This is a genomic window from Kosakonia sp. H02 (assembly GCA_030704225.1).
Taxonomy (GTDB): Bacteria; Pseudomonadota; Gammaproteobacteria; order Enterobacterales; family Enterobacteriaceae; genus Kosakonia.
Map to the genome: position 1 here is coordinate 3,397,333 of CP131915.1, position 57,671 is coordinate 3,455,003.

At 54.9% G+C, this 57,671-nt stretch carries 57 protein-coding genes and 3 tRNA genes (2 of these 60 only partly in view); 14 read left to right on the forward strand and 46 right to left on the reverse strand.

Going from position 1 to position 57,671, the window contains the following annotated elements:
- Nucleotides 1-531, forward strand: partial view of a zinc ABC transporter ATP-binding protein ZnuC gene (znuC, locus tag Q5705_15905; GenBank protein ID WLI76062.1) — the 3' portion only. It extends 225 nt beyond the left edge of the window; 531 of the gene's 756 nt are visible here — the last part of the coding sequence; its start codon lies off the left edge, out of view; its stop codon occupies nt 529-531.
- Nucleotides 528-1,313: a zinc ABC transporter permease subunit ZnuB gene (gene znuB / locus Q5705_15910; protein WLI76063.1), complete on the forward strand. Its 786-nt coding sequence runs from the start codon at nt 528-530 to the stop codon at nt 1,311-1,313. Before znuC ends, znuB begins: the two co-directional genes overlap by 4 nt.
- Before the next feature lie 39 nt (nt 1,314-1,352).
- On the opposite strand, the gene ruvB is transcribed toward znuB, so the two are convergent.
- From ruvB to Q5705_15925, 3 genes are all read right to left on the reverse strand, one after another.
- Nucleotides 1,353-2,363, reverse strand: coding sequence for a Holliday junction branch migration DNA helicase RuvB (ruvB, locus tag Q5705_15915; protein WLI76064.1), 1,011 nt, complete (start codon nt 2,361-2,363; stop codon nt 1,353-1,355).
- An 8-nt stretch (nt 2,364-2,371) separates the two neighbouring features.
- The gene (gene ruvA / locus Q5705_15920; GenBank protein ID WLI76065.1) at nt 2,372-2,983 is read right to left on the reverse strand and encodes a Holliday junction branch migration protein RuvA; all 612 of its coding nucleotides are present in this window, start codon (nt 2,981-2,983) and stop codon (nt 2,372-2,374) included.
- 97 nt (nt 2,984-3,080) lie between these two features.
- Nucleotides 3,081-3,962, reverse strand: a complete 882-nt coding sequence (locus tag Q5705_15925; protein WLI76066.1) for an SDR family oxidoreductase — start codon at nt 3,960-3,962, stop codon at nt 3,081-3,083.
- Between the two features lie 95 nt (nt 3,963-4,057).
- On the opposite strand from Q5705_15925, the gene Q5705_15930 reads away from it, so the two are divergent.
- Nucleotides 4,058-4,879 carry a helix-turn-helix transcriptional regulator gene (locus Q5705_15930; GenBank protein WLI76067.1) on the forward strand — a complete coding sequence of 274 codons (822 nt, stop codon included), beginning with the start codon at nt 4,058-4,060 and terminating at the stop codon, nt 4,877-4,879.
- Nucleotides 4,880-4,903: 24 nt separating this feature from the next.
- Here Q5705_15930 and ruvC read toward each other — a convergent pair whose 3' ends face one another.
- The 4 genes from ruvC to aspS form a co-directional block, all read right to left on the reverse strand.
- Complete coding sequence (ruvC, locus tag Q5705_15935; GenBank protein WLI79044.1) at nt 4,904-5,425, reverse strand: crossover junction endodeoxyribonuclease RuvC; 522 nt, start codon at nt 5,423-5,425, stop codon at nt 4,904-4,906.
- A 165-nt stretch (nt 5,426-5,590) separates the two neighbouring features.
- A complete protein-coding gene (locus Q5705_15940; GenBank protein ID WLI76068.1) occupies nt 5,591-6,331 on the reverse strand; it encodes a YebC/PmpR family DNA-binding transcriptional regulator in 741 nt (246 codons plus the stop codon).
- A gap of 147 nt (nt 6,332-6,478) precedes the next feature.
- A complete protein-coding gene (gene nudB, locus Q5705_15945) occupies nt 6,479-6,922 on the reverse strand; it encodes a dihydroneopterin triphosphate diphosphatase (GenBank protein WLI76069.1) in 444 nt (147 codons plus the stop codon).
- Nucleotide 6,923: 1 nt separating this feature from the next.
- The gene (gene aspS, locus Q5705_15950; GenBank protein ID WLI76070.1) at nt 6,924-8,702 is read right to left on the reverse strand and encodes an aspartate--tRNA ligase; all 1,779 of its coding nucleotides are present in this window, start codon (nt 8,700-8,702) and stop codon (nt 6,924-6,926) included.
- A 266-nt stretch (nt 8,703-8,968) separates the two neighbouring features.
- Here aspS and Q5705_15955 point away from each other — a divergent pair, with 266 nt between their 5' ends.
- From Q5705_15955 to cmoB, 5 genes are read left to right on the forward strand one after another with little or no spacing between them, the layout of a single operon-like run.
- Complete coding sequence (locus Q5705_15955) at nt 8,969-9,535, forward strand: hydrolase (protein ID WLI76071.1); 567 nt, start codon at nt 8,969-8,971, stop codon at nt 9,533-9,535.
- Complete coding sequence (locus Q5705_15960) at nt 9,532-10,350, forward strand: DUF72 domain-containing protein (GenBank protein WLI76072.1); 819 nt, start codon at nt 9,532-9,534, stop codon at nt 10,348-10,350. Before Q5705_15955 ends, Q5705_15960 begins: the two co-directional genes overlap by 4 nt.
- Nucleotides 10,351-10,402: 52 nt before the next feature.
- Nucleotides 10,403-10,798 (forward strand): MAPEG family protein, encoded by a 396-nt coding sequence (locus Q5705_15965; GenBank protein WLI76073.1) that lies wholly within the window; start codon nt 10,403-10,405, stop codon nt 10,796-10,798.
- Between the two features lie 40 nt (nt 10,799-10,838).
- Nucleotides 10,839-11,579, forward strand: a complete 741-nt coding sequence (cmoA, locus tag Q5705_15970) for a carboxy-S-adenosyl-L-methionine synthase CmoA (GenBank protein WLI76074.1) — start codon at nt 10,839-10,841, stop codon at nt 11,577-11,579.
- On the forward strand, nt 11,576-12,547 hold the full coding sequence (cmoB, locus tag Q5705_15975; GenBank protein WLI76075.1) for a tRNA 5-methoxyuridine(34)/uridine 5-oxyacetic acid(34) synthase CmoB: 972 nt from the start codon (nt 11,576-11,578) through the stop codon (nt 12,545-12,547). Before cmoA ends, cmoB begins: the two co-directional genes overlap by 4 nt.
- Before the next feature lie 83 nt (nt 12,548-12,630).
- Here the strand turns inward: cmoB and cutC are convergent, their stop codons facing one another.
- Entirely contained in the window at nt 12,631-13,374 is a 744-nt protein-coding gene (gene cutC / locus Q5705_15980; GenBank protein ID WLI76076.1) for a copper homeostasis protein CutC, read from the reverse strand.
- A 69-nt stretch (nt 13,375-13,443) separates the two neighbouring features.
- Nucleotides 13,444-14,004 carry a VOC family protein gene (locus tag Q5705_15985; protein ID WLI76077.1) on the reverse strand — a complete coding sequence of 187 codons (561 nt, stop codon included), beginning with the start codon at nt 14,002-14,004 and terminating at the stop codon, nt 13,444-13,446.
- Nucleotides 14,005-14,150: 146 nt separating this feature from the next.
- Here Q5705_15985 and argS point away from each other — a divergent pair, with 146 nt between their 5' ends.
- A complete protein-coding gene (gene argS, locus Q5705_15990; GenBank protein WLI76078.1) occupies nt 14,151-15,884 on the forward strand; it encodes an arginine--tRNA ligase in 1,734 nt (577 codons plus the stop codon).
- 112 nt (nt 15,885-15,996) lie between these two features.
- On the opposite strand, the gene Q5705_15995 is transcribed toward argS, so the two are convergent.
- From Q5705_15995 to flhD, 22 genes are all read right to left on the reverse strand, one after another.
- Nucleotides 15,997-17,136: a glycoside hydrolase family 105 protein gene (locus Q5705_15995; protein WLI76079.1), complete on the reverse strand. Its 1,140-nt coding sequence runs from the start codon at nt 17,134-17,136 to the stop codon at nt 15,997-15,999.
- 10 nt (nt 17,137-17,146) lie between these two features.
- Nucleotides 17,147-18,721, reverse strand: coding sequence for an MFS transporter (locus Q5705_16000; protein WLI76080.1), 1,575 nt, complete (start codon nt 18,719-18,721; stop codon nt 17,147-17,149).
- 302 nt (nt 18,722-19,023) lie between these two features.
- On the reverse strand, nt 19,024-19,422 hold the full coding sequence (locus tag Q5705_16005; GenBank protein ID WLI76081.1) for a flagellar protein FlhE: 399 nt from the start codon (nt 19,420-19,422) through the stop codon (nt 19,024-19,026).
- Nucleotides 19,422-21,503 (reverse strand): flagellar biosynthesis protein FlhA, encoded by a 2,082-nt coding sequence (gene flhA, locus Q5705_16010; protein ID WLI76082.1) that lies wholly within the window; start codon nt 21,501-21,503, stop codon nt 19,422-19,424. Before flhA ends, Q5705_16005 begins: the two co-directional genes overlap by 1 nt.
- On the reverse strand, nt 21,496-22,647 hold the full coding sequence (gene flhB, locus Q5705_16015) for a flagellar biosynthesis protein FlhB (protein ID WLI76083.1): 1,152 nt from the start codon (nt 22,645-22,647) through the stop codon (nt 21,496-21,498). Before flhB ends, flhA begins: the two co-directional genes overlap by 8 nt.
- A 216-nt stretch (nt 22,648-22,863) precedes the next feature.
- A complete protein-coding gene (gene cheZ, locus Q5705_16020) occupies nt 22,864-23,508 on the reverse strand; it encodes a protein phosphatase CheZ (protein WLI76084.1) in 645 nt (214 codons plus the stop codon).
- Nucleotides 23,509-23,519: 11 nt separating this feature from the next.
- Nucleotides 23,520-23,909 (reverse strand): chemotaxis response regulator CheY, encoded by a 390-nt coding sequence (gene cheY, locus Q5705_16025; protein WLI76085.1) that lies wholly within the window; start codon nt 23,907-23,909, stop codon nt 23,520-23,522.
- A gap of 16 nt (nt 23,910-23,925) precedes the next feature.
- Nucleotides 23,926-24,975: a chemotaxis response regulator protein-glutamate methylesterase gene (locus Q5705_16030; GenBank protein WLI76086.1), complete on the reverse strand. Its 1,050-nt coding sequence runs from the start codon at nt 24,973-24,975 to the stop codon at nt 23,926-23,928.
- Nucleotides 24,972-25,841 (reverse strand): protein-glutamate O-methyltransferase CheR, encoded by an 870-nt coding sequence (gene cheR / locus Q5705_16035; GenBank protein WLI76087.1) that lies wholly within the window; start codon nt 25,839-25,841, stop codon nt 24,972-24,974. Before cheR ends, Q5705_16030 begins: the two co-directional genes overlap by 4 nt.
- A 19-nt stretch (nt 25,842-25,860) precedes the next feature.
- The gene (tap, locus tag Q5705_16040; GenBank protein ID WLI76088.1) at nt 25,861-27,459 is read right to left on the reverse strand and encodes a methyl-accepting chemotaxis protein IV; all 1,599 of its coding nucleotides are present in this window, start codon (nt 27,457-27,459) and stop codon (nt 25,861-25,863) included.
- A gap of 41 nt (nt 27,460-27,500) precedes the next feature.
- Complete coding sequence (gene tar / locus Q5705_16045) at nt 27,501-29,159, reverse strand: methyl-accepting chemotaxis protein II (protein WLI76089.1); 1,659 nt, start codon at nt 29,157-29,159, stop codon at nt 27,501-27,503.
- Between the two features lie 88 nt (nt 29,160-29,247).
- Nucleotides 29,248-30,210, reverse strand: coding sequence for a spore coat protein U domain-containing protein (locus Q5705_16050; protein WLI76090.1), 963 nt, complete (start codon nt 30,208-30,210; stop codon nt 29,248-29,250).
- Entirely contained in the window at nt 30,210-32,603 is a 2,394-nt protein-coding gene (locus Q5705_16055; protein WLI76091.1) for a fimbria/pilus outer membrane usher protein, read from the reverse strand. Before Q5705_16055 ends, Q5705_16050 begins: the two co-directional genes overlap by 1 nt.
- Entirely contained in the window at nt 32,579-33,343 is a 765-nt protein-coding gene (locus Q5705_16060; protein WLI76092.1) for a molecular chaperone, read from the reverse strand. The genes Q5705_16055 and Q5705_16060 overlap by 25 nt, the downstream gene beginning before the upstream one ends.
- A 14-nt stretch (nt 33,344-33,357) precedes the next feature.
- Nucleotides 33,358-33,834: a spore coat U domain-containing protein gene (locus Q5705_16065; protein WLI76093.1), complete on the reverse strand. Its 477-nt coding sequence runs from the start codon at nt 33,832-33,834 to the stop codon at nt 33,358-33,360.
- Nucleotides 33,835-33,916: 82 nt separating this feature from the next.
- The gene (locus Q5705_16070; protein WLI76094.1) at nt 33,917-34,486 is read right to left on the reverse strand and encodes a spore coat protein U domain-containing protein; all 570 of its coding nucleotides are present in this window, start codon (nt 34,484-34,486) and stop codon (nt 33,917-33,919) included.
- Between the two features lie 393 nt (nt 34,487-34,879).
- A complete protein-coding gene (cheW, locus tag Q5705_16075; GenBank protein ID WLI76095.1) occupies nt 34,880-35,383 on the reverse strand; it encodes a chemotaxis protein CheW in 504 nt (167 codons plus the stop codon).
- A 22-nt stretch (nt 35,384-35,405) separates the two neighbouring features.
- Complete coding sequence (gene cheA, locus Q5705_16080; protein WLI76096.1) at nt 35,406-37,448, reverse strand: chemotaxis protein CheA; 2,043 nt, start codon at nt 37,446-37,448, stop codon at nt 35,406-35,408.
- 4 nt (nt 37,449-37,452) lie between these two features.
- A complete protein-coding gene (motB, locus tag Q5705_16085) occupies nt 37,453-38,409 on the reverse strand; it encodes a flagellar motor protein MotB (GenBank protein ID WLI76097.1) in 957 nt (318 codons plus the stop codon).
- Nucleotides 38,406-39,293: a flagellar motor stator protein MotA gene (motA, locus tag Q5705_16090; protein WLI76098.1), complete on the reverse strand. Its 888-nt coding sequence runs from the start codon at nt 39,291-39,293 to the stop codon at nt 38,406-38,408. The genes motB and motA overlap by 4 nt, the downstream gene beginning before the upstream one ends.
- 127 nt (nt 39,294-39,420) lie before the next feature.
- The gene (gene flhC, locus Q5705_16095; protein WLI76099.1) at nt 39,421-39,999 is read right to left on the reverse strand and encodes a flagellar transcriptional regulator FlhC; all 579 of its coding nucleotides are present in this window, start codon (nt 39,997-39,999) and stop codon (nt 39,421-39,423) included.
- 2 nt (nt 40,000-40,001) lie between these two features.
- Nucleotides 40,002-40,352 (reverse strand): flagellar transcriptional regulator FlhD, encoded by a 351-nt coding sequence (gene flhD / locus Q5705_16100; protein WLI79045.1) that lies wholly within the window; start codon nt 40,350-40,352, stop codon nt 40,002-40,004.
- Between the two features lie 779 nt (nt 40,353-41,131).
- Here flhD and uspC point away from each other — a divergent pair.
- The gene (gene uspC / locus Q5705_16105; GenBank protein ID WLI76100.1) at nt 41,132-41,557 is read left to right on the forward strand and encodes a universal stress protein UspC; all 426 of its coding nucleotides are present in this window, start codon (nt 41,132-41,134) and stop codon (nt 41,555-41,557) included.
- Nucleotides 41,558-41,590: 33 nt separating this feature from the next.
- Here the strand turns inward: uspC and otsA are convergent, their stop codons facing one another.
- The 8 genes from otsA to azuC all read right to left on the reverse strand — a co-directional run bounded on the left by otsA (nt 41,591) and on the right by azuC (nt 48,959).
- Nucleotides 41,591-43,015: an alpha,alpha-trehalose-phosphate synthase gene (gene otsA / locus Q5705_16110; protein ID WLI76101.1), complete on the reverse strand. Its 1,425-nt coding sequence runs from the start codon at nt 43,013-43,015 to the stop codon at nt 41,591-41,593.
- Nucleotides 42,990-43,793, reverse strand: coding sequence for a trehalose-phosphatase (gene otsB / locus Q5705_16115; protein WLI76102.1), 804 nt, complete (start codon nt 43,791-43,793; stop codon nt 42,990-42,992). The genes otsA and otsB overlap by 26 nt, the downstream gene beginning before the upstream one ends.
- 185 nt (nt 43,794-43,978) lie before the next feature.
- Nucleotides 43,979-44,962, reverse strand: a complete 984-nt coding sequence (gene araH / locus Q5705_16120; protein WLI76103.1) for an L-arabinose ABC transporter permease AraH — start codon at nt 44,960-44,962, stop codon at nt 43,979-43,981.
- A gap of 14 nt (nt 44,963-44,976) precedes the next feature.
- Nucleotides 44,977-46,491, reverse strand: coding sequence for an L-arabinose ABC transporter ATP-binding protein AraG (gene araG / locus Q5705_16125; protein WLI76104.1), 1,515 nt, complete (start codon nt 46,489-46,491; stop codon nt 44,977-44,979).
- 70 nt (nt 46,492-46,561) lie between these two features.
- On the reverse strand, nt 46,562-47,542 hold the full coding sequence (locus tag Q5705_16130) for an arabinose ABC transporter substrate-binding protein (GenBank protein WLI76105.1): 981 nt from the start codon (nt 47,540-47,542) through the stop codon (nt 46,562-46,564).
- A gap of 317 nt (nt 47,543-47,859) precedes the next feature.
- On the reverse strand, nt 47,860-48,417 hold the full coding sequence (locus Q5705_16135) for a DJ-1/PfpI family protein (GenBank protein WLI76106.1): 558 nt from the start codon (nt 48,415-48,417) through the stop codon (nt 47,860-47,862).
- Between the two features lie 117 nt (nt 48,418-48,534).
- Nucleotides 48,535-48,786 carry a DUF2766 family protein gene (locus Q5705_16140; protein WLI76107.1) on the reverse strand — a complete coding sequence of 84 codons (252 nt, stop codon included), beginning with the start codon at nt 48,784-48,786 and terminating at the stop codon, nt 48,535-48,537.
- Nucleotides 48,787-48,875: 89 nt separating this feature from the next.
- Nucleotides 48,876-48,959 carry a stress response protein AzuC gene (gene azuC / locus Q5705_16145; GenBank protein ID WLI79046.1) on the reverse strand — a complete coding sequence of 28 codons (84 nt, stop codon included), beginning with the start codon at nt 48,957-48,959 and terminating at the stop codon, nt 48,876-48,878.
- 213 nt (nt 48,960-49,172) lie between these two features.
- Here azuC and Q5705_16150 point away from each other — a divergent pair, with 213 nt between their 5' ends.
- Nucleotides 49,173-50,594, forward strand: coding sequence for an MFS transporter (locus Q5705_16150; GenBank protein WLI76108.1), 1,422 nt, complete (start codon nt 49,173-49,175; stop codon nt 50,592-50,594).
- A gap of 42 nt (nt 50,595-50,636) precedes the next feature.
- Here Q5705_16150 and Q5705_16155 read toward each other — a convergent pair whose 3' ends face one another.
- Nucleotides 50,637-51,275 carry an RpiB/LacA/LacB family sugar-phosphate isomerase gene (locus tag Q5705_16155; protein WLI76109.1) on the reverse strand — a complete coding sequence of 213 codons (639 nt, stop codon included), beginning with the start codon at nt 51,273-51,275 and terminating at the stop codon, nt 50,637-50,639.
- Between the two features lie 235 nt (nt 51,276-51,510).
- Between Q5705_16155 and yecR the strand changes: the two genes are divergently transcribed.
- From yecR to tyrP, 3 genes are all read left to right on the forward strand, one after another.
- Nucleotides 51,511-51,843, forward strand: coding sequence for a YecR family lipoprotein (gene yecR, locus Q5705_16160; GenBank protein WLI76110.1), 333 nt, complete (start codon nt 51,511-51,513; stop codon nt 51,841-51,843).
- A gap of 204 nt (nt 51,844-52,047) precedes the next feature.
- Nucleotides 52,048-52,545, forward strand: coding sequence for a non-heme ferritin (gene ftnA / locus Q5705_16165; GenBank protein WLI76111.1), 498 nt, complete (start codon nt 52,048-52,050; stop codon nt 52,543-52,545).
- Nucleotides 52,546-52,799: 254 nt separating this feature from the next.
- Nucleotides 52,800-54,011, forward strand: a complete 1,212-nt coding sequence (gene tyrP / locus Q5705_16170; GenBank protein ID WLI76112.1) for a tyrosine transporter TyrP — start codon at nt 52,800-52,802, stop codon at nt 54,009-54,011.
- A 138-nt stretch (nt 54,012-54,149) separates the two neighbouring features.
- Here tyrP and Q5705_16175 read toward each other — a convergent pair.
- The 6 genes from Q5705_16175 to uvrY form a co-directional block, all read right to left on the reverse strand.
- Nucleotides 54,150-54,236 (reverse strand) — tRNA-Leu (locus Q5705_16175).
- Nucleotides 54,237-54,248: 12 nt separating this feature from the next.
- A tRNA-Cys gene (locus Q5705_16180) sits at nt 54,249-54,322 on the reverse strand.
- A 54-nt stretch (nt 54,323-54,376) separates the two neighbouring features.
- Nucleotides 54,377-54,452 (reverse strand) — tRNA-Gly (locus Q5705_16185).
- 149 nt (nt 54,453-54,601) lie between these two features.
- Nucleotides 54,602-55,150 carry a CDP-diacylglycerol--glycerol-3-phosphate 3-phosphatidyltransferase gene (pgsA, locus tag Q5705_16190; protein ID WLI76113.1) on the reverse strand — a complete coding sequence of 183 codons (549 nt, stop codon included), beginning with the start codon at nt 55,148-55,150 and terminating at the stop codon, nt 54,602-54,604.
- 56 nt (nt 55,151-55,206) lie between these two features.
- Nucleotides 55,207-57,039, reverse strand: a complete 1,833-nt coding sequence (gene uvrC / locus Q5705_16195; protein ID WLI76114.1) for an excinuclease ABC subunit UvrC — start codon at nt 57,037-57,039, stop codon at nt 55,207-55,209.
- On the reverse strand, nt 57,036-57,671 hold the 3' portion of the coding sequence (uvrY, locus tag Q5705_16200) for a UvrY/SirA/GacA family response regulator transcription factor (protein ID WLI76115.1). The gene runs 21 nt beyond the window's last position; only the last 636 of its 657 coding nucleotides appear in the window; its start codon lies beyond the right edge, outside the window; the stop codon is at nt 57,036-57,038. Before uvrY ends, uvrC begins: the two co-directional genes overlap by 4 nt.

Here is a 57,671-nt window from a genome sequence, read left to right on the forward strand (position 1 = left end):
TTGCAGCTTGATGCAACGCTGCCGCTGACCGTTGGACGGTTTATGCGCCTGCGCCCCGGCACAAGCAAAGAGGATATTCTCCCGGCGCTAAAACGCGTTCAGGCGGCACATCTGATTGATGCCCCGCTGCAAAAACTCTCCGGCGGCGAAATGCAACGCGTTTTACTCGCCCGCGCGCTGCTTAATCGCCCGCAGTTGCTGGTGCTTGATGAGCCGACCCAGGGCGTGGACGTTAATGGTCAGGTCGCGTTGTACAACTTGATCGATCAGTTGCGCAAAGAGCTGGAGTGCGCCGTCCTGATGGTCTCTCACGATCTGCATCTGGTGATGGCGAAAACCGATGAGGTGCTATGCCTGAATCAGCATATTTGCTGTTCAGGGACACCGGAAGTGGTTTCCATGCACCCGGAATTTATCTCCATGTTCGGCCAGCGCGGCGCAGAACAACTTGGTATTTACCGCCATAATCACAATCACCGCCACGATCTTCAGGGCCGCATTGTACTGCGTCAGGGTAACGGACACTCATGATTGAATTACTTCTGCCCGGCTGGCTGGCCGGGATTATGCTTGCCTGCGCCGCCGGGCCGCTGGGCTCTTTTGTCGTCTGGCGACGGATGTCCTATTTCGGCGACACGCTGGCACATGCTTCTTTGCTCGGCGTCGCCTTTGGTCTGCTGCTGGATATTAATCCGTTTTACGCAGTGATTGCCGTCACCTTGCTGCTCGCCGCCGGGCTGGTGTGGCTGGAAAAACGTCCTCATCTGGCGGTTGATACATTGTTGGGGATTATGGCCCACAGTGCGCTGTCGCTCGGCCTGGTCGTGGTCAGTTTAATGTCAAATATCCGCGTGGATTTGATGGCGTATCTGTTCGGCGATTTGCTGGCCGTCACGCCGGAAGATCTTGTTGCTATCGCCTCCGGGGTGGTGCTGGTGCTGGGGATCCTGCTCTGGCAATGGCGCAATTTGCTGTCGATGACCATCAGCCCGGAGCTGGCATTTGTCGATGGCGTCAAATTGCAACGCGTAAAACTGCTGTTGATGCTGGTCACTGCCCTGACGATTGGTGTAGCAATGAAATTTGTCGGTGCGCTGATTATCACTTCTTTGCTGATTATCCCCGCCGCAACGGCGCGACGCTTTGCGCGCACGCCGGAGCAGATGGCTGGGGTAGCAGTAGGTGTGGGAATGATTGCCGTCACCGGCGGGCTGACTTTTTCGGCGCTTTACGATACGCCCGCTGGCCCGTCCGTGGTGCTGTGCGCGGCGGTGTTATTTATCTTCAGCATGATGAAAAAACCCGCCAGTTGAACCTTGCAGCCAGCGCCGCCATTAGCGAACGCTGGCGCTTCAGGGCATTTCCGGCGGCGTAATGCCAAAGTGGTTCCACGCCCTTACCGTCGCCATTCGCCCGCGCGGCGTACGTTGCAAAAAGCCTTGCTGGATCAGATACGGCTCAAGCACGTCTTCAATCGTTTCACGCTCTTCACCAATCGCTGCGGCAAGGTTATCCAGCCCGACCGGGCCACCAAAGAATTTGTCGATAACTGCCAGCAAGAGTTTGCGGTCCATATAGTCGAAACCCTGCGCATCAACATTGAGCATATCCAGCGCCTGAGCAGCGATGTCCGCCGTGATATCGCCGTCATGCTTCACTTCGGCAAAATCGCGTACGCGGCGCAGTAGCCGGTTAGCAATACGCGGTGTGCCGCGCGAACGACGCGCCACTTCCAGCGCCCCCTCTTCGCTCATCTCCAGCCCCATATAGCGCGCGCTACGGCCAACAATATGTTGCAGATCGGCAACCTGATAAAACTCCAGTCGTTGCACGATACCAAAGCGATCGCGCAGCGGTGACGTCAGTGAACCGGCGCGGGTGGTTGCGCCAATCAGGGTAAACGGTGGCAGATCGATTTTAATGGAGCGCGCCGCCGGGCCTTCGCCAATCATGATATCGAGTTGGTAATCTTCCATTGCCGGATAGAGCACCTCTTCCACAACCGGTGAGAGGCGGTGAATTTCATCGATAAACAGCACATCATGCGGTTCAAGGTTGGTGAGCATAGCGGCCAGATCGCCCGCTTTTTCCAGCACCGGGCCGGAGGTGGTGCGCAGGTTGACGCCCATTTCGTTGGCAACAATATTCGCCAGCGTCGTTTTACCAAGGCCAGGCGGGCCGAAGATCAGCAGATGGTCCAGCGCGTCACCGCGCAGTTTCGCCGCCTGAATAAAGATCTCCATCTGGGAGCGAACCTGCGGCTGACCGATATACTCATCGAGCATTTTAGGACGGATCGCCCGATCCGCGACTTCTTCTACAATTGTGCTGGCGGCGGCAACCAGGCGGTCTGCTTCAATCATCCTCTACCTCACAATGCCGCGCGCAGCGCTTCACGGATCAGGGTTTCACTGTTGGCGTCCGGACGGGCGATTTTGCTTATCATCCGGCTGGCTTCCTGAGGTTTATAGCCCAGCGCCACCAGCGCGGCAACCGCTTCTTGTTCTGCGTCATCTGTTGCCGGGCTTGCAGGTGAAGTCAGTACCAGATCGGCGGCTGGCGTAAAGAGATCGCCATGCAGGCCTTTAAAGCGGTCTTTCATCTCAACAATCAGGCGCTCTGCCGTTTTCTTACCGATGCCCGGCAGTTTGACCAGCGCTGCGGGATCTTCGCGTTCAACGGCGTTAACAAATTGCTGCGCCGACATGCCGGATAAAATCGCCAGCGCCAGCTTTGGCCCTACGCCGTTGGTTTTGATCAGTTCACGAAACAGGGTGCGTTCTTGTTTGTTGTTAAACCCGTACAGCAGTTGCGCATCTTCACGTACCACAAACTGAGTGAAGACGATTGCCTCTTTGCCGGCGTCCGGCAATTCATAGAAACAGGTCATCGGCATATGGACTTCATACCCTACGCCCCCGACTTCCAGCACAACCAATGGGGGTTGTTTTTCTACAATGATGCCTCTGAGTCTGCCTATCACGTGACGCTCCTGCGTTAAAGGCTTAAAGGAATGCTGTATCATAAAAAAAGGCTGGATAGATATCCAGCCGATTATTCAGGAAAAACGCGAGGGTGATTCAGGAATTAGCGTAATATTCTGCATCGCTCAGGTCGGTTAATAAATCCCGCTCTGTGGGTTGCCAGCCAAGCGCCTTGCGCGTCTGCTCACTCGATGCCGACATATCAGTTGCTGCGAAGGCGGCAAACCAGCCGAAATGCGACGCCTCACGCGGCTCTGCGGGCACGCCGAGCATCTTACCAATGGCTATAGCAATCTCGCGCATGGCAATCCCTTCTTCAGCCACCGCATGGTAGACCGGCTGCGTAACGCCGCTTTCCAGCGCCAGGCGGTAGACTTTTGCCGCATCGAGCCGGTGAACCGCCGCCCAGCGGTTGTTCCCGTCACCAGGCCAGGCAGAAACGCCCGTCTTTTTCGCCAGGGCGATAAGAATCGGGATAAAACCGTGATCGCCCACGCCGTGCACGGTCGGAGCCAGCCGCACGCTGGCGGCACGCACGCCCTGCTGAGCGAGCAATAGTGCCGCCTGCTCTGAGCGACGCAGATAATCCGGACCGCTGGCGGGTTTATCCTCTTCCGTTGCCGGACGCCCTTGTACCAGCCGCGCCAGGCCAGACGTAACCAGCAAAGGGCGCGAGCTACCTGACAGCGCCTGCCCCATCACTTCAATAGCGCGCTGGTCTTGCGCACAATTTTCCGCAAAGCGGGAAAAGTCATGGTTGAAGGCGGTGTGGATCACCGCATCGGCTTTTGATGCTGCGTCAAACAACACCTGACTATCGTCCAGCGTCCCGTGTACCACTTTCCCACCCGCGGCAATCAGCGCCTGCGCTTTGTCCGCATTTCGCGCCAGACCGCTCACCTGATGTCCTGCGGCTAATAACTCTGCCGCCACTTTTGCGCCAACCCAACCGGTCGCGCCCGTCAGAAAAACATGCATGCGTGTGCCTCCTGATGTTGACTCGCGCCGCTATCCTGCTAAATATCCGGGATGGGGAAAAGTAGTGACGTTATCGTGGTATAAGGACTAACAGGATGCAGAGCGTGAAAGACCTTGGCAGTTACCTGAAATCCCGCCGGGCGCAGCTTGATCCGCATGCGCTGGGTTTTCATACCGCACGCAGACGCACGCCAGGCCTGCGACGTGAAGAAGTGGCACATCTGGCATGCATTAGCGCAACCTGGTACACCTGGCTTGAGCAAGGTCGCGGCGGCACGCCGTCGGCGGAAGTGCTGGAGCGCATTTGTCAGGCGTTACGCCTGAGCGGGCGGGAGCGCGAATATGTTTTCCATCTGGCGCTTGGTCGCGCACCGGGCGTGCACTATACAGCTGCCGGCGCGGTGAGCAATAGACTACAAAAAGTGCTTGATAATATGCCGCTTAGCCCGGCGATGATCCGTAACGCCACCTGGGATGTTCTCGCCTGGAATAGCGCCGCCACGGTGGTGCTGGCTGATTACGCCACCCTGCCCGTGCAAGAGCGCAATATTATGCGCCGTATTTTTCTCAATCCGCAGGTACGTGACGCCCAGGGAGACTGGCAAGGGCTGACGCGTTTTCTGGTGGCGGCATTTCGCGCAGAGGCTACGCGCGCGGGTGCGTCACAGGAGATCCAGCCGCTGGTTGAGGAGTTAAGCGCGGCGTCGCCGGTGTTTGCCAGGCTTTGGCAGAACAACGATATCGAGGTGATGGGCGAAGGCACGAAAGTCCTGTTTCATGGCAGCGTAGGCAAGCTGTCGCTGGAGTATTCAAGTTTTTCCGTTGAGGGGCAGCCCGATCTGACCATGGTCGTGTATAACCCTTCGGGTGAGGAAGACGAAGAGAAAATCCGTTCGTTGTTACAGCAGAAGGGATAAAAAAGCGCCGGACTACGGCGCTTTTTAGCGCAATCGGCCACGCGCGAGGTTAAGGCGCGAGCTGCTCACCTGTAAGGCGTTCTGGCTGACATGACAATGGGTAATGGCAATTGCCAGCGCATCGGCGGCATCGGCCTGCGGGTTAGCAGGCAGTTTTAGCAAGTTACGCACCATATGCTGCACCTGGCTTTTTTCCGCACTGCCAATCCCCACCACCGTCTGTTTTACCTGACGAGCGGCATATTCAAACACCGGCAGATCCTGGTTGACGGCAGCAACGATGGCGACACCGCGCGCTTGCCCCAGCTTCAGCGCTGAGTCGGCATTTTTCGCCATAAATACCTGCTCAATGGCAAAAAAGTCCGGCTGGAACTGGGTGATGATTTCCGTCACGCCTGCGTAAATCAGCTTCAGGCGCGACGGTAAATCGTCGACTTTTGTGCGGATGCAGCCGCTGCCCAGGTAGGTCAGTTGCCGCCCCGTCTGGCGAATAACACCATAACCGGTGATGCGTGAACCCGGATCGATCCCGAGAATAATCGCCATCATGCATCTCCGCTTAACATAACAACCTATCCAACGCTTGATACCCTAAATATTTCAGTTCACAGGAAGGCGGCCACGTAGTGCATCCCCAGGAGCGTAGATGTCCTACGTGACTGGGGTGCGCGAGGAGAGCCAACGCCCCTGTGGGCTGAAAGATGACGGGTATCACAGGGTTGCCGCAACCTCGTCGGAGATCTCACCATTGTGATAAACCTCCTGCACATCGTCGCAATCTTCCAGCATATCGATGAGACGCAGCAGTTTCGGCGCGGTTTCCGCATCCATGTCCGCTTTGGTGGATGGGATCATCGACACTTCAGCGTTGTCGGCTTTCAGACCGGCTGCTTCCAGCGCATCGCGTACGGCGCCCATCTCTTCCCAGGCGGTGTAGACGTCAATGGCGCCGTCATCATAGGTGACCACATCTTCAGCACCGGCTTCCAGCGCCGCTTCCATGATGGTGTCTTCGTCGCCCGCATCAAAGGAGATAACGCCTTTTTTACTGAACAGGTAAGCCACGGAGCCGTCAGTACCGAGGTTGCCCCCGCATTTGCTGAAGGCATGACGCACTTCGGCAACGGTACGGTTACGATTGTCACTCAGACATTCCACCATTACCGCAGTGCCGCCAGGGCCGTAACCTTCATAAATGATGGTTTCCATGTTCGCGTCGTCATCGCCGCCCACACCGCGCGCGATAGCACGGTTTAAGGTATCGCGGGTCATGTTGTTGGCCAGCGCTTTATCGACCGCCGCGCGCAGACGCGGGTTGGAGCCGATATCACCGCCGCCCAGACGCGCTGCGGTAACCAGCTCGCGAATGATTTTGGTGAAGATCTTACCGCGTTTGGCATCCTGTGCAGCTTTGCGGTGTTTGGTGTTGGCCCATTTACTGTGACCTGCCATAGAAAACTCTCCAGAAAAGCCATTTCCCGTCGCCTTTCAGCCCTCAGGTGTGTTGGCAGCGCCCGCTCGCACCGGTCACTTACTTATGTAAGCTTCCGGTGACTCCCGAGCTTGCCGCCTTCCTGAGAACTGAAATTCTTGGGAAAATTAATTGGCATTGATTATAAATTCTTCAATCGCTTGCCGATTGCTCCACGATTTGGTCAATGCCGCCGCAGCGGGCGCATCAAGCCAGCGGTAGGCCAGATGTTCTGTGAACACAATCGGGCGCTCGTGGGGCAACGCTAAACAAAACCAGGATTCGGTATTGTGCGTAACGCCCGGCGCATAGCGATGACGTAAATGACTAAAGATTTCAAACTCCACCGTGCGCTGACAGTCAACTAAGGACAGTTGCTCATGCGCAACATCAATGTTGACCTCTTCCTTTACTTCACGCGCGGCGGCCTGCGACGCGGTTTCACCGGGTTCCAGGCTGCCGGTAACCGACTGCCAAAAATCAGGATCGTCGCGTCGCTGCAACATCAGCACCCGTTTTGTGTCCTCGGCATAAATCACTACCAGTACGGAAACGGGATGCTTAAAGGACATCTTATTTACTCTCCGGCGTCTCTTTTTTGATAACAGAGATACCCAGTTCAGCCAGCGAAGCCGGGTTGGCAAAGCTTGGCGCTTCTGTCATCAGACAGGCTGCCGCCGTGGTTTTCGGGAAAGCGATAACGTCACGGATATTATCCGTGCCGGTCAACAACATGGTCAGGCGATCCAGACCAAACGCCAGGCCCGCGTGCGGCGGTGTACCGTATTTCAGCGCATCCAGCAGGAAGCCGAACTTCTCGCGCTGTTCCTGCTCGTTAATGCCGAGAATGCCGAACACCGTCTGCTGCATTTCACCGCTGTGAATACGCACCGAGCCACCGCCCACTTCATAACCGTTGATCACCATATCGTAGGCGTTGGCAATCGCCGTTTCCGGCGCGGCTTTCAGTTCAGCCGGGCTCATATCACGCGGCGAAGTGAACGGGTGGTGCATCGCCGTCAGGCCGCCTTCGCCGTCGTCTTCAAACATCGGGAAGTCGATGACCCACAGCGGAGCCCACTTGCTTTCGTCGGTCAGGTTCAGGTCTTTACCCAGTTTCAGACGCAGCGCGCCCAGCGCATCGGCAACCACTTTTTTGTTGTCCGCGCCGAAGAAAATCATGTCGCCATCCTGCGCGCCGGTGCGCTCAAGGATCGCGCTCACGATGGCGGCGTTAAGGAATTTCGCCACCGGGCTGGTGATCCCGTCGAGACCTTTTGCCGCTTCATTAACCTTGATATACGCAAGGCCTTTTGCGCCGTAAATTTCGATAAATTTGCCGTAGTCGTCAATCTGTTTACGGCTAAGTTGTGCGCCACCTGGCACACGCAGTGCAGCAACGCGGCCTTTTGCATCATTTGCCGGGCCGGAGAAGACTTTAAATTCGACATTTTTGAGCAGGTCAGCGACGTCCACCAGCTCCATCGGGTTACGCAGATCCGGCTTATCGGAACCGTAACGGCGCTCGGCTTCAGCAAAGGTCATGATCGGGAATTCGCCCAGATCGACGCCGCGGATCTCCTGCCACAGCTGGCGAACCAGCGCTTCCATCACTTCACGCACCTGCGGCGCGGTCATAAAAGAGGTTTCCACATCGATCTGGGTAAATTCCGGCTGGCGGTCAGCACGCAGATCTTCATCACGGAAACATTTTACGATCTGGTAGTAACGGTCGAAGCCGGACATCATCAGCAGCTGTTTGAACAACTGCGGTGACTGCGGCAGGGCGTAGAATTTGCCTTTATGTACGCGGCTCGGCACCAGATAGTCGCGCGCGCCTTCCGGCGTGGCTTTGGTCAACATCGGCGTTTCGATGTCGAGGAAGCCGTGGTCATCCATAAAACGGCGCACGAAGCTGGTGATTTTCGCGCGGGTTTTTAGACGCTGCGCCATTTCAGGGCGACGCAGATCGAGGTAGCGGTATTTCAGACGCGCTTCTTCGGTGTTGACGTGATTGGAGTCCAGCGGCAGAACGTCGGAACGGTTGATAATCGTCAGTTCGGTGGCGAAGACTTCGACTTCACCAGTCGCCATATCTTTGTTGGCGTTTTTGCCTTCGCGGGCGCGAACAGTACCGGTAATCTGAATGCAGAACTCATTACGCAGTTCAGAGGCGAGCTTGAACGCATCCTGACGGTCCGGGTCGAAAAACACCTGCACGATGCCTTCACGATCGCGCATATCAATAAAGATAAGGCTTCCGAGGTCACGACGGCGGTTGACCCACCCACAAAGCGTTACTTGCTGTCCCACATGGGACTGATTGAGCTGCCCGCAATATACTGTACGCATGAGATATCCCTTAATTCGCTGCGCGCGACCTGTCACCTGCGGTGCAGGCGCTTTGGTGGCAGCTATTTTCGTATGTCACATCTGGATGAAAAAAGGGGGCTATTATACTGGAAATAATGACCCACGATAAGCCCGCGACCGACTGTACGCACGTTTGCTGCGCGCTTATTGCGCATTCTCACAAAATTTAACAAAAATTGTAAACCGTGGATCGCGGCAGAACGCGTAAGGTAACGCCCGACATCGTTCATTTTACTGGAGTTATTATGCTTGAGCTTAACGCAGAGAAAACCGCGCTGGTGGTTATCGATTTACAGGAAGGCATTCTGCCTTTCGCCGGTGGTCCGCACACGGCACAAGACGTGGTCAAACGCGCTGCGATGCTGGCGGATAAATTCCGCGCGCATGGCGCGCCGGTGGCGCTGGTGCGTGTTGGCTGGTCGTCAGATTTTGCTGAAGCGCTGAAGCAGCCCGTTGATGCGGCAACGGGCGGTCACGCACTGCCAGACAACTGGTGGGTTTACCCGGCCGCGCTGGGTAAAAAAGAGAGCGATATCGAAGTCACCAAACGTCAGTGGGGTGCATTTTATGGCACCGATCTGGAGCTACAACTGCGCCGCCGCGGTATTGATACCATCGTGCTGTGCGGGATTTCGACCAATATCGGCGTCGAATCCACCGCCCGCAACGCCTGGGAGATGGGCTTCTCGCTGGTGATTGCGGAAGATGCCTGTAGCGCGGCTGACGCCGAGCAACATCAGGGCAGCATGAAAAATATCTTCCCGCGTATTGGCCGCGTGCGTAGCACGGACGAGATCCTGAGCGCGTTATGATCTACGTTGGCTTGCCGCAATGGTCGCACCCGAAATGGGTGCGTCTTGGCATCACCAGCCTTGAAGAGTATGCCCGTCACTTTAATTGTGTCGAAGGCAACACCACGCTGTACGCGCTGCCAAAAGCGGAGATTGTCGCGCGCTGGTATGAGCAAACCAGCGATGATTTTCGCTTCTGTTTCAAGTTTCCCGCCACCATTTCGCACCAGGCGGCGCTGCGCAATTGTGCCGGGCTGACGAGCGAATTTTTCACCCGCATGGCGCCGCTGGCAAACCGGATTGGCCAATATTGGTTACAGCTCCCGGCTACCTTCGGCCCACAAGATTTGCCCGCGCTGTGGGCGTTTCTCGATGCGCTTCCGGCGGAATTTACGTACGGGGTTGAAGTCCGCCATCCGGGCTTTTTTGCCAAGGGCGAAGATGAGAAAGCCCTGAATCAGGGGCTGCATGCCCGCAATATCAACCGTGTGATCCTTGATAGCCGCCCGGTACACAGCGCCAGGCCGCACAGCGTGGTTATCCGTGAAGCGCAACGCAAAAAACCCAAAGTGCCGGTTCACGCGCTGCTGACCGCCCACCATCCGATGGTGCGTTTTATCGGCAGCGACGATATGCAACAAAACCGCCAGCTCTTTAACGTCTGGTTAAACAAGCTGCCGGAGTGGGAAAAAACCACCACGCCTTATCTGTTTTTGCATACCCCGGATATCGCTCAGGCCCCGGAACTGGTGCAAACCTTGTGGCCGGAGCTGCAATCCGTGTTGCCTGTCGTCGGTGCCACCCCTTCCCTGCCGCTGCAATCTTCTCTTTTTTGAGTACAGCACCTATCATTGGTTAGCCATCGCCGTAACCGAAAAGGGAGTTTGTATGGTAAGCGCGCTCTATGCCGTGCTGGGTGCATTGTTACTGATTAAGTTTTCTTGTGACGTTATCCGTCTGCGTTTGCAGTATCGCGTGAGCTATGGCGACGGCGGATTCAGTGAATTACAAAGCGCTATTCGTATTCATGGCAACGCGGTGGAATACGTTCCTATCGCCCTTCTGCTGCTACTCTTTATGGAGATGAACGGCGCACAAAACTGGATGGTGCATCTCTGCGGGCTGCTGCTGTTGACGGGTCGTGTCATGCACTACTACGGCTTTCATCATCGGCTGATCCAGTGGCGACGTTCCGGCATGAGCGCGACCTTCTGTTCGCTGTTGCTGATGGTGCTGGCGAATCTGTGGTATATGCCCTGGGAGTTGGTTTTCTCCCTGCGTTAGCGCACAATACGCCCCTTTGTTTTCCCGGATATTTACAACTATGTCTCACCGCGACACGCTTTTTTCCGCGCCTATCGCCCGCCTCGGCGACTGGACATTTGACGAACGGGTAGCTGAAGTCTTCCCGGATATGATCCAGCGTTCCGTTCCGGGTTACTCCAATATTATTTCGATGATTGGCATGCTGGCGGAGCGCTTTGTCCAGCCCGCCACGCAGGTCTACGATCTTGGCTGCTCGCTTGGTGCAGCAACGCTTTCCGTCCGCCGCAATATCCATCAGGACGGCTGTAAAATTATCGCCGTCGACAACTCCCCCGCAATGGTGGAGCGCTGCCGCCGTCATATCGACGCTTATAAAGCGCCGACGCCGGTCGAGGTTATCGAAGGCGACATCCGCGATATTGCAATCGAAAACGCCTCGATGGTGGTGCTCAATTTCACCCTGCAATTTCTCGAACCGGATGACCGCCTGAAGCTGCTGCAAAAAATCTATCAAGGGCTGAACCCCGGCGGCGCGCTGGTGCTGTCAGAAAAATTCAGTTTCGAAGACCACACTGTCGGCGAGCTGCTGTTTAACATGCACCATGACTTCAAACGCGCCAACGGTTACAGCGAGCTGGAGATCAGCCAGAAACGCAGCATGCTGGAAAATGTCATGCTGACCGATTCCGTTGAAGCTCATAAAGCACGCCTGCATACTGCCGGGTTTGACCATAGCGAACTGTGGTTCCAGTGCTTTAACTTCGGTTCGCTGGTGGCATTAAAGGCGGTTGCGCCATGATCGAGTTTGGCCGTTTTTATCAGCAAATTGCGACCGGCAACCTCGCCCACTGGCTGGAAACATTACCGGCGCAAATTGCCGCCTGGCAGCGCGAAACCCTGCACGGTCAGTTTAAACAGTGGAACAACGCGGTGGAGTTTTTGCCCACCATCACGCCGGCAAAGCTGGATCTGCTGCACAGCGTCACGGCGCAAAGCGCGGAGCCCTTAAGTGCCGGTCAGTTAAAAGGGATGGAAACGCTGCTGCGCAATCTGATGCCGTGGCGCAAAGGGCCGTTCTCCCTGTATGGCATTGATATCGATACCGAATGGCGTTCCGACTGGAAATGGGAGCGCGTGCTGCCGCATCTGTCAGATTTGCGCGGTCGGACAATTCTTGATGTCGGCTGCGGCAGCGGTTATCACCTGTGGCGCATGATTGGCGCAGGCGCACAGTTGGCGGTCGGCATCGATCCGACCCAGCTTTTCTTGTGCCAGTTCGAAGCCGTGCGCAAGTTGTTAGGCGACGATCGCCGCGCACATCTGCTGCCGCTCGGTATCGAACAGCTTCCGGCGCTGAATGCCTTTGATACGGTGTTTTCAATGGGCGTGCTCTATCATCGCCGCTCGCCGCTGGAGCATCTGTGGCAGTTGAAAGATCAGTTGGTAAAAGAGGGCGAACTGGTGCTGGAAACGCTGGTGGTTGAAGGTGACGAAAACACCGTGCTGGTACCGGGTGACCGGTATGCGCAAATGCGCAACGTCTACTTTATTCCCTCTGCGCTGGCGCTGAAAAGCTGGCTGGAAAAATGCGGTTTTGTTGATGTGCGCATTGCCGATATGTGCGTGACCCGCACCGAGGAACAGCGTCGCACGTCGTGGATGGTCACAGAGTCGCTGGCAGATTTCCTCGACCCGGGAGATAACAGTAAGACCGTGGAAGGCTACCCGGCACCGCTGCGCGCGGTGTTGATTGCCCGCAAACCGTAGACAAAAAAAGGCCCCTGTTAATGGCAGGGGCCTGGTACAAGCAAACATCACATTGGGCGACATGATGCGCGGTAAAAACTGGTTTAGCGGCCGTGACGCGTGATCATCTGCTTCATCAGAGCCACGGCTTCTTTGTCAACACCGTAGCGGGCATACTCATCCGCATTTACGTCTGATGACATCGATAATCCTGTATTGCGATAGCGCATTGGCGACGGTATCCAGCGCCCCGCTGAACTGTGTACTTCTTTCACCCCGGCGTTGAGAAAGATACCAAGGTTCTCCGCACGCACACCTGCGCCAGCCATGATGATTGGAACACCGGACAGAGCATTTAGTTCCCTGATTAATGAAACTCCTTTTTCTGCCGAAGACTGCTGACCGGACGTCAGAATGCGCGCGACGCCTAATTCAGCAAGGGTTTCAATCGCCTGACGCGGATCGGCGCACATATCAAACGCGCGATGAAATGTCACCGACATGCCCTCTGCGGCGCGCATAATTTCGCCCATCCGGGCGCTATCGACATTGCCGTCTTCATCCAGCACGCCGGTGACCAGCCCCGGAAAGCCCAACTCGCGCATGAAATGAATATCGTCAAGCATGGCGCGAAACTCATCGTCGCGATAACAAAAATCGCCGCCGCGCGGGCGCACAATCGGGTGCACCGGAATGGTGACCGTCTGGCGTATGGCTTTCAATGCCCCGGCAGAAGGGGTTAACCCGCCCTCTTTCGGCGCGGCGCAAAACTCAATCCGGTCGGCTCCGTGCTGCTGCGCTATTCGCGCGTCGTCAACGCTGTAACAGCAGATTTCCAGTAATGTCATGACTCCTCCTTTTTTCATCATCGCACGCTTGCGCAAAGGCAGATCTGCGCGCCTTCACACCCTTGCATTTCACTGCTCGCTGGCGACAATTTCTTCTATGCTCCACGGGTGAAATTTCACCGTCACTTGTCCGTCCGTTACCGCCAGAGTTGGGTTGGGCAACCGTTCATGCTCTCCCTTCGGTGAGCTGGTTTTTACTGCTATCCCCGGCTGGCTTAACCCTTCATCGGCCAGCAGCGCCAGTGCGCGTGCATTCAGCGTTTCCACCTCGCCTGGCAGCACGATTTCGATATGTTCCCAGCCTTCGTGCGGGTAGCGTTTTTCCCCCGGCCACGGCAGTTCAATGACCGTGAAGGTCCAGTGGGCAACGCAGACTGGTTCGTGCAACTTAAACAAGCAAATCGGCCGACCGTTGATGATATTTTCCGACAGCAATTCACCACACTGTTCAAAACCGCGCCGCCAGCGTTCCGCCATCGCGTTTTGGTGGCAGCGCAGCGAAATATGGTCGGCGTTTAAGGGTGCGATATTTAACCCCAGGCGGGTAGTCAAATTTTGCAATTTGTCGGCAAAATGCGGCAAATCTTCCGCAATATCCTGCAACTCTTCGATTGTTTGCCAATGGCTCATAACGGTGCTCGCAACTCATAACAAAGCGCATAATCTACCGTGTTATGCAGTACTGACGCCACCGGGCATTTGCAGTATACTCCCGCCTTTAATAAACACCCGGACGCAGCCCTTCTTATGCGGCGTCCTAAAAGTAAGGTATCCCGGTGAATATTCAGGCACTTCTCTCAGAAAAAGTCAGTCAGGCCATGATTGCGGCAGGCGCACCCGCAGATTGCGAAGCGCAGGTTCGACAGTCAGCAAAAATTCAGTTCGGCGACTATCAGGCTAACGGCGTGATGGCAGTGGCGAAAAAACTGGGTATGGCACCGCGACAACTGGCTGAACAAGTCCTGTCTCACCTCTCTCTTGACGGGATCGCCAACAAAGTCGAAATCGCCGGGCCTGGCTTTATTAATATCTTCCTTGCCCCGGAATTTCTCGCTGAACAGGTAAGCACCGCGCTGAAATCCCCTCGACTGGGCGTTTCGCAGCCGCAACAGCAAACCATCGTGGTTGACTACTCTGCGCCAAACGTAGCGAAAGAGATGCATGTCGGCCACCTGCGCTCCACCATCATCGGCGATGCCGCAGTGCGTACGCTGTCGTTCCTTGGTCACAAGGTCATTCGCGCTAACCACGTCGGCGACTGGGGTACCCAGTTCGGGATGCTGATTGCCTTCCTTGAGCTGAAACAGCAGGAAAACGCGGGCGAAATGGCGCTGGCGGACCTGGAAGGGTTCTACCGCGAAGCCAAAAAACATTATGACGAAGACGCGGCATTCGCCGAGCGCGCGCGCGGCTATGTGGTGAAATTGCAGGGCGGCGACGAATATTGCCGCGAAATGTGGCGCAAGCTGGTCGATATCACCATGAGCCAGAACCAGCAAACCTACGAGCGCCTGAACGTGACCCTCACCCGCAATGATGTGATGGGTGAAAGCCTCTACAACCCGATGCTGCCGGGGATTGTCGCGGATCTTAAAGCCAAAGGTCTGGCAGTGGAGAGCGAAGGCGCAACCGTGGTGTTTCTCGATGAGTACAAAAACAAAGAAGGCGAGCCGATGGGCGTCATCATCCAGAAAAAGGATGGCGGCTACCTCTACACCACAACCGATATCGCCTGTGCCAAATACCGTTATGAAACGCTGCATGCGGATCGCGTGCTCTATTACATCGACTCCCGTCAGCATCAACACCTGATGCAGGCGTGGACTATTGTGCGTAAAGCCGGTTATGTGCCGGACTCCGTCCCGCTGGAGCACCATATGTTCGGCATGATGCTGGGCAAAGATGGCAAACCGTTTAAAACCCGCGCGGGCGGTACCGTAAAACTTTCTGACCTGCTGGATGAAGCGCTGGAACGCGCCCGTCGCCTGGTGGCAGAAAAGAACCCGGATATGCCAGCGGACGAGCTGGAAAAACTGGCGAATGCGGTCGGTATCGGCGCGGTGAAATACGCCGATCTGTCGAAAAACCGCACCACCGATTACATTTTTGACTGGGACAATATGCTGGCGTTTGAAGGCAACACCGCGCCGTATATGCAGTATGCCTATACCCGTGTACTTTCGGTGTTCCGCAAAGCGGATATTGAAGAAAGTACGCTGGAAAATGCCCCGGTGGTTATCCGCGAAGAGCGCGAAGCCCAGCTGGCGGCGCGTCTGTTGCAATTTGAAGAGACCCTGAGCGTGGTTGCGCGTGAAGGCACACCACATGTGATGTGTGCTTACCTGTACGATCTGGCGGGTTTGTTCTCCGGCTTTTACGAGCACTGCCCGATCCTCAGCGCAGAGAGCGACGACGTGCGCCAGAGCCGCCTGAAGCTGGCGCTGCTGACGGCAAAAACCCTGAAACTGGGTCTGGATACGCTGGGTATCGAAACCGTCGAGCGTATGTAATTGTTTTCGCCAGTGGGAACTTGCCGGATGGCGGCTACGCCTTATCCGGCCTACAAAACCTGATCGCGCATAAAAAAACCCCGGTTTCCCGGGGTTTTCTTTTTTCATCCTCTCAAAAATATTTGCGCAAATACTCCGTTAAACAGAGCATCGCCATCGCCTGACCATACGGCATTGAGGTCAACGGGATCTGGCGATAAAACTCAAGATCGCTGCCCATTCCTGTCCCGAACGACACCTGCAACAACTCCCCTTCCGGCGAAATATTACTGACAATCGCTTTCACCGCTTTTTCCGCCACCGGGGTGTAATCAGCGCTGATATAACGCTTGCGCAACGCTTTCAACATGCCATAGGCAAAACCGGCAGTGGCGGAAGCTTCCAGGTAGGAGTTTGGGTCATCGAGCAGCGTATGCCACAGCCCGCTCTCATCCTGACATTTTGCCAGCGCGGCAATCTGCGCATTCAGCACCTGCACCAGATAACGGCGCACCGCATTATTTTCCGGCAGATCCACCAGTTCCAGAAAATCGGGAATAACAATAGTCAGCCAGCTATTGCCGCGCGCCCAGCGGGCGTTGGCAAAATTATGCTGCCCTGCGTAACTCCAGCCGTGGAACCACAACCCGGTCTCCCGATCCATCAGATTTTGCACATGCAGCAGGAACTGATACACCGCCTCTTCGACATACTCCGGCTTGTTAAGCAGCTTGCCGATTTTTGCCAGCGGCAACACCGTCATCATCAACGTGTCGTCCCACATCTGCTGATGATTCTCTTCCGCCAGCGTAATGTGCTGCATGCCGCCGAAGTCGGTGCGCGGCATCTCGTTCATTGCCCACTCGGCCCAGCTCTCCAGCCACGGTAAATAAGCTGGATTGCCGGTCTCTTCATAGCGATACGCCAGCGTCAGGAACGGCGCCATAGTATTGACGTTTTTGGTGGTTGCGCCTTCAGCAAAGCGGTCGGCGAACCAGCTATCAATCACGCCCAGAATGTATTCATCCCCCGTCTGGCGGTAATACTGATACATGCCATACAGCCCGACGCCGTGCGTCCATTCCCAACCGGCCCAGCCTTTGGTGTCAATCACACGACCATCGTCGAGACGGAGTAAAAACTCGCCGCTTTCATCGTGAATATTGACCAGATTGTGCGTCACCTTGCGGATCAACGCTTTCAGTTCATCACGGGCGATAAAACGCTCTGGCTGACGCAGTAACGGGCTGTGTTTGACAGGCCAAACCTTCATATTTTTAACCTCAGTTGTAAGTCGATTTCAGTTGCGCCGCTTTAAGCGGTGGCGCAGCAGGTTTATTACGATTCAGGTAACCAATGTTGTTATTCCCCCACAGCGATTCGTAAGGCATCCCCGCCAGCATTTCGACGGTTGCCCGCGCCTGCGGCGTAATGCTTTCCGGCATCGCGCGGCCGTTTTCACGCATTTTTGCCGTCTCTTCACGCAGTACGCTGTGGGTTTTCAGATTCAGTTTGAAACGCAGGGAGACCAGGAAACCGCAGCACAGCACGGCAACGGTTCCAAAGCACATGATCATCAAAATGGTGTGGCTCACTTCCGGCACCTGGGTTTTCTGGCCGGAAACAAAACCAGAGGTCTGCATCACAATGCCCACCAGCATTACCGCCCCGGCCTGCGACGCTTTACGGGTCAGGGTCATGATCCCGGCGAAGATCCCTTCGCGGCGCTGGCCGGTAACCACTTCATCAATATCCGCAATGTAGGTATAAGTATTCCACGGTACGTAGTTGATCCCCCCGCGCCCCAGACCAGCGACGGCAGAAACCAGCAGCAACAGGGAGTAAACATCGCTCAGCCCGGCGTAATAGAGCACGGCATAAGACATGGCGCTCAGACCAAACAGCACCACCACCATGCGGTAAGACGGCGCGGGCCCGAAACGGATACACAGCGGGATCATGGCGATAACCGCGATGAACTGGAACACCGCCATAGTGCCGAGCAGGTTCGATGCCAGAGAGGCTTCCTGCATCAGCACAAACACCACGTAATACGTAAACACGGCGTTGAAGACGTCCTGGGCGATATAACCGCCGAGGTACATGCCTAAATGCTGGCGGAAAATTTTAATCCGCAGGGTAGAACTGAGTTCGACAAACAGGCGACGCAGGCTCTGCCCAAGCGTGAGGCTCTTTTTCTCCTCTTCTGCGCGCAGCGCCGCTTCCGTCCACGCTTCACGCGGGCGCTCCCAGGTAAAGATCCACACCAGGGTCAGCATAATGGCGCACAGAACAGAAAAGACCAGGCTTGCATAGAAGAAAGAGACCGCGTTGTCTTTGCCAAAGTGCGTCAGCAAAATCCCCGGCAGGAAGGAGGCCAGAATCGCCGACATCTGCGCCATGGAGATACGCGCGCCGGAGAATTTGGTTTTCTGTTTGAAATCATCGGTCATCTCCGGCACCAGCGTTTCATAGGGCACCAGGATCATGGTATAAACCACGTCAAACAGCAGATAAGTCAGCAGGTAATACCAGAAACTCATGTCCCCTACCCACATAATGGAGTAGCTGAACACGCAAGGAATACCCAACAAAATAAAGAACTTACGCCGACCAAAACGTTTACCCAGTCGTGTCGAGCCGAAGTTATCAGTTAAGAAGCCCATCAGCGGGCTAACCACCGCATCCAGCACCCTGGCGGCGGCAAAAATAAACGTCGCTTCAATCGGCGTCAGGCCGCAAAAGGTTGTATAGAAGTAGAGTAACCATGCTGCGGTTAATGCGGTCGTGCCTGCACCCAGAAAGTCGCCCGAGCCGTAGGCGAGGTAATTAGCCAATCCAATTTTTTGTTTTTTCATTGCCGTCAACCCTGTTCATTATTGGGGACCTTTGGCGATCCGGCTTAGCCAAAGGGATTTCTTACACGGCTAAAGTAAGAGGATGTGCGGCGGGAAACCTTTCTGTTTCTGCCATCAACATGACGCCGCTGGCAAAAACACAAAGAGTGTCGATACTCGCTTCACTGATTTATAAAACAGCGTTTCTTTTGCTTCAAAAGGAGAGGCCAAAAATGAGGCGCAGATAGCAAAATCCCGCACGGGCGGCGGGATGAGAGGATAAAAAAACAGCTAACTGCTTGAGTTTCCTGAAAGCGAAGCCGTCAGGGTTGGCGGTAGTTCACAAGCACCTGGTTACTGCGCACACTCAGATTGGGCCATAAACGCCCCCCGCCAGGTACTTCCCAGACAAAGCGCAGCGGTTCAAGCGCAGGAACATCATAAAAGCCGCGCGTCGTGCCGCTCTGCCCGTCCAGCTCTACACAGCGCGCTTGCGAGCAGAGCCGCACGCGCAAACCTGCGGGCGTCGGGCCATTCAGTTCGTAGCGCCAGGAGACATCCGTCATTAATCCGCTGACCGGCTGCGTTGGCCCCAGTAAGCGTGATGAAGCCACCACGCCGCGATTCGCCAGCGTAATGCCGATACTGCTGGCCTGCCATGCGCCTTCACCCATAGCGTGAGCGAAAAGCGGGAGTGCGAGAAGCAGAGCAAATATGCGCATTATTGTCCTCCAATGGTCGCGGTCATACGAATACTGCGGTTGTCGGACATCTCGAGGTTCGACAACACCACCAGTTGCGGCAGGCTGCGGCGCAGAAAACGGGCCAGTAGCGGACGCAGCGCATGGTTAACCAGCAGCACCGGCGGTGCACCGAGCATCTCCTGGCGCGCCAGCGCTTCTTGCGTCTGTTCGAGCAGACGATCCGCCAGACCTGGCTCGAGGCCGCCGCCACCCTGTAAGGCCTGCAACAGCAAGCGCTCAAGCGGCGTATCAAGGCCAATCACCTGCACTTCATCATTGCCCGGGAACCACTGCTGCGTGATCGCGCGGCCCAGTGCCACACGGACCACAGCAGTCAGTTCATGAGGATCGTTTTGCAGCGGCGCATGTTCAGCCAGCGTTTCCAGAATGGTACGCATATCGCGGATCGGTACGCGCTCGGCCAGCAGGTTTTGCAGCACTTTATGCAGCGTCGTCAGCGTCACCACGCCCGGCACCAGATCTTCGGTCAGCTTCGGCATCTCCTGGCTAACTCTGTCAAGCAGTTGCTGCGCTTCCTGGCGACCAAACAGCTCCGCCGAGAATTGACCAATCAAGTGGTTCAGGTGCGTAGCCACCACGGTACTGGCTTCCACAACGGTAAAGCCCTGGATCTGTGCCTGCTCTTTCAGCGCACTTTCAATCCAGATTGCCGCCAGGCCAAAGGCCGGATCGACGGTCGCTTCACCCGGCAGAGAACCGGCAGCCGTACCAGGGTTGATTGCCAGCCAGCGCCCCGGATACGCCTCGCCGCTGCCAATTTCCACGCCTTTCATCAGAATGCGATAGCGCGCCGGCGGCAAGTCCATATTGTCGCGGATATGCACCACCGGCGGCAGGAAGCCGACATCTTGCGCGAACTTCTTACGAATACTGCGGATACGCCCAAGCAGTTCGCCGTCCTGCTGGAAGTCTACCATTGGGATCAGGCGGTAACCCACTTCCATGCCGAGTGAGTCTTCGAGTTGCACATCGCTCCACGTCGCTTCGACGGCCTGGGTGTTTTCCTGCACCTTATTGACCGCAATCGCTTCAACTGGCGCTTTCATCTCTTTACCGCGCAACCACCAGGCCAGCCCCAGTAACGCCGCCGTAAACAGCAGGAAGACAAAGTTCGGCATGCCGGGCACAAGACCGAGCAGCCCCAGTACCGCCGCACTCAACACCATCACGCGTGGGTTAGAGAAAAGCTGCCCGACCATCTGCTGGCCGACATCCTGATCGGTACTGACGCGGGTAACGATAACGCCCGCGGCGGTGGAGATAACCAGCGCCGGGATCTGCGCCACCAGACCATCACCGATGGTCAGCAGGGTGTAACTTTCTGCCGCACTGCCCATCGACATATCATGTTGCAGCACACCCACCAGCAGACCGCCGATAACGTTAATCACCATGATCAAAATACCGGCGATAGCGTCACCACGAACGAACTTGCTCGCACCGTCCATGGAGCCGTAGAAATCCGCTTCCTGCGTCACTTCGCTGCGCCGACGCTTGGCCTCATCCTCACCAATAATTCCGGCGTTGAGGTCGGCGTCGATAGCCATCTGTTTGCCCGGCATCCCATCAAGAACGAAACGCGCGCCCACTTCGGCAATACGCCCCGCACCTTTGGTGATAACCATAAAGTTGATGATAACGAGGATGACGAACACCACGATACCGATGGCGAAATTACCGCCAACGAGGAAGTGGCCGAAGGCTTCAACCACGCGCCCCGCCGCCGCGCCGCCCGTATGCCCGTCCATCAGAATGATACGGGTCGAGGCAACGTTCAGCGCCAGGCGCAGCAAGGTGGTGAACAGCAAAATGGTAGGAAACGCGGCGAATTCGAGCGTGCGCTGGGTGAACATCGCCACCAGCAGCACCATGATCGACAGCGCAATGTTAAAGGTAAACAGTAAGTCGAGGACAAATGCCGGTAGCGGCAGCACCATCATCGACAAAATAAGCATAATGAGCACCGGCCCGGCAAGGATTTGCCATTGGGTCGATTTCAGATTGCCGGGCAGACGCAGCATTGCTACCAGATTAGCCATCAGTGTCCTTCTCGTTCAAAAAGTCCAGCGCCTCTGGCACCGGGAGATTCTCAGGTTTAACGGGGCGTTGTCCGCCTGACAAACGCCAGCGTTTCAACTGCCATACCCACGCCAGCACTTCGGCAACGGCCGCGTAGAGCTGACCGGGGATTTGCTGACCAATTTCAGCATGACGATAAAGCGCACGCGCCAGCGGCGGTGCTTCAAGAACAGGTATGCGGTTTTGTGCGCCTAACTCGCGAATACGCAGGGCAATCATGCCCGCGCCTTTCGCCACCACTTTCGGCGCGCTCATTTTGTTCTCGTCGTATTGCAGCGCGACGGAGTAGTGCGTCGGGTTGGTGACAATCACATCCGCTTTGGGCACATCGGCCATCATGCGACGACGCGCCGCCGCACGCTGCATCTGGCGAATGCGGCCTTTAACATGCGGGTCGCCTTCGCTCTGTTTAAATTCGTCACGAATATCCTGGCGCGACATGCGTAATTTTTTCAGGTGGCTGTAGATCTGCCAGAACACGTCAAAACCCACCATCGGGATGATGCTTAACGCTACCAGCAGCGCACACAGCCCGGCCAGATTCATGGCGCTCGCCATTGCCGTGAGCGGTGATTGGCTCATCAGGCGCATCATGTCCGGCCAGTGGTGCCAGAGAAATATTCCCGCCACGCTGCCCATAAACAGGGCTTTCATCAGCGCTTTCACCAGCTCCGCGCCAACCTGGGCTGAAAAGAGCCGACCTAACCCGCTTAGCGGGTTGAGTTTGGAAAACTTGAACGCCAGCGATTTGGTGCTGAACACCAGACCGCCCAGCATCATTGGCGCAATCAACGCGATGACGACGACGCCCGTCAGCAGCGGCAACATGCCGATAAGCGCCATTTTGAACATGATGATTATCTGCCCGAGGATCAGGTTCGGGTCATTAATGATTTTGTGGTCAAAGCGTAACCCGGAGGAGAGCACCATCGTCAGTCGATGGGCGAACGACGCGCCGCCAAACCACAGAATGCAGATACCGACCAACATAACCAGCAATGATGTCAGTTCTTTTGATCGGGGGATCTGCCCCTCTTCGCGCGCTTTTTGCAGTCGTTGCGCGGTGGGCGATTCTGTTTTGTCGTCGTTGTCTTCAGAGGCCACGGCCAACGTCCACGGGTTACAGGTGAGACGTCATATTGCCAGAGTCAAGACGGTCTAATGGGCGGAGTAAGGCATAAAAACAGGGGGTTTTCGCCATTTGGCGCAGGCAATGTTCACGCTGTGGCAGCGAGAAAAAGCGGATAAACCCGTCAGAAAGGTCTAAAAGCGGGAAGTCTCTCCCCTTCCCGCTTTATGTAAGTTACTGATAAATCGCTATCAGAACCCAAGGCTGTCGAGTAAATCGTCGACCTGATCCTGGCTTGCCACCACGCCCGCTTTGGTTGCGTCGAGCTGAGGGCCATTGAGCAGGCTTTCGGTTTCACGTTTCGGGCGCGCAGATTGTTCCGGGATGTTCTCCAGCAGCACCATCAGCAACTGACGTTCGATCTCCTGGATAACATCCATCATGCGCTTGATAACCTGACCGGTCAGATCCTGGAAATCCTGCGCCATCATGATCTCGAGCAACTGGGCGTTGGTGAAACTGGTGTGGCCCGGCACTTCCGCCAGGAAACGGCGGGTATCGGTCACCAGTTCACGTGCATCGCCCAGTTCAATCGGGTTTTCAAACCACGCATCCCAGCGTTTGCTCAGCGCTTTCGACCCTTTTTCCATTTCATCCTGATGCGGTTGAGACGCTTCAACGCTGTTCAGCGCACGCTCTGCCGCCTGAGCGGTCATCTGCACCACGTAGTCCAGACGGTCGCGCGCATCGGGAATCGCTTCCGCCGCTTCAGCAATCGCCTGATCCAGCCCTAACTCACGCAGGCTGTCACGCAGCATACGCGTCAGGCTACCGATGCGGGCAATAATATCGCTGGGTGAATGTTCTTCCGCTGGTTTAATTGAAGGTTGAATCATCTATCCAGTCCTCACATGCCAAGTTTCTCGAAGATCTTGCCCAATTTTTCTTCCAGGGTTGCCGCGGTAAATGGTTTCACCACATAGCCGCTCGCACCGGCCTGCGCCGCAGCGATAATGTTCTCTTTTTTCGCTTCAGCCGTGACCATCAACACCGGCAGAGATGCCATGTTGCTGTCCGCGCGGATCGTTTTCAGCAGTTCCAGACCGTCCATGTTAGGCATGTTCCAGTCAGAGATGACGAAACCAAAACCACCGGCCTGGAGTTTATTCAGCGCGTCAACGCCGTCTTCGGCTTCTTCAACGTTATTAAACCCCAGCTCTTTTAACAGGTTGCGCACGATCCGACGCATTGTGGAAAAGTCATCCACAACCAGAAATCTGAGCTCTTTGTCCGCCATAAAACTTCACTCCTCGTTAAATACGTATTGCCTGTCCGGCACTGATTTTCGCCAGCATCTGCTGGCTTACCTGGCTAAGATCGACCACTTCGCTGACGCCACCCATATTGATGGCCTCACGCGGCATGCCGAACACCACACAACTTGCTTCGTTTTGCGCAATGGTCCAGGCGCCTGCCTGGTGCATCGCTAACATTCCGGCCGCGCCGTCGTTGCCCATCCCCGTGAGAATAACCCCCACGGCGTTTCGCCCCGCGTGTTTCGCCACCGAATGAAACAACACGTCCACCGATGGTCGGTGCCGGTTCACCGGCGGGCCATCGTGGATCTTAATTTGATAGTTCGCCCCGCTACGGGACAGCTCCATATGCTTATCACCGGGCGCAATATAGGCATGCCCTGGCAATACGCGTTCACCGTCTTCTGCTTCTTTGACGTTGATTTGACACAATTTATTTAACCGCTCGGCAAAGGAGCGGGTAAAGCCCGGCGGCATATGCTGGGTTATCAGAATACCCGGACTTGAGAGCGGCAATGGCTGGAGTACATGCCGAATTGCCTCTGTTCCTCCCGTTGACGCCCCGATAACCAGCAATTTTTCCGAACTGAGCAGCGGCCCGGCCTTTAAGGTTTCCGGGATCACCATCGTTTTGTGCGCCGCAATGCGTGCGCGTGATGCGGTACGCACCTTCTCGGCAATCATTTCGCTGTAGGCGAGCATGCCTTCGCGAATACCAATTTGCGGTTTGGTGACAAAATCAATCGCCCCCAGTTCCAGCGCCCGCAGCGTCACTTCCGACCCTTTACCGGTCAGGGAGGAGACCATCACCACCGGCATCGGACGTAAGCGCATCAATTTTTCGAGGAAATCCAGCCCATCCATGCGCGGCATTTCCACGTCCAGGGTTAAGACATCCGGGTTAAATTTTTTAATCAGATCCCGTGCGACTAACGGATCCGGAGCCGTCGCGACCATTTCCATGTCGCTGTGGCTATTAATAATTTCGGTCATGATTTGCCGCATCAATGCGGAATCATCAACGGACAACACCCTGATTTTACTCATGCTTTATCCTTACTCAGCGCATAAACTGTTTGCCCACGCAAGCTAAACTCACGTACGAGGTTGCTGAAGTTCTCCGAATGCCCGGCAAACAGTAATCCATCCGGCTTAAGCAGCGGAGCGAAACGATGCAAAATGTCCTGTTGCGTCGTTTTATCAAAATAAATCATAACGTTACGGCAAAAAATCGCGTCAAACGGCCCCGGCACGTTGTACTGCTTATCCAGCAGGTTCACCGTGGAGAACTCGACATAGTTCGCCAGTTCCTGTCGCACACGCACCAGCCCGGCGTGCGGGCCAGTGCCGCGCATAAAGTAGCGCTGCATCTGCTGCGGCGAGAGGGTTTTTAGCTCGTCCAGGCGATAGATCCCGCTGCGTGCTTTTTCCAGCACTTCGGTATCAATATCGCTGGCGAATACTTTAAAGCGACCCGGCGCCATACCCAGCGCGTCAGCAAGGGTGATGGCGAGCGAGTACGGCTCTTCCCCGGTGGAGGCCGCCGCGCTCCAGACCCGGTATTCCCCCGTGCGCTTACGCGCATGTTCTGCCAGTACCGGGAAGTGGTGAGCTTCCCGGAAAAAGGCAGTGAGATTGGTGGTCAGCGAGTTAATAAACGCTTGCCACTCGGCGCTGTTCTGATTCGCTTCCAGCATGCTCAGGTAGCGGCCAAAATCATCTAACCCCAACGAGCGCAAACGCCGAACGAGACGGTTGTACACCATGTCGCGTTTATGGTCGGCGAGGACAATCCCCGCACGCTGGTAGATCAATTGACATATCCGACGAAAATGCGCGTCGGACAGCGCCAGGCGCTGTGTCATCTGCTGCAATATTGATGACGTTTGCCCGTTGGGCAGTGATGATGTCATAGCGCCTTCTCAACTCAGTTCATGATGCAACAGGCACGGCCGTCGGCGGTGCCAATTCGGGTACTGCTACATGCTCATCAATCTTAAACACAGCAACCAGCGCGGTAAGGTGATCTGCCTGGTTGGCCAGTTGGTCGGTGGCTGAGGCGGCCTCTTCTACCAGCGCCGCATTCTGTTGTGTCACCTGATCCATCTGGGTTATAGCCTGAGCAACCTGCTCAATCCCGCGGCGTTGTTCGTCAGACGCGGAGGCGATTTCGCCCATAATGTCGTTTACCTGGGTGACGGAGCGGACAATCTCATTCATCGTCTGCGCGGCGGTATCCACCAGCACAGAACCTTGCTGAACGCGGGATACCGACTCTTCAATCAGGCCCTTAATCTCTTTTGCCGCCTGCGCGCTGCGACTGGCGAGGTTACGCACTTCGCCCGCCACCACCGCAAACCCGCGCCCCTGCTCACCGGCGCGGGCGGCTTCTACAGCGGCGTTCAGCGCCAGGATATTGGTCTGAAAGGCAATGCCATCAATCACGCTGGTGATATCGCCAATCTTCTGCGAACTGTTGGCTATCTCATGCATGGTGCTCGCCACGCTTGAGGTCTGCTGCCCGCCTTTTGCCGCCGTCTGGGCTGCACTTTGCGCCAGCCCCGACGCCTGTCGCGCATTGTCGGCGTTCTGGCCGACGGTGGCGGTCAGTTGCTCCATGCTGGCCGCGGTTTGCGCCAGCGATGCGGCCTGCTGTTCCGTACGCGCAGATAAATCATTGTTGCCTGCGGCAATCTCGGAAATGCCGGTATGCATGGCGTGACTGCCGTGGCGAACATCGCTCACCGTGGTGCGCAGCGACACCTGCATCTTTTGCAGGCCGGCGAAAATGGCCGAAATTTCGTTACGCCCGTTAACCTCAATCGCGCGGGCCAGGTTGCCTTCGGCGATGCTGTCAAAATGCCCGCTCATCACCGCCAGCGGCTGAACAATCATCTTGCGCGACCAGTACAGCGCCACCGTGGTCAACAGTGCCGCCAGGATAACCACCACGATGAAGATCACCGCCGAACGGCGATAGTTACTTTCACTGATGACTCTGGCCTGCTCCGTAAAGTGGTTAATGTGCTTCTCCCACGCGCTGAAGTTGGCATCAAATTTACTTTGCGACTCCTGCACCGGCGCAGTCATAAAATCCGACAGCTGGTTATTCTCAAGCCAGGTGGCCTGGTGCTCCAGGTCGCTGCGCCAGGCATTGAAACTCGCCTGCGTCCCTTCCTGTAATTTTTTGCCTTCCGCCGTTAGCGCCGCACTGCTGACAAACGCTTTTTCTGTTTCTTCCGCCTGTTTCAGGCTGGCTTTCGCCTGTGTCATCAGCGCTTTGATATCGTCCGGCGGATAACTGAGCGCAGTTAACGTCCCGGCTTTATTCAGCGCGGTGCTGGCCTGTAACAATACGGCCCGCATCTGCATCAGCGCACTGCGCTGCTGGTTACTCTTTTCGACTTCCTGTAAATGGGAGGTGCTCTCTTTAAATGCCCAGAAAGACAAACCGTTACTGCCAACCTGCAAAACGCCACACACAATCAAAATTAAAAATAATGTTGTTGAGATACGAATACGATTTAACATCAACGCCCCATCTGGCGGAAAAATCCGCGGTTACGCACTGCTTAAAAGGTTTCCCAGTTATCCTCTTGTCCGGTGGCAAGGTGGCGGCTCCGCGCCGGGGTCTGAGCGCGGCCTGCTACCGGCGTTAAAGCAGGTTGCGCCATGCCTGATACAGAGGAAAGGCGGAAGGCCGATACCGCCTGCGTCAATCGACTGGCTTGTTCTTCTAAGGCAGCGGCTGCGGCTGCCGATTGTTGTACCAGTGACGCATTCTGTTGCGTGACGCGATCCATTTCGGATACCGCCAGCGCAACCTGATCGATGCCACGGCTCTGTTCATCCGATGCCGAGGCGATCTCACCCATAATGTCGTTGACTCTTGTTACCGCGTTAACAATGTCCGACATGGTTTCCCCGGCGCTTTCCACCAGCACAGAACCGGTATCGACCCGGGAAACAGAATCTTCAATCAATGACTTAATTTCTTTTGCGGCCTGCGCACTGCGACTGGCAAGGTTACGCACTTCTCCGGCGACCACGGCAAAACCCCGGCCTTGCTCACCGGCGCGCGCCGCTTCCACCGCCGCGTTCAACGCGAGGATATTGGTCTGAAACGCAATGCCGTCAATCACGCTGATAATGTCGGCGATTTTTTGCGAACTGGTGGCAATCTCGTGCATAGTTTTCACCACGCCATCCACCACTTTACCGCCGCGCCCGGCGGTTTCCGACGCGCTTTGCGCCAGCAATGACGCCTGACGGGCGTTTTCGGCGTTCTGTTTCACCGTCGCGGTCAGCTCTTCCATGCTGGCGGCGGTCTGTTCCAGCGCCGAGGCCTGCTCTTCTGTACGCGATGAGAGATCGTTATTCCCGGCCGCGATTTCGCTGGTGCCAGAATAAATCGCATCCGAGCCCTGGCGCACATTGGTGACAGTTTCAATCAATGCGTTTTGCATATGATCGACACTCTGCGCCAGTTCAGTCATCTCACTGCGCCCGGCAATGCGCAGCGAATGCGTCAGGTTACCGCCGGCAATTTCACGGATATGAGCAATCACCGCCGACAGCGGCGAGAGCAGAATCCGGCGGATGCCATACCAGACGCCGGCCAGCACAATTACCAGCGCCAGCGCGAGAACCGCCATCTGCCATTTGGCGAAGGTGTAGTCGCTGACGCTCTGATCCCAGGCGTTGCGATAGAGGCTGTCGCTTAAGCTTGCGTATTTCGCCATCGCCTCGCCAAGGGCGTTTTGCATCCCCTGCGTCGGCTGGGCCATAAAGCTATCGATGTTGCCACTCTCAAGGAATTGCACCAGTTCGCTCAGCGCCGCATGGTAAGTCTGGTACTTCTCATCAAGGGTCTGACGGGCTGCGTCCATCTCCGGCATGGTCGGCAACTGACGGAAGGCGTCATAGTGTTTTGCCGCCTCATTCAGCGACGCTTTTGCGCTATTGAGCAGATCGGTTTTCGCGCTGCTTTGCTGGTTGCTCGGGTCGAGCAGCATCCGCGCCGAAGAACGGCTCAGGTTGATGCGTGTTTGCAGCATCAGTTCCCACGCTTTCCCCAGTTCCGTCTGTTGCATACGCAGATCGTTGGAGACGGCAAAACTTTGCTGGTTTTGCTTAAGCGACGAAAAAAAGAGCCCACCGGAGACAAGCTGTAACAGGGCGAAGACCACCAGCACGCTCATAAGTAATGTAACGACGCGGATACGGTTCACTTGCAACACCTTCTTGATAAGTTATTAACGGTGTTATCGGCATCCGGCCTGGGAACTTTACATTTGCGAAAGGGAATTAAATTTGCACTTAAAACGCGATATCGACAGTCAATGTATCGCTGTAGGTACCGCCCGGCGGCGTGGTTTGCGTCGTCAGCACCTGCGCGGTGTAGTGATAAGTGCGAAGCAGACCATCGCTGCTCACCTGCGAGGAGACACCGCTCGACCAGCGCTCGGTGCCCACGCTGCCCCAGCGGTTGGTGGTCGCGCCTTTATAAATCTCATAACTCAGGCGGTTACTGCCACTCGCCATATTGCGCACATTGCCGCTGGCATAGCCGCCATTATTAATGCCAACGGTATAGGTGCTGCCTTTGGTGCAGGTAATGGCAATGGATTGCGAGACGGTCGGGAAGTTACGTACCAGTGGCGCGCTACCAAAATTCACATTCGGCGCGTTGATGGTTGTGCAGTCATTGGTGCTGGTGCCGGTCAGTTGCAGGCTGGTGGCCGCCGTACCCGTTTGCGCCGTGGTACACAATCCCAGCAGGCCGACCGAACAGACGTTGTAGGCGACACTAAAATTCAGCGTGACCAGGTAAGGCCCAGCGGAGACATTCTGCCCCGGCACCGTCAGAAAATAGAGCGGCAAGGTATAGGTTTTCGAGCCAAGCAGTGCCAGCAGCGTCGGGCCGCTCCAGGTATAGCTGGTGCCGCCAATGGTCGCCTCGCTGTTATTGGCGCAGTTCGCCTGTCCGCAGACACGAACGGGGATGCTGTCCGTCACGGCGGCATTATCACTGCGCCTCATCGCCCCGCGATTGGTGGCGGTGGCCGTCGCACCCGTCAGCGTCAGCGTGACTGAGTCATTGGTCAGTAAGTTAAGCGCCGCATCGCAGCGCACAATCAGGTTGGCGGTGGTATTTTGCGCCGTTGAATTAAGCACAAACGAGGTGACGGTGCCGAACGCGCCATTGGTGGTGCTGACGGTACACGCCGCCCAGACCTGACTGGAGCAGAGCAGTAATAATAAGAAGAGAAGCCGACGCATTATGGGTTCCTCCGGCAGGTAAGCGGCCCGTAGGTCTGCAATTTATGTTCAGGGTTGGCGTCAAGGGTAAAAGCGGCCTCGCAGCTTCCGCCCTCCGGCAGGCGCACATGTAAGGCGTTTGCGTCATCAAGATTTTCCAGCCAGGCGATGCCGTCATAGCCGACAACGGCGGTCTCTTTGCCCGCGCGTTCAACCTGGCTGCCTGGCGCAATATCCAGCCCCTGTTCGTCATGGAGGATCACGCTGGCGACGCGTTCCTGCACCATCGGGAACTCAACCAGATAACCGCTGTGGCGGCGCAGGGCAATTTTGCGCTCCGTCTCTTTTAGCTGGGTATCTGCCGGAAGGTTCAACGTATTAATGCTGTAGCTGGCCGGATAGTAGGCCGACACGCCGCTAACCAGTAAATAACCATCGTTATCAGTTACCCCAACCGGCTGGTTTTCATAGTTCACCGGCACCCCGGCATGCCCGCCGGTGCTGATCACCGCAAAGGCGTCGTTGATACGGTTGGCGGCGAACACCTGGCCATCCATCAGCACCACCGACCCCAGCGCTTCACCCCACCAGGTCATCATGCCGCTTTCGCCGTATGCGCCACCCTGCAATTCCACATCATTGTTGCGCCAGCCCAGCGTGCCCTGCTGGTACGTTTTATTTTGCGACTGGCGAGCCAGCGCCGCGTTCCAGCTAAAACCGCCGTCGGTCGGCATCGCATGGTAGTAGTTGATACGCTGCGTGCTGCCCGCATCCGGCGTTCTTTCCATGCTGATGGCGGCACTGTCACTGGCGCTCAGCGGAATTTGCAACGACATGGCGAAAGTCCAGTCACCCCGCTGGTTATCGCGACTGGCGGCAAGATACAGGCTGCTGCTGCCCCAGAGATTACGGCTCCACGAGAGATTCAGCAGTTCGGTTTTGTCACTATCAAAACTGCGCACGCCAATCCACGCCGCCCCGACGTTGCCGAAATCCCCCATATTAACGGTCAGCGAATACTGGTCGGTATTGCGGCTCAGGCTGGCAATTGGCCGCTGGCCGTTACGCTGCATGTCGTTGTAGCTCGCGCGCTGGTCGTAGAGCGCAAGGTTGCCGAATTGGCGGTTGCGACGGCTGTGCTGAGTACTGACGCTGAACAGATTGGTGCTGTATTGGTAGCCCCAGTTCAGTTGATTGCCGCCATCGCCATACATGCGGCTTTGCGTCCACGCCCCGTTCACCACGCCGAGTCGTCCAGGTTTAACCACCGCCCCCACACCGCCGAGCGCCAGCGACTCCGCCGCTTCGCCGTGCCCTTCAAGGGTCAGGTAATCGGTGACGCCGTAGCGGTACGAGCCGCTGCCCACCAGCGGTCCGTAATCAAAATTATCAATACCGTAATTGCGCCGCAAAGAACCCAGGGTTATCGCACCATCGCTCAGCCCCGGCTTTAGCAGATCGCTGGCGACATAAAACGGCAGCGTCGTGCTGACCTGCCGCCCGAGGGCATCGGTGGTGACCAGGACCGCATCCCCCGCCCCGTTGATATAGGGCATATTGGTTAGCGAAAATGGCCCGGGCTGTAGCTGGGTGTTCCCCGCGCGATAGCCATTGATAAAGACATCAACCGAGGTTGGCACCGCCGCTTCACCGGAAAACACCGGCAGCGGCCAGGTGACCAGGTCCGGGCGCAGGGAGAAATCACGCCCGTAACGCAGGCCGCCCATGCGCACGCTGCTGCTCCAGGTTAACGCTTCGGAGATAACATCCCCGACATCCCACTGGATGGCGTTATCTTCATCGCTAAAGGTGAGTGTGGTGTCATAACGCACGTAACCCTCATGCTGGCGCAGCGAGCCGGAGAGGGTTTTGCGCATCGAGCCGGTGGAAGAGAGCACGCCGTTCCCGTTGAAGTAGCGAAACTCATGCCACAGGGACGCCTGCCCGCCAATATGCTCCGTGTTGCTGGTATAAACGTCGTAATTCAGTAACGCGCCCTGACCATATTTCGGTTCGCTGCGCCGGGCATCGCCGGAAAAAGAGGTATAACGCGCCGGTACCCATTCTTCAGGCACCGTTAATAACAGGCGCTGTCCTTCGCTGTCATATTCCGTACGCACCTCCGCCAGGGTCGAAAGATTGACGTCCCCCTGCGGCAGATGTTCCGCCGGGAGCCCGGCGTGCAGCAAGTCGGCGCTGGAGACGTAAAAGTCATTCTGCCGCCGGGTGACCGGCACCACCTGTTGGGTGTCGTAATGGTTGATAACCAGCGACAGGTGAAATACCGCCTGTTGGTTAATGGCTCGCGCATCCGGCGGCGGCGGTAGCCCATCATCGCCTTGCTGACCCCACGCCGAACTGCCCAACAGCATCATGGTGACCGGTACAATCAGTTGCCCGCGGACGACTGCCATTGGCCTTCCCGCGCATTAATCGTCGCGTTCAGCGCCGATGGATTGTTCACCCCGGCCGGTAACGGCCAGCGTCGTGCGCTGTGGGGCAGAACATAGCCTAATAACCCCTCGGCAACCTGGCGCCTCTGGCCGCCCTGTCGCACGCTGACTTTACTCAACCGAACATGAACATTACCGTCGTTGCGCACTTCCAGCGCCGGTTGGCCGCCGTCACGCACTACGCGCCAGCTCAGCTTTGACGTATCAGCAAAAACATGATGCGCGCCGTTGGCCGAGGTTTTGATCCCCTGACCGTAAGCGAATAACGGGATCGAGTAGCGCATTTGCAGCTTCAGGCCAATTTGTGGTTTGTCGGGGTTATCGGGCTGGGGGATCTCATCGACAATAATGCGGTAAGCCTGCTCTTTGCTGGGTGGAATTTGCGCCTGCTTAATCAGCCGAATCAGTTGTTTACTCTCTTTGGCGATTTGCACGATAGGCGGGCTTGCCACCACATCGCTCTGTTGCTCGTAGCGATCCAGGCCGCCTTCCTGAGACCAGCGCACAATGCGCACCTGCATGGTGGTGGGCGTTTCGCCCTGATTCTGGATCCACAACTCCGTGGCGTTGGTATCAGCACCCAGCCAGGGATCGATTGGCCAGAGCAAAATGGTTGCTGCCGCCTGCGCATTTCCCGCCGTCAGGATCAGCGCGCCCGCAAGCCAAAAGCCTGCCGCACGGGCGCACGAGGTGACCTTCATGTCCTTCTCCCTTATTACCATGACAATGTCACGGTCAGTTGATCGGTATACATTCCCGCCGGGCTAAAGCCGGTGAGTTGCGCTGCGCCAAAAATGGCGAGCGAAATAGTATTGCTATTGGTGGTGGCAACAGAGACCGCCTGGTTAACACCGATTTCGGTATTCGCCGCCAGCGTACTGTTGCTGTAAATACGATAGGGCACCCGCTCTGTACCGCCGCTGCGCTGCATATTGCGCACAGTGGAGTAGTTCTGCCCGCCGTTCACGCTCATGCTGAGCACAACGCCAGGTGTGCAGCCGAGAGAGAGTGACGCGTTGGGCACAAACGACGTGCTCGCCTGCCCGCTTTCCACTCCCGAATGGGTGCCGAAATTGAGCGTGCCGAGCACCCCGCCGCTGCCGCTGACCACGGCGCAGCCTGGCGTGATGGTTGCGCCCACGGTGAAGGTTTGTGTCGTCACCGCGAGCGCCGCCGGTTGCGCCAGTATCATCAGCACCGCCAAAATTACGCGCAGCCCTGTCCGGTTTCCCCTCGGGGAAACACGCACGCCGTTCTTTCTCATGTGGGAAGAGTTAGTACGTCACACTCACGTTAATCGTATCGGTGTAAGTACCCGGGATAACGCTGACACTGTCGCCGCCTCCGGTGATGCGCCCGTAGAGGGTATAGTTATCGACGCCGCCGGTGGTGGACGCGGGAGGAATGTTGGTGTTGTTGGCAATAACGTTACTGAAACCGCTATCACTATAGAGGCTGTAGGCCACGCCTTGGGTGGTATCGGCCGCATTCACCAGGTAACGCGCCGGTGTACCCGGCGTGCCGATAACCGTGCCCGGTGCCGTGGAGTTGGTATTACCGGTTATCTGCACGGTGTAATCGGTGGTGGTGCACTGAATGCCGAAGCTGTTACCGCCCCCGGCACCGGTTAATTGCGTGGTGAGCTGCGAGAAGGTCGCCGGATGGGTACCAAAATCCAGCGTACCGAAGTTGATGCCATTCTGGCCTGGTGAGCCGTTGATAAGGCAACCGTTGGTCAGGGTTAATGTTGCCCCGATTGTCCCGCTACTGGTGACTGCATGGGCGTTTTGCCCGGCCATGATGAATGCCCCACTTGCCAGCACATAAAGCAGTTTTTTGTTCATGTTGACGCCTCCGAAGATGCCGCGTGCTATTCATTGCCCAATCAATGCGTCACGCGGAAAAATAGTCATGCAAAAGCTGAAAAACGCAGGAATAACTGAAATTTAGATGACGTCGGCGGGTTCAACCAGTTCTGGCAAGGCGCAAAAATGTAACGGATGGATTAATATTTTTAACTAATTAATTCAGACGCTTAAATCCACTTTTTGCTGTAATCAGGACTAGTTGCAACGAATATATGCGTCAAAATGTGATATTTGTCTCAATATATTTAAGTGTGTAAAAAACAATAAATTAGATAACTTGAAGCCACACTTAAGCATGACTGAAGAATAGGTTGACGGGCACAGAAGAGAGAAAAGATGGGCGGGTGAGAGGATCACCCGCCTGAAGCGTTACGCTACGTGGGTCGCAGCCATGTCCAGCAGCGCCATTTCGTCGCTGTTGAGCAGTTTTTCAATGTTCACCAGAATCAGCATACGGTCACCCAGCGCGCCGAGGCCGGTCAGGTATTCTGTTGAAAGGGTCACAGCAAATTCCGGCGCCGGGCGAATTTGATCCGCCGCCAGCGACAGCACGTCAGACACGCCATCCACCACGATACCGACCACGCGCTGGCCGAGGTTCAGCACGATAACGACGGTGTTTTCGTTATATTCCACTTCGCCCTGGCTGAACTTCACGCGCAGGTCCACGATCGGTACGATCACACCGCGCAGGTTGGTAACGCCCTTGATAAAGTCCGGGGTGTTGGCGATGCGGGTTACCTGGTCATAGCCACGAATTTCCTGCACTTTCAGAATATCGATGCCGTACTCTTCATCACCCAGGGTAAATACCAGGAACTCCTGACCCGATGGCTCGCCCGCCAGTTTTGCTACATTACTCATACCGGTCATGTTTTATACCTTCTTAACTAAATCAGGCGGCTGTATGCGCCATACGATGTTCACGATTCAACCCCTGCAACGCTGATACATCAACGATCAGCGCGACGCTACCATCACCCAGGATGGTGGCGGCAGAAATCCCCGGCACTTTGCGATAGTTACTTTCCAGGTTTTTCACGACCACCTGGTGCTGACCAATCAGCTGATCGACCAACAGTGCATAGCGACGACCTGCGCTTTGCAGAATAACGACGATCCCCTGCGTGGCTTCGGTTTTCGCGCCCATGACGTCAAACACTTTCCACAGCTCAACCAGCGGCAGGTATTCACCGCGCACTTCCAGCACGCGCTCGCCGCCCGCCAGCGGATGTAGGTCTTCTTCGCTCGGCTGCAATGATTCCATCACGGCGTTGAGCGGCAGAATAAAGACTTCGTTATTCACTTTCACCGACATGCCGTCGAGAATCGCCAGCGTCAACGGCAGCAGGATACGGATCGTGGTGCCAGTGCCCTGCTTCGATTTGATCTCTACGTGGCCGCCCATCTCCTGGATGTTACGTTTAACCACGTCCATGCCGACACCACGGCCGGAAACGTCGGTAACTTGTTCCGCGGTGGAGAAGCCAGGGGCGAAAATCAGCATCCCCACTTCTTCGTCGGTCATATTTTCATTGACCGCCATGCCCTGAGAGAGCGCTTTCGCCAGGATACGCTCGCGATTAAGGCCTGCGCCGTCGTCGGTCACTTCGATGCAGATGTTGCCGCCCTGGTGTTCGGCAGAAAGAATCAGGTTACCAATCGGTGACTTCCCGGCTTCGACGCGTTTTTGTGGCGTTTCGATACCGTGGTCAAGGCTGTTACGCACCAGGTGCGTTAACGGATCGATAATGCGTTCGATCAGGCTCTTATCCAGTTCGGTTGAGCTGCCCTGTAAGGTCAGTTCCACTTGCTTATCAAGCTTGCTTGCCAGGTCACGCACCAGACGCGGGAAGCGGCTGAAGACATATTCCATCGGCATCATACGAATCGACATCACCGATTCCTGCAAGTCGCGGGCGTTACGCTGCAACTGGCTCATGCTGGTGATCAGGTCGCCATGAGTGACTGGATCCAGTTCATTGGAGCGCTGGGCCAGCATCGACTGGGTGATAACCAGTTCGCCGACCAGGTTTATCAGTTGATCGACTTTTTCTACCGCCACGCGGATGCTGGTGGATTCACTACCGCGCGCGGGTTTTTCACGGCCCGCCGGATGCTCTTTCGCCACCGCTTTCAGCGCCGGTGCCGCCGCCGGTTTCACGGCCGGGAGGGCAGCTTCAGCCGGGGTTTCTGTCACTTCAGCTACCGCTTCAGCCATCTCTTCAACGGCGGCGGGTGATGCTTTTTCAAAGGCAATCTGATCGGCTTCAATCACAAAGCACAACACCGCAATGATGTCGTCTTCGCTGATACCGCCGTCGATGGTGACGCTCAGGCTGTCGGCCCCTTTGACCACATCGCTCAGGGTGCCGAGGTTGCCCAGTTCTTCTTCCAGCAGCCCGACTTCACTCTCTTTCAGGCGCGACAGAATAATGCGCAGCTTGCCGTCATTGGCGGCAGCCGGTGCGGTTTCGGCGGCAAGCGCAGCACTCTCTACAACGGAGAGTATTGCGCCATTCGCGGTCGCAGGAACACCCTCTCCTTTTGCTTCCAGCGCCAGCTGGCGCAGGGCGTTGCAGATATATTCGAAGCTGGCAGCGTCCGGCTCTTGCGAGCTTTTATAGGCGTCGAGCTGTTCCTGCATGATATCTTTGGTTTCCAAAAACAGGTTGATGATGTCGGTGTTAAGCTGCATTTCACCACGCCGGGCTTCATCAAGCAGGTTTTCCATCAGGTGCGTGGTTTCCTGCAAGATGGTAAAGCCGAATGTCCCCGCGCCGCCTTTTATAGAGTGTGCAGCACGGAAGATGGCGTTGAGCTGTTCTGAATCCGGCGCTTCCGGCACCAGATCCAATAAATGTTGTTCCATATCGGCCAACAGTTCGTCGGCCTCATCAAAGAATGTCTGATAAAAATCACTAATATCCATGCTCACGCTATCACCTCGGATTGGCTTGTGGCGATGTGGGAACTGCCGCCGGAGCCGCTGACGCGGGCGCAGAGGCTGACGCCGCTGGCTCTGGCTGTGTAATCGCGCTTATTGGCGCACTCTGACTCTCGGCGTTCTCATGCAGAATGGCCGCTTCTGCCTGCTGATTGAGTACCAAAAGACTAATTCGACGGTTGATGGCGTCATCGGGGCCGCGATCGGCCAGGCGCATGGTGGCGGCCATGCCGACAACACGCAGCACTTTGCCGTCATCAAGCCCACCGGCAACCAGTTCACGACGCGACGCGTTAGCGCGATCGGCGGAAAGCTCCCAGTTGCTGTAGCCTTTGTCGCCGTTGGCGTAAGGCGCATCATCGGTGTGGCCGGAGAGGCTCACTTTGTTCGGAATGCCGTTCAGTACTGGCGCAATCGCCCGTAAAATATCGCGCATGTAAGGTTCGACGTCGGCGCTGCCGGTTTTAAACATTGGCCGGTTCTGGCTGTCGATAATCTGAATGCGCAGCCCTTCCTGAACGAGGTCGATTTTTAAATGCGGGCGCAGCGCGCGCAGTTTCGGATCGGCCTCAATTAACTGATCCAGATCGCCGCGCAGTTTACTCAGGCGCGACTGCTCCATGCGGCGTTTCAGGTCGTCAATGTTGGGCTGTTTTTGCACTTCGCCTTGTTGCTGTGTGTAGTCATCGCCACCGCCCGGGATCGGGCTGTCGCTGTTTGAAATCCTCGGCCCGCCGGTCACCGCAGTAGCCAGCGGCGTGCGGAAATACTCCGCAATCTGGATAAGTTCTTTCGGGCTGGAGATAGAAATCAGCCACATCACCAGGAAAAACGCCATCATCGCCGTCATAAAGTCGGCGTAGGCTATCTTCCAGGAGCCGTGCGCGCCGCCACCATGGCCTTTATGTTTTTTACGTCTGACTACGACGATCGGATGGGACTGGTTTTTCATGCGTCCTCGGTGGTCGTCTGTTGGTTAGGATTTCTGACCGCACGTACGTGTTCATCCAGTTCGATAAACGATGGACGCTCGCTGGAGTACAGCGTTTTACGCCCAAATTCGACGGCAATCGGCGGCGCATAACCGTTCAGGTTCGACAGCAGCGTGATTTTTACGCACTGCATCATCTTGGCGGTTTCCGCGCTCTTCTGGCGTAACACGCAGGCCAGCGGCGAGATAAACCCATACGCCAACAGGATCCCGAGGAAGGTTCCCACCATCGCGTGAGCGATAAGCGCACCAAGTTCAGCCGCCGGACGATCGGCCGACGCCAGGGCGTGAACCACCCCCATGACCGCCGCCACGATACCGAACGCCGGAAGTGAATCACCTACCATCGCCAGCGCGTTGGCCGGAACTTCCGCTTCGCTTTCGTGGGTTTCGATCTCTTCGTCCATCAACGCTTCGATTTCGAAGGTGTTCATGTTGCCGCTGATTATCAGACGCAGGTAATCGACAATGAATTCCAGCATGGTGGCATCCGCCAGGATGCGCGGGTAGCTGGCAAAAATCTCGCTCTCAGTCGGGTTTTCAATATCCCGTTCCAGCGAGAACATCCCTTGTTGACGCGACTTCGCCATCAGGCGATAGAGCAGCGCCAGCAAGTCCATATACATACTTTTGGTGTACTTTGAACGGCGAAACAGCAAAGGCAGCGCTTTCAGCGTTCCTTTGATGGCTTTTCCGTTGTTGCCCACAATGAATGCACCAAGACCCGCCCCGCCGATGATGATCAGTTCTGACGGTTGATATAGTGCTCCAAGGTGACCACCGGTCATTACATAACCGCCTAAGACTGCACCAAGAACAACCAGGTAACCTAATACGATAAGCACGACATCATCCTTCTGCTAATGACTAAGGCTCGGGAGAAACTTTTCGCAGGGTTTACTCGAATGGCAGGCAAAAAAAAGCAGCGGCATTACTGCACCGCTGCTGGAGTTTTTTATCCACCTGATTCGGTTAAACAGCCTGATCGATCTGTTCATCCAGCAGTTGTGGAATAATATCGGCAGCTTCCTGGGAAAGTTTACGTCTTTTTACCGCGCGAGACGGCGGCTGGCACAAACTACAGGCAAAGCTTCCAACAGGCTGATGCGCATGGGTAATGAAATTACCACCGCAGCAATTACAGCGTGACAACTCCAGCAATCCGCTTTCCACGAAACGAACCAGCGTCCAGGCGCGAGTCAGCGCCAGCAGTGGTCCTTCGTCAGAGTGAGGACATTGTTCGAGATAAAGTCGGTAGGCTTTGATGACCGCGTCAACGCCGCTGCAAAGACCGGTTTTTAACAGAAATTGCCAGGCGTTGCAGAACATCGACGCGTGGATATTTTGTTCCCAGGTCATAAACCAGTCGGTGGAGAATGGCAGCATGCCTTTTGGCGGCGGGCTACCACGTAACTCTTTATACAGTTTGATAAGACGACCACGGCTAAGTTGCGTCTCACTCTCCAGCATTTGTAAACGCGCACCCAGCGTAATCAGTTCCATCGCTAACTGAATATCGCGTGCTTCCTGAACAATGCTTTTCTCACCCATTGTTATGCCCTTTTCTTCCTGGCCGCGTCGCCGTTTTTTGCTGATTCGTTAAGCAAGCGCGTTGAAAGTAAAATACCGGTGTGGACTTGCTGTAAATCATCCACGCGAGATTCTTGGGTCAGACGAGTGATGGTCTGATGATTGTCAAAACGGAACTGGCAGATAAGCTGATTGGTTTCAGCCAATTTAACCATTTGCGGCAGGGTCAACTCACCCAACGTGGTTGCCATTTCTTCGTTAATACCAAGGCGGAACATTGCGGACGCTTTGTCCTGACTAATCAAACGCTGAGCAAGAAGTAAATACGACAAATTGATGTCATAAACGTGTTTCAGCAACTCGGATGTATGCATTTTTCCCATCCCGAATAACCAACTTGTATCTTATGCGGCGTAACCGCACCCCGTGATGTCGCCGGGAAAAAACCCGGTATAAAAAAGAAAGGCTAAATGCATAACTGACTTAGGATTTCGCGAACAAGGCGCTTCGCTCAAATGTTAATGCCTTGCTACGCTCTTAATCATTTCTTACAAAGAACTAAGATTTTTCCTAATTCGACGCAACTGTACTCGTAGGTGCTTCTACATACAATCTGACCAGTGCGAAAATTTGAAATTTTTGTGATCCACGTCACATAATTTAAGTGATTATGGGCAAGAAATCTATCAGTATGGCTTGTGATTTGATGATTTTTTATTCTATCCAACCTCATTTCTATTCCTTGACAACGAATATTCGGGCAAAACAAAGCGTCAGAAACGATAAATAGTCAGAGGGTCAGCATGGGAGAGTGTTAACATTTCGCCCGGCGTGTCTCTTGCAGACACGAAAATAAAAAGGCATTTAAAACAATGCATTAAGATTTAAGCACAGCTAATTAGTCAACCTGGGTTACCATTTCATTTTTGTTAATTGCTGCGATTTATAATTTAACAATATATGCTCAATTCCTGCGAATTTAGGTTTAGTTGTTAAAATCAATTAACATGGTCAAACTCCAGCCATGCCGTTACGTAAGAATAATTAATGAATATTTATGATAGCCTTCACATAGCTGAAATATTCACGGGTTGCACTGGCTGCTGAAACAGAGTAATGGTGAGAAAAATTTGATTTCAAGGGGGAAGACGTCATGACGTATGCGCATCTTCTGGTCGCCGTAGCCGTCACGCCTGAGAGCCAGCAACTGTTGGCAAAAGCCGTTGATATTGCCCGCCCTTTTAACGCCCGCATCAGCCTGATTACCTTCGCTGCCGACCCGGAACTCTATAACCAACTCGCCGCACCGATGATGGAAAATGTGCGTGAGATGTTGCAGGAAGAGACGCAACAATTTCTCGATCAGTTAATTAACAACGCCGGTTATCCTGTCGAGCGTGCCATTATCGCGTCGGGGGAATTAAGCGAGCATATTCTGCACACTTGCCGGACGCAGAGCGTCGATTTAGTGGTGTGCGGGAATCATAATCAGACGTTTTTATCGCGTGCCGCTTGCTCAGCAAAGAGCATTGTGCAAACCAGTGAAGTGGATGTGCTGCTGGTATCCCTTAGAGAGTAAAACGCCCCCATCATGATGGGGGGCGTTTGTTTATCAGGCTAGTTTGGGAAACGTCGCCACTTTATTTTGTAGCTGGCTTTGCGCGCTACGTGGCGTGATTTGCTTTAGGTCGCTGATAAACCTCTGCTGCCAGTGGTCAATATCGTTTTCCGTGATGACTTTCAGCATTTCAGCGTGGCGTGAAATACGCTCTGCCAGCGGCATGCGCAGTGCTCTGTCCAGCGCGGCGGCAACATCATCACGATCGTACGGGTTGACGATCAGCGCCGAGGTCAGCTCATTAGCCGCACCCGCAAATTGTGACAACACCAGTACGCCGGGGTTTTGTGGATCCTGCGCGGCAACATACTCTTTCGCCACCAGGTTCATGCCATCCCGCAGCGGCGTCACCAGCCCTACTTCCGCGTAGCGGAACACTTTCATCAACACTTTGCGATCAAAATGCTGGTTGAGGTAGTAAAGCGGCGTCCAGCCAAGCTGACCATATTTGCCGTTAATGCGCCCGGCTTCCGTCTCCAGTTGGTGACGAATATCCTGATAGGCCTGCACTTCGCCACGGGAGGTGGGTGCAATCTGCGTATAACGGATTTTGCCGTGATGCTGCGGGAACTTCTCCAGCAGGGTTTCATAGGCCAGGAAGCGTTCCGGCAAGCCTTTGGAGTAATCCAGGCGCTCAACGGAGAAGATGTTCTTCACATTCTTCAGCTCGTTTTTCAGCTGCGCCAGTTTTGCCGGTAGCGGGCCAGCGGCCTGCTGGGCAATTTCGTTCGGTTCGATACCGATCGGGTAAACTTCGGTGCGGAAGTTTTTCCCCCACGCCGTATGTTCTTTACCGTTGCGCGTGCTCAACCTTGTCTGCATGGAGAGGCTATCGAGGAACGCCAGACGGTCACTTTCGGTCTGGAAGCCAAGCAGATCGTAATCGCACAGCGCTTCCAGCAGCTCCGCATACGGCGGTAGCGCATTGAAGATTTCCGGCGTCGGGAAAGGAATATGCAGGAAGAAGCCGATTTGATTATTCACGCCGCGTTTACGCAGCTCACTGGCAAACGGCAGCAGATGGTAATCGTGGATCCACAGAATGTCGTCTTCTTTCAGCAGCGGCAGCAGTTTGTCTGCCAGCAGAGCGTTCACTTCCTGATAGCCGTCCCAGGCTTCGCGCTGGAACTTGACCAGATCCAGACGGTAGTGGAAAGCAGGCCATAATACGGCATTCGAGAACTGGGAATAATACTGCTCGTGATGCTCTTCACTCAGGTTAAAAGAAGCCCAGGTGATATTGCCCTTGGTCACTTTTTTCAACGGTGCGTCTTCGTCACCGATCTCACCGCTCCAGCCAAACCACAGCCCGCCGGTGGCTTTCAATGCGCCCATAATCCCCACAGCCAGCCCGCCAGCGCTGGCCTTTTTGTCATCAGGCGGTGCAATACGATTAGATACTACGACTAAGCGACTCATAGCCATCTCTCCTGTTTGTTAGCGCCTTTTCTTGTTGTTGTTGATGGGTTACACGTTCCAGCCATTGATAAACATCCCCGACGTCGGCAAGCCGCCACTGCGCTTGTGTCGCGCCTGTACCGACTTTGATCGAGATACCGCCAAGTTGATTAACGGTTTTAAAACCATGCTCATCGGTTAGATCGTCACCCAGAAACACCGGTTTCCTGCCGGTGAAGGGCGGCGTGCGCAGAAAAGCTTCAATCGCCGCGCCCTTATGAATCCCCGATGGTTTGAGTTCAACCACGCATTTGCCCGGCTGCATCGCCAGTTGCGGGAACTCCTCAACCATGTATCGAGCCAGTGCAAAAACCGCCTCTTCATGCTGCGGTGCCTGACGATAGTGCAAGGCAAACGCCATCCCTTTAGCTTCGAGCTGCACGCCGTCAAGGGACGCCAGCCCGTGCCGGAGCGCCTGCTCCAGCGGAATTAACACCTCTTTCGGTAATGTCACGCGCTCGGTTTGACCATTGATATCGCGGCGCTCTGCCCCATGCACCCCGGCCAGCGGGAAGCGATAAGGTTTAACAAGCGCGTCAAGCTCGTTAATTGAACGCCCTGAAATCAACGCCAGCGCCCCGTTATTCATCTTTGCAAGCAATGAAAGTGTGGTCAGCACTTGCTCCGGGATAAATACGTCATCCGGGCGCGGTTTAATGTCAGCGAGAGTGCCATCCAAATCGAAAAAAAAGGCAAAATTACCGGAAATGAGAGGCGGTACAGATAACGCGTCTTCCACCCTGGTTTCCTCCTTACAGTCATCGTGTGAGCCGTTTTTCACTAACGTCTCATTATCATTAGCCATGTAAGTATAGACAGTGTGACGCTGCTCGCCATTTTAAGCATGACTTACCAGCCGGATTAACGGCTGGTAAGGGGGAGAAGTAAACGGGAAGGTTGTGTTTAAAATTTAAGCGCTTAGCCTCAGACGGTGCGCTTAGCTTTCTGTTTGTAACGGTCGAAAATCACCGCTGCAAGCAGGATCAGGCCGCGAACCACGTATTGTGAGAAGGGAGAGATGTTCAGCAGGTTCATGGCGTTTTCCACCGTGCCGAGAATTAAAATCCCCGCCACAACGTATGAAATTTTGCCGATCCCACCTTTAAGAGAAACCCCACCCAGCACACAGGCCGAAATCACAATCAGTTCATAACCGATAGAGGTCATCGGCTGGCCGCTGGTCATACGCGAGGCGAGGATAATCCCGGCCGCCGCCGACACCAGGCCCGACAACACAAAGATGATAATTTTGGTGCGCACCACCGGGACACCCGCCAGCCGCGCGGCCTCTTCATTACCGCCAATCGCCAGCGTGTTGCGGCCAAAGGTGGTTTTGTTAAGCAGGAAGCCGAAAATAATCAGGCAACCGACCGTCAGCCAGATAGGCGCAGGCAAGCCCAGCCAGTTGGCATAACCAAGGGTAAAGAAGCGTTCGTCTTCAATACCAACGGCTTTGCCATCGGAAATGATATACGCCAGCCCGCGCACAATTTGCATTGTCGCCAGGGTGGTGATCAGGGCGTTGATTTTCAAACGGGCAATGACAAAACCGTTAATAAAACCGCTGGCAACGCCAAGCAATAGACCGGCGAATACGCCAATCCACAGGCTTTCGCTGAGGTTAATCACCACCGCGGTGGTGACACCGGCGCAGGCAATCACGGACGCGACGGAGAGGTCAAAATCCCCGGACGCCAGGCAGAACAGCATGCCGCACGCCACCATGCCGGACATGGAGATCGCCAGACCCAGCCCCTTCATATTGACGAAGGAGGCAAAGTTCGGCACAAACACCGCACACCCGATAAACAGCACGGCAAAAACCACCAGCATGCCGAACTGATCCCAGATGCGTCCGAGGGTGAACGGCGTCTTTTTTGGGGCGCGGGACGTAGTTAAAGATGACATCATATTCTCCTCACTCAGGCGACAGCCTGGCTAACTTTCGGCATCGCAAGGCTTAGCACCTGCTGTTCATCACCCTGACCGTGCAGTATCTCTCCGGCTATTTCGCCTTCGCGCATGACCACAATACGATCGGCAACGCCTATCACTTCCGGCAGGTCGCTTGAGGCAAACAGCACCGCAACACCGCGAGACGCCAGCGCGTAAATCACGTTATAGATTTCATGTTTCGCGCCGACATCAATGCCGCGCGTCGGTTCGTCGAGCAAAATGACTTTCATCTCCTCCGACAGCCAGCGCCCGAGAATGGCTTTTTGCTGGTTTCCGCCGGAGAGATTCATAATGAGCTGATCGGCGCCAGGGGTTTTGATATTCAGCGCACGAATATGATGCTCGGCGTTATCGCTCTCCCAGCTATCGTTAATCAGGCAGCCTGCGCGGATGTATTTGCGCCGGGCGCTGATATTGATGTTCTCCTGTACCGAATGGACAGGAATGATCCCTTCCGCTTTGCGGTCTTCCGGGCAGAGCATCATGCCCGCGCGAATGGCGTGGGCCGGTTTCTGGATAGTGACCCGCTCGCCATCAATCAACACCTGCCCTGCGGTGATTTGCGTGCCGCCAAACAGCCCTTTCATCAGCTCGCTGCGCCCAGCGCCCACCAGGCCAAACAGACCGACGATTTCGCCGCTGCGTACGCTCAGGCTGATTGGCGTACGTACGCCTGGGGCTTTGACCTGGTCGAGTTGCAGGCGCTGCTCGCCATATTCCCGCGGCTGCCAGCCGTAAATATCGCCCAGTTCGCGCCCAACCATCGCCTGCACCAGTTGGTCGTGACTGACCTGCTGCGTATCGGTAAAAGTGCGCACGTAGCGGCCGTCTTTAAACACGGTGATGGCATCGCTGAGGGCAAAAATCTCTTCCATGCGGTGGGAAACGTAGAGGATCACGCGCCCCTCTTTGCGCAGCTCGCGGATAACGCGAAACAGGTTGTCAATTTCCCGCGCCGAGAGCGAACTGGTCGGTTCATCGAAAGCGATAACTTTGGCGTTACGCGCCAGCGCTTTGGCGATTTCCACCATCTGCCATTGACCAATGGAGAGGTATTTCAACGGGGTTTGCGGGTCGATATCTAAGCCGAGATGTTCAAGCTGTAACCCCGCTTCGTAATTGAGCAGCGAGCGGTTCACAATCCCGCTTTTGTGCGGTAACTGCCCCAGATAAATGTTCTCGGCGACGGTCATTTCCGGCACCAGGTGCAGTTCCTGATAAATAATCGCCACGCCGGCATTGAGCGCCGCGGTGGTGTCAGCGAAAGTAACTTCCTCGCCTTTGAGAGCCAGTGTGCCGGAGGTCGGCGCATAGTTCCCGCTGAGGATTTTTAACAGGGTCGATTTACCCGCGCCATTTTCGCCCATCAGGGCGTGAACTTGCCCGGCATAGCAATCAAAGGTGATGTCGCTGAGCGCCTTCACACCGGGAAACGTCTTACTGATGCCGCGAAACGAGAGATAAGGGGTAGACTGTTGCATAACGTCTCCGAAAAGCAGTTGAGTGTACGTCTGGCTCCCCGTTTGCACGGGGAGCGCAACCAACAGAGAATTACAGTCCTTTTTTCGCCAGCTCTTCTTTGAAGTTGTCACGTGTAATCAGCACGACATCGGTCACTGCGGTGAATTTCGGCGGTTCAGCGCCTTTGGTCACCCAGTTGTAAAGCAGCTCGCTGGTTTTATAGCCATGCACGTCCGGGCTTGGCAGCAGGGAACCAAAGAAACCGGTGGCCTGCCCTTTGGAGAGCTCACTTACTGCATCCACGCCGTTGATACCAATGCCAATCACATCGGGTGCTTTAAAGCCCTGACCTTCTGTTGCACGTACGCCACCGAGCACGGTGTTATCGTTCATGCCCAGTACCAGCCAGTGTTTGACTTCAGGATGTTGAACCAGCAGGGAGTTACCGGCATCGAATGCACCGGGGATATCGTTAGATTTGGTCGGGACCTGGTAGATCTGTTTTTCCGGGAAGCCGGCTTTTTTCAGCGCATCCATTGAACCGGTAGTGCGACGGCGGGCGGTATCCAGTTCGTTAGCGGTAATCGCCATTACCCCGGTCGTTTTGACATCCCAACCGCGTTTTTGCATCTCTTTATACAGCTCCTGGCCCTGACGCGCGCCGATTTCACTGGCCGCCATCATTACCAGCGGCACCGTGGTCATCGGTTCGCCTTTGGCGTTGACGAACTGGTCATCCACGGCAATCACTTTCATATCGTAGCCGCGCGCTTTGGCGACAATCGCCGAGCCGAGTTTGGGATCCGGCGTACAGATAACAAAGCCTTTAGCGCCGCTGGCGGCCAGGCTATCAATGGCGTTCAGCGTTTTTTCCCCGTCGGGAACGGCAATTTTAATGACTTCAAAACCTAAATCTTTGCCTGCCTTGTCGGCGAATTTCCACTCTGTCTGGAACCAGGGCTCTTCCGGTTGTTTAACTAAAAATCCGAGCTTCATCGTTTCCGCGATAGCGGATTGTGACATAACGGCAGCCAGGCCGATGGCCGCCAGCGCTTTAGTGAATTTGTGCATGGTAAACTCCAGCTTTAACTTTCTTTTATGTAGGGAAAACAAATAATCGCTTCAGTTAAAAGGACATAAAACAAGGCATTAGAGTCCACACGCCTCTGGACATCTGTGCTGGAAGTAGTTGTAGCGGGAAATTGATTCTCCATAGGAGAGCGGCATCACACGGCAGAATTACAGTAATTCCGTACATAAATTCAGCGATATTGCACATAAAGATAGCCGATTTTGTCGGACAAATGAGGAAGGTAAAAGCAGAATAATCCATAACATCAGCCAGCTTATCCTTGTGCCCGACCGCCTTGCGCAGCCGGGCGAAAAGATCACCAGCTAAAGTAGATATGATCGGCGTGATCGCGCGCCACCGTTTCGTCCCCCAACAGGCGAGCGGCAACGGTAAACGCAAAGTCGAAGGCCAGGCCTAAGCCTTTGCCGCTGATAAGGTTGCCATCTTCCACCACCGGCGCATCGACATATTCACCGTCGCGCACGGTTTCATAGAGATCGCCGGAGCAGACATAACGGCGGCCTTTTAACAGACCATTGCCACCCAGCACACGCGCGGCTGCCGAGCAAATCGGGCAGATAAGCTTGCCCGCATTGTCATGGTCTTTAACAAACTGCACAACGTCCGGGCTGGCCGCGAGATTGACGCTGCCCTGCGGCCCGCCGGGTAATATCACGGCGTCGTACAGCGTGTTAAGCCGTTCTGATAAGGTGCGGTCTGCCACCATCGGGATAGCGTGATAACTGACCACCGCGCGGGACGCCGCGCAGGCCAGCGTTTCCACGTCGATATCTAAGCGACGCAAAATATCTATGGTGATAATCGCTTCCGCTTCTTCAAAACCAGGCGCTAACAACACCGCCACTTTTTTCATTGCCGACTCCTTGCGTTTAAGGTTGGTTGACTTGAGTAGCGTTATTGTTGATCAAAACAGCGTTTCAAAATCCACACTGCGTCACAGACCGGGCGCTGGCTTTCGTCGAAGCTGCTATCAGTGCGCTTCGCCCTGCGGGGTAAATTTCAGTTCAATTAAGGCGATGGCTTTCTGGATTGCGCGGCGCGTCACCGGATCGGCTGCGGCGGGATGGCTGGCAAAATCAATCGTTTTTAATTGATTCGCCATTTTCTCGCGCACTTCAACCGGCGCGATAACGTCAATAACATCAAGAATTTGTTTGATAACCAGCTGGCAGGCGACAACGTCGGATACCAGTTCCTGGTCGGCGGGCGTATTTTGCGACATAGGATGCTCCTTATAGAAAGGGCGTCATAGTAGCGGGAAATGGCGAATAGCGGGCATAAAAAAACCTGCCGGAAGCAGGTTTTTTATTATCAGAACATAGCGCCTGGCGGTACGTCTTTGAAAGTTTTGCAATAGGTTTCGAACATGTGCTTCAGGATTTTACGCAGTTTCATAAGTTGCTCCGAGAATATGTTATGCAGGTGTTAAGCCTCAATGCGTACATAATATGACCTTCGTCACAAAAATCAACCCATATGTGATAGAAATCACGTTTCAAAAATCGAAAATGCAGTAGCTTTGTTAAAAATTCTATTATAAATCCTGCGGTTAGCGCGCTAAAATATTTTTTAGCATTTTCAATTATTTTTGCAAATGGCAGACCCACAATGAGTGAAAGCACCCTTTCGCGGAAGACCGGAGGTCTTTCTCCCGCTGCGCTACTGGTAGCGGGCGCTTTCTTTATGGAGTTTATCGACGGCACGGTGATCGCCACCGCCCTGCCGGATATGGCAAAAACCTTTGGCGTGGAAGCCGTCGCCCTGAATATCGGGATCAGCGCCTACCTGATAACGCTGGCAGTGCTGATCCCGGCGAGCGGCTGGATTGCCGACCGCTTTGGCGCGCGCACGGTGTTCTCGCTGGCGCTGGCGATTTTCACGCTCGCGTCGGTGCTGTGCGGGCTTGCCAGCAATGTAGATATGTTTGTGGTCATGCGTATTTTTCAGGGCGTCGGCGGCGCGTTAATGGTGCCCGTTGGCCGGCTGGCGGTGCTGCGCACCACGCCGAAACACCAGTTGATAACCGCCATCGCCACGCTCACCTGGCCTGCGCTGGTCGCGCCGATTATTGGTCCACCGCTCGGCGGGTTTATCACTCACTATGCTAACTGGCGCTGGATCTTCTTTATTAATGTGCCGCTCGGCATACTGGCGATTGTGCTGGCGCTGCGCATTATCCCCAATATTCGCGAGGAGGAGCGCCGCCCGTTCGACCTGACGGGTTTTATCGCCACCGCCGTTGCGATGGTGAGCCTGGTGTATGCCATGGAGGCGCTGGGGTCGCAACATCCGCAAGCGATGTTAACCACCGGCCTGCTGGTATTGGGTGCGCTGATGATGATCTTTACCCTGCGCCATTTTCGCCGCGCGCAGTGGCCGATGATCCGCCTTGATGCCATGCAGGTGCCGACGTTTCGCGTGACCATGTACGGCGGCTCGTTGTTTCGCGCCTCAATTAGCGCCGTGCCTTTTCTGCTGCCGCTGCTGTTTCAGGTCGGTTTTGGTATGGATCCGTTACATGCCGGGCTGCTGGTGCTGGCAGTGTTCGCCGGGAATCTCACCATTAAACCGGCGACCACACCGTTGATCCGTTGGCTCGGCTTTAAAAAACTGCTGTTGATTAATGGCGCGCTGAATGTGATAGCGCTGCTCGCCTGCGCGTTGCTGACCTCCCATACGCCCGTCTGGCTGACGTTTTTGATCCTCTATCTTGGCGGGGTGTTCCGTTCTGTGCAGTTTACCGGTGTCAGCACCCTCGCCTTCGCCGATGTGCCGTCTCAACAGATGAGTTATGCCAACACGCTATTCAGCACGGCCACGCAACTGGCGGTGGGCTTAGGGATCACGCTCGGCGCAATTGGTATCCGTATTGGTGAACATGTCAGCCACTGGCTGAATATTACTGCGGTTGAGGGGATCAGTTTCCGGCTGGCGTTTGTGTTTATCGCCCTGATTTGCCTGGTGGGGATGGTGGATACGTTCCGGTTAACGAAAGATGCCGGTAGCGCGGTGTCGCAGAAAAAAGCGTAACGAAACGCCCGGTGGCGATAGCGCCAGCGGGCAATTTTAGTATCAGGCCAGCACTTCGCGCACGAAGGCTTCAATCTCTTTGTTCTGGCAGTTTTCGAAGAAGCACTGCTGGAAACGCTCGCCGGAAACAGCGGTTTTCACCAGTTCGCGGTCAATGGCGCGTAGCGTATCGAGATAGTTCTCTTTCACCACCGCCGCTTTCACCTGGTTCAGAATGCCGGCGTTACGTACCTGCGGCTCTTTACGCTCCGGCGGGTAACCTTCCCCGTTGCGCCCTGTAAAAGCTTTCTCAAAGATAAAGCGCACGTTCAGTTCCGCGCCCCAGCCAAAGCCTTTGGCGAACGGCAGCGCCAGCGCATTACCATTGTTGATTTGGGCAAACAGAAACGCATCCGCCGGATCGATACAGTAGCCACAAACCACGCCTGGATGGATGTTCAGCGACATCAATGCACCCTGCCCGGTGCCGCAGCCAGTGACCACGAAATCCACCGCTTTGGCGTTAAGCAGAATACTGGCCATAATCCCTAAATGGATGTAGGTCAGATGATGGTCATTTTCATCGCTCATGCCGACGTTATACACCGGGAAATCTTTCTCATCGGCAACCGTCTTCAGCTCTTTGAGGATGATGGCGTTTTTCGCCGCCTGGCTGTTTTCCATCATCAGTGCAATTTTCATTTGTGATCTCCTGTGTACATGCTCAATAGCAAAGGTTAGTTAAACCTTACTACCTGGCAAACAGACTTTCAAATTTAATGAAAAATGGTTTTAAAAATCAAAAGCAAGCTCACAGTTTTCCCTCCCCAACCCTGCCGTCGCGATTAGTAGGGGGTGTTCAACGGGTTATTCCGTCGATTACCGCCCGATCAGCGCGATAAGATGAGAAGAAGCCGAAATGAACCAGAGCGATTTCATGAAGATATTATGTATTGCCGCCTCGCTGATGCTGCTCGCTGGATGCACTTTAACGAAGGAAGCGGAAGTCAGTAGCGTGGATACCACCAGCGGCCTGGTGCGCCTGAGTTTCAACCAGACCATGATGCAGAACGCGCGCTATGATGAATATACCGCGCAGGGCACCGCCAATAAGCAGTGCCAGCAAATGGGTTATGCCACCGCCGTACCTTATGGTCAGCCAGTGCAAACCTGTAGTTTGATAAGCGGTTCAGCCTGCATGAACACCAAAATTACCATTCAGTATCAGTGCCGCGGCGTGGCCTTTGATCGCACCAAAGCCACCTGGTAATTTCTTAAGCCAGCTTATTATTGCTGGCTTATTCTTTTATTAATAATCAAAACAATTCTCATTTATTGAATTAAATTCCGGCAATGCGTGTTATTCGCATTCTCTTTTTAAAAAATGAACTTTTTATTTTACCTTTTGCAAATAATTAAATAACAAATTATAGTGGCCGCACATTGCCTATTATTAAAACTGCGGAGCCGTGCCATGTTAAAAACAGAGATGATCGAAAAACTCAACGAACAAATGAATCTGGAACTGTTTTCCTCCCTGCTCTACCAGCAAATGAGCGCCTGGTGCAGCTATCACAGTTTTGAAGGTGCCGCCGCATTCCTGCGCCGCCATGCGCAGGAAGAGATGACGCATATGCAGCGCCTGTTCGATTACCTGACCGATACCGGCGGTCTGCCGCGCATTACTGACATTGCCTCCCCGGTTGCGGAATACAGCTCGCTGGACGAACTCTTTCACGCGACCTACGAACATGAACAATTAATTACGCAGAAAATTAACGAACTGGCGCACGTGGCAATGATGTCGCAGGATTATCCGACCTTTAATTTCCTGCAATGGTATGTGGCAGAACAGCACGAAGAAGAGAAACTGTTTAAATCCGTTATTGATAAATTAACCCTGGCCGGTAAAAGTGGCGAAGGTCTTTATTTTATCGATAAAGAACTGGCGACGCTGGATACACAAAATTAATATTACGGGCGGTTAAGTTGAATCTTAACCGCCTTTTTTACACGCTCCCCGCACAGCCTGTGCAATGCCATATTCGAAAAACAGATCGATTAACCCCTCAACGTTTTCAATGATCCACTCATTCTCCGCCCTCCCCTGAACCTGTCGTAAAGTTATCTATACAACCGTTGTAACGGTCGTTTGACGAAATAATTGAATTGTCTTACTCTGCGCCGCGTATTGCGTGTGCAGTGAGTTTGACGACAGAGGAAAGCGTGAGAAATCGGACACTTGGGAGTGTTTTTATTGTCGCCGGAACAACTATCGGCGCGGGGATGCTGGCAATGCCGCTGGCAGCAGCAGGTGTCGGATTTGCCACCACATTAGTATTACTTTTCGTTCTCTGGGCAGTGATGTGTTACACCGCCCTGCTCCTGCTGGAGGTTTATCAGCATGTTCCGGCAGACACCGGTCTCGGTTCGCTGGCGCGGCGCTACCTCGGGCGTTATGGCCAGTGGGTAACGGGTTTCAGCATGATGTTTTTGATGTACGCCCTGACCGCTGCCTATATTAGCGGTGCAGGAGAGCTACTGGCATCAAGCATCAGCGCGTGGTTTAACCTTCAGCTTTCGCCTGGTGCTGGTGTGCTGCTGTTCACCTTTGTTGCCGGGGGTGTTGTGTGCGTCGGCACGTCATTAGTCGATTTGTTTAACCGTTTCCTCTTTAGCGCGAAGATTATTTTTCTGGTGATTATGCTGGCGCTGCTGATGCCTCATGTTCATCAGGCTAATTTGCTAACCATGCCGCAGGAAAAAGGGCTTACGCTCTCTGCCCTGCCGGTGATTTTTACCTCGTTTGGTTTTCACGGCAGCGTGCCGAGTATTGTTAGCTATATGGGGGGGGATATTCACAGGCTGCGTAAAGTATTTATCACCGGCAGCGCTATTCCGCTGGTGGCCTATATTTTCTGGCAACTGGCGACGCTTGGCAGCATCGATTCAACCACTTTTATAGGCCTGCTCGCCAGCCAGGCGGGGCTGAATGGTTTATTGCAGGCATTGCGGGAAGTGGTCGCCTCGCCGCATGTCGAACTGGCGGTACATCTGTTTGCCGACCTGGCCCTGGCTACCTCGTTCCTGGGTGTGTCATTGGGGTTATTTGATTATCTCGCCGATCTGTTCCAGCGGCGCAATACCGCAGCCGGTCGTTTGCAGACCGGATTAATCACGTTTCTGCCACCGCTGGCATTTGCCCTGTTTTATCCGCGTGGGTTTGTGATGGCGCTCGGGTATGCCGGTGTTGCATTGTCGGTGCTGGCGCTGCTGTTGCCATCCATGCTGGCGTGGCAAAGCCGTAAACATCACGCGCAACATGGTTACCGTGTACTCGGCGGTAAACCTGCGCTGAGTCTGGTCTTCACCTGTGGGATAGCGATTATTACGATTCAGTTTTTGATCGTTGCGGGGTTATTACCGGAAGTGGGTTGAAAGCAGTAAACGCAATCCGCGCGGAGCATGATGTTCGCGCGGATTTTTATGACGAAGCTGAATAACAGGCACAAAAAAACCACCTTTCGGTGGTTTCACGACACTGCTTATTGCTTTGATTATTCTGCTTTTTCCCCATGGTACCCGGAGCGGGACTTGAACCCGCACAGCGCGAACGCCGAGGGATTTTAAATCCCTTGTGTCTACCGATTCCACCATCCGGGCTCGGGAAGAAATTGGAGGCGCGTTCCGGAGTCGAACCGGACTAGACGGATTTGCAATCCGCTACATAACCGCTTTGCTAACGCGCCAGAATTCCTGATGCTTTTCAGCCTGCATCCGCTATAAAAGCCGATGCACTAAACTGGAGCGGGAAACGAGACTCGAACTCGCGACCCCGACCTTGGCAAGGTCGTGCTCTACCAACTGAGCTATTCCCGCATAATCAAGTTATGTTCTAATCACTTGATTTTATTATCTTCTGACGAGCTGTGCTGCCTTCCGATGCGTTGCATTCTACTTACCTGACGCAATGAGTCAACGATATTTTTAAAAAGGACGATCGTTTGCTGAAAATTGCGACGAAACGATCAGGGTTCAAGCAGATCGCCGCGCGCCGCGTTCAAATATTGCAGCATGGACCAAAGCGTTAACACGGCAGCAACAAAGAACAACGCGATCCCGGCATACTCAACCCACTCATTTGGTCGCCACAGCAGCCATACCAGCGCCACCATTTGCGCGGTAGTTTTGACTTTACCAATCCACGATACCGCCACGCGGCTGCGCTTGCCCATTTCGGCCATCCATTCTCGCAGTGCGGAGATAATGATCTCGCGGGCGATCATCGTAGCGGCCGGCAGCGTCACCCACCAGCTATGGTAATGCTCGGCGACCAGCACCATCGCAATCCCCACCAGCACTTTATCGGCGACTGGATCGAGAAACGCGCCAAAACGCGTACTTTGGTTCCAGCGCCGCGCCAGATAACCATCAAACCAGTCGGTTACCGCCGCGCAGCAGAAAATCAGCGCACAGACAAACGGAGCCCACTGGAATGGCAGATAAAACGCCAGCACGAAAAACGGGATCAGGATGACGCGAAAAAGGGTGAGCAACGTAGGGATATTAAATCGCATAGCGGCGTTAACTGTCTGTTGTCCGTAAATATTCGCTCTATGTTGCTACAGAGCCCCTAATGTTTCAACGAGTAGAAGATCTTTTCTGCCAGACCTTGCGAGATGCCTGGCACTTTTGCTATTTCTTCGATGCTGGCGTTGAGCAATCCTTGCAGACCGCCCATATATTTCAACAACATCTGGCGGCGTTTCGGCCCCACGCCTTCGATAGTCTCCAGCGAACTGGTACTTTTCACTTTAGCGCGTTTTTTACGATGTCCGCTGATGGCGTGATCGTGCGACTCATCGCGGATGTGCTGAATAACATGCAAGGCGGGCGAATCCGGCGGCAAACTAAAGCCCTCGCCTTCCGGCTCGAAAAATAACGTTTCAAGACCCGCTTTTCGATCCGCGCCTTTCGCCACGCCAAGCAGCAACGGTTTGTGCTTATCCCACGGGACGTCGAGTTCGGCAAACACCGTTTTCGCCTGCCCAAGCTGCCCTTTGCCGCCATCAATCAGGATCACATCCGGGATTTTGCTCTCTTCAATCGCCTTACCATAACGGCGGCGCAGCACCTGGTTCATCGCCGCATAATCATCACCCGGTGTAATACCGGTAATGTTGTAACGGCGATATTCCGCGCGAAGCGGGCCATTGGCGTCAAACACCACGCAGGAAGCCACGGTTTGTTCGCCCATGGTATGACTGATATCAAAACACTCCATCCGCTTCACGTCCGACAAATTAAGCACGCTTGCCAGCGCAGCAAGGCGCTGATGCACGGTGGATTGCTGTGATAGTTTGGTGCTGAGCGCGGTGGCGGCATTGGTACGCGCCAGCTTCAGATAGCGCGCGCGATCGCCGCGGGGTTTAGTTTGCACATTTACTCTGCGCCCTGCCAACTCAGAAAGGGAATCACTGAGCAGCGTTTTGTCGCTGAGATTGAAGTCCAGCAGGATTTCACCAGGCAGCGTGCGCATCTGGCTACCCTGCAAATAGAACTGGCCGACAAAGGTTTCTACCACTTCGCCAAGCTCGGTACCGCCCGGCACTTTCGGGAAATAGCTGCGGCTGCCAAGCACTTTGCCCTGGCGAATAAACAACACATGCACGCAGGCCATTCCCGCATCGAACGCTACACCAATCACATCAAGATCGTCACCGGTATTGGAAACAAACTGTTTTTCCGTTACCCGGCGCACAGCCTGGATTTGGTCGCGCACGCGAGCAGCTTCTTCAAACTCCAGCGACTGGCTCGCTTTTTCCATCCGCGCGATAAGCTGCGTCAGTACCTGATCGTCTTTACCCGCGAGGAACAGACGCACATATTCAACCTGCTGCGCATACTCCTCTTCGCTGACCAGACCCGCCACACACGGGCCGAGGCAGCGACCAATCTGATATTGCAGACACGGACGCGAGCGGTTGCGATAAACGCTGTTTTCGCACTGGCGAACCGGGAAAATCTTCTGCAACAGCGCCAGGGTTTCACGCACCGCGTAACCATTCGGGAAAGGCCCGAAGTACTCCCCTTTTGCATGTTTCGCACCGCGATGCATCGCCAGACGCGGATGGGTATCGCCGCTGAGAAAGATAAACGGGTAGGATTTATCATCCCGCAACAGCACGTTATAGCGGGGTTGATAGAGCTTGATATAGTTGTGTTCCAGCAGCAGCGCTTCGGTTTCCGTGTGCGTGACGGTCACATCGATCTGCTGGATCTGTGCGACCAGCGCTTCGGTTTTACGGGAGGCAAGATTGCTGCGGAAATAGCTGGAAAGCCGTTTTTTCAGGTCTTTCGCTTTACCGACATAGATGACGGTACCGCCGGTATCATACATACGATAAACACCGGGTTTGCTGGTAACCGTCTTCAGAAATGCTTGGGAATCAAAAACTTCAGTCACTGACTTATTAACGTCTCCGCATTGCACAAACCATGGCGAATGGCGAGGTGCGTCAGTTCGACGTCACCGTGGATATTCAACTTACTGAACATCCGATAGCGATAGCTGTTCACCGTTTTCGGACTCAGATGCAGTTGCTCTGAGATCTCGTTGACCTTCTGGCCTTTCGTGATCATCAGCATAATCTGCAATTCACGTTCCGACAAACTGTCGAACGGCGAGTCCGTTTTTTCCGGTTCGATTTGGCTAAGCGCCATTTGTTGAGCAATATCAGAAGCGATATAGCGTTGGCCAGCGTGCACAGAACGAATGGCATTTACCACATCCTGCGGCGCAGCGCCTTTGCTAAGATAACCCGCCGCCCCGGCCTGCATCACTTTCGCCGGTAAGGGATTTTCTGTGTGAACGGTAAGCATAATGACTTTCGTGTCAGCGGTGCCACGTGCGATTTTTCGCGTTGCTTCAAGGCCACCGATGCCGGGCATGTTCATATCCATCAGCACGACGTCAACGGAATTGGCGCGACACCATTTGATGGCGTCTTCACCGCAGTTAACCTCGCCGGTCACTTTTATGCCCTTAATATCTTCGAGAATGCGTCGTATCCCTGCGCGCACCAGTTCATGGTCATC

Coding starts and splice junctions, on each gene's coding strand:
- Q5705_16065 (WLI76093.1), bottom strand. CDS start 33,834: ATGATACTGGCGCAACCGGCGGCGCTCGCGGTGACGACACAAACCTTC.
- azuC (WLI79046.1), bottom strand. CDS start 48,959: ATGAAACTGCGTAAAATCCTGAAGCACATGTTCGAAACCTATTGCAAA.
- flhC (WLI76099.1), bottom strand. CDS start 39,999: ATGGGTGAGAAAAGCATTGTTCAGGAAGCACGCGATATTCAGTTAGCG.
- Q5705_16030 (WLI76086.1), bottom strand. CDS start 24,975: ATGAGTAAAATCAGGGTGTTGTCCGTTGATGATTCCGCATTGATGCGG.
- Q5705_15985 (WLI76077.1), bottom strand. CDS start 14,004: ATGAGCCATTGGCAAACAATCGAAGAGTTGCAGGATATTGCGGAAGAT.
- ruvB (WLI76064.1), bottom strand. CDS start 2,363: ATGATTGAAGCAGACCGCCTGGTTGCCGCCGCCAGCACAATTGTAGAA.
- motB (WLI76097.1), bottom strand. CDS start 38,409: ATGAAAAACCAGTCCCATCCGATCGTCGTAGTCAGACGTAAAAAACAT.
- Q5705_16050 (WLI76090.1), bottom strand. CDS start 30,210: ATGCGTCGGCTTCTCTTCTTATTATTACTGCTCTGCTCCAGTCAGGTC.
- Q5705_15930 (WLI76067.1), top strand. CDS start 4,058: ATGCAGAGCGTGAAAGACCTTGGCAGTTACCTGAAATCCCGCCGGGCG.
- yecR (WLI76110.1), top strand. CDS start 51,511: ATGAAGATATTATGTATTGCCGCCTCGCTGATGCTGCTCGCTGGATGC.
- pgsA (WLI76113.1), bottom strand. CDS start 55,150: ATGCGATTTAATATCCCTACGTTGCTCACCCTTTTTCGCGTCATCCTG.
- cmoB (WLI76075.1), top strand. CDS start 11,576: ATGATCGAGTTTGGCCGTTTTTATCAGCAAATTGCGACCGGCAACCTC.
- Q5705_15955 (WLI76071.1), top strand. CDS start 8,969: ATGCTTGAGCTTAACGCAGAGAAAACCGCGCTGGTGGTTATCGATTTA.
- Q5705_16130 (WLI76105.1), bottom strand. CDS start 47,542: ATGCACAAATTCACTAAAGCGCTGGCGGCCATCGGCCTGGCTGCCGTT.
- Q5705_15995 (WLI76079.1), bottom strand. CDS start 17,136: ATGAAGGTTTGGCCTGTCAAACACAGCCCGTTACTGCGTCAGCCAGAG.
- araH (WLI76103.1), bottom strand. CDS start 44,962: ATGTCATCTTTAACTACGTCCCGCGCCCCAAAAAAGACGCCGTTCACC.
- Q5705_16135 (WLI76106.1), bottom strand. CDS start 48,417: ATGAAAAAAGTGGCGGTGTTGTTAGCGCCTGGTTTTGAAGAAGCGGAA.
- Q5705_16155 (WLI76109.1), bottom strand. CDS start 51,275: ATGAAAATTGCACTGATGATGGAAAACAGCCAGGCGGCGAAAAACGCC.
- znuB (WLI76063.1), top strand. CDS start 528: ATGATTGAATTACTTCTGCCCGGCTGGCTGGCCGGGATTATGCTTGCC.
- cheW (WLI76095.1), bottom strand. CDS start 35,383: ATGACCGGTATGAGTAATGTAGCAAAACTGGCGGGCGAGCCATCGGGT.
- Q5705_16140 (WLI76107.1), bottom strand. CDS start 48,786: ATGTCGCAAAATACGCCCGCCGACCAGGAACTGGTATCCGACGTTGTC.
- cheY (WLI76085.1), bottom strand. CDS start 23,909: ATGGCGGACAAAGAGCTCAGATTTCTGGTTGTGGATGACTTTTCCACA.
- uspC (WLI76100.1), top strand. CDS start 41,132: ATGACGTATGCGCATCTTCTGGTCGCCGTAGCCGTCACGCCTGAGAGC.
- tap (WLI76088.1), bottom strand. CDS start 27,459: ATGTTAAATCGTATTCGTATCTCAACAACATTATTTTTAATTTTGATT.
- Q5705_16060 (WLI76092.1), bottom strand. CDS start 33,343: ATGAAGGTCACCTCGTGCGCCCGTGCGGCAGGCTTTTGGCTTGCGGGC.
- cheR (WLI76087.1), bottom strand. CDS start 25,841: ATGACATCATCACTGCCCAACGGGCAAACGTCATCAATATTGCAGCAG.
- Q5705_15940 (WLI76068.1), bottom strand. CDS start 6,331: ATGGCAGGTCACAGTAAATGGGCCAACACCAAACACCGCAAAGCTGCA.
- cmoA (WLI76074.1), top strand. CDS start 10,839: ATGTCTCACCGCGACACGCTTTTTTCCGCGCCTATCGCCCGCCTCGGC.
- Q5705_16055 (WLI76091.1), bottom strand. CDS start 32,603: ATGGCAGTCGTCCGCGGGCAACTGATTGTACCGGTCACCATGATGCTG.
- aspS (WLI76070.1), bottom strand. CDS start 8,702: ATGCGTACAGTATATTGCGGGCAGCTCAATCAGTCCCATGTGGGACAG.
- flhA (WLI76082.1), bottom strand. CDS start 21,503: ATGGCTAATCTGGTAGCAATGCTGCGTCTGCCCGGCAATCTGAAATCG.
- Q5705_16000 (WLI76080.1), bottom strand. CDS start 18,721: ATGAAAAAACAAAAAATTGGATTGGCTAATTACCTCGCCTACGGCTCG.
- Q5705_16070 (WLI76094.1), bottom strand. CDS start 34,486: ATGAACAAAAAACTGCTTTATGTGCTGGCAAGTGGGGCATTCATCATG.
- araG (WLI76104.1), bottom strand. CDS start 46,491: ATGCAACAGTCTACCCCTTATCTCTCGTTTCGCGGCATCAGTAAGACG.
- Q5705_15925 (WLI76066.1), bottom strand. CDS start 3,962: ATGCATGTTTTTCTGACGGGCGCGACCGGTTGGGTTGGCGCAAAAGTG.
- ftnA (WLI76111.1), top strand. CDS start 52,048: ATGTTAAAAACAGAGATGATCGAAAAACTCAACGAACAAATGAATCTG.
- cheZ (WLI76084.1), bottom strand. CDS start 23,508: ATGATTCAACCTTCAATTAAACCAGCGGAAGAACATTCACCCAGCGAT.
- Q5705_15965 (WLI76073.1), top strand. CDS start 10,403: ATGGTAAGCGCGCTCTATGCCGTGCTGGGTGCATTGTTACTGATTAAG.
- flhD (WLI79045.1), bottom strand. CDS start 40,352: ATGCATACATCCGAGTTGCTGAAACACGTTTATGACATCAATTTGTCG.
- cutC (WLI76076.1), bottom strand. CDS start 13,374: ATGACATTACTGGAAATCTGCTGTTACAGCGTTGACGACGCGCGAATA.
- Q5705_15960 (WLI76072.1), top strand. CDS start 9,532: ATGATCTACGTTGGCTTGCCGCAATGGTCGCACCCGAAATGGGTGCGT.
- ruvC (WLI79044.1), bottom strand. CDS start 5,425: ATGGCGATTATTCTCGGGATCGATCCGGGTTCACGCATCACCGGTTAT.
- otsA (WLI76101.1), bottom strand. CDS start 43,015: ATGAGTCGCTTAGTCGTAGTATCTAATCGTATTGCACCGCCTGATGAC.
- Q5705_16150 (WLI76108.1), top strand. CDS start 49,173: ATGAGTGAAAGCACCCTTTCGCGGAAGACCGGAGGTCTTTCTCCCGCT.
- nudB (WLI76069.1), bottom strand. CDS start 6,922: ATGTCCTTTAAGCATCCCGTTTCCGTACTGGTAGTGATTTATGCCGAG.
- Q5705_16005 (WLI76081.1), bottom strand. CDS start 19,422: ATGCGCATATTTGCTCTGCTTCTCGCACTCCCGCTTTTCGCTCACGCT.